This window comes from Cupriavidus sp. GW821-FHT07C08, assembly GCF_059419025.1.
Window position 1 is genome coordinate 1 of sequence record NZ_JBWKQZ010000029.1, and the last position, 55,613, is coordinate 55,613.

The window sequence follows — 55,613 nt, forward strand, 5'->3', positions numbered from 1 at the left end:
CGCACTTCAGGGCATCTTCAGCCGCAACATTCCAACATTCAACTGTGAGAGGTGCATTATGAAATCACCGTCGGGATGCCAAGCTCTCGCTCGCCTCCGTCCGGCTTCGGGATCGTGACCCGCCGTACCGGGCTGGGCCGGTACGTCCCCTTGAGCAGTTGCTCGCGAATCGCCGGCCACGCCGTCACCAGATGGCGAGCGGTCTGATCAATATCCAGACCGTCCACGCCAGCGGCGCCTTTGTTGCGTCGGACCCGCCTGAACGCCTGCTTCATGTTCTCTCGCGTCAGCGCCGCTGCCAGCAGCGCCGACCCTGTGTCCTCCGGTTCGCGTCGCGGGCCGCAGGCTTCGTCGCAAGCGAGTTCCCGGGCGGCTTCACCGTCCGTTTCCCTCGCTCGCCCCGCTCGCGCGGGCTTCTGACGCAATGCCTGTTGCATCGACACGGCTTCGAACACTCCCTCTCGTTCGGTCCTTCGTCGGCGGATTCGAGCCTTGCCGGCGCTACCCCCAACTACTTCGACCTCTGCTAATGGGATGGACGCCCCCACCCGTCACGGCATCGCTGTGCCAGAGTGGAGATTCCCACGTCACCACCCGAACCGAACAGGAGCGTCCACCATGCAAATTACGACAGTCGGTATCGATTTAGCGAAGAACCTCTTCCAGGTTCACGGCATCAACGGACACGGCAAGACCGTATTGAAGAAGCAGCTCAAGCGCGACCAAGTGGTTACCTTCTTCGCCAATTTGCCTCCGTGCCTGATTGGCATGGAAGCTTGCGGCGGAGCCCACCACTGGGCGCGCAAGCTGCAGGCATTTGGTCACACCGTCAAGCTGATGGCGCCACAGTTCGTCAAGCCCTACGTCAAGACCAACAAGAACGACGCGGCCGATGCCGAGGCGATCTGCGAAGCGGTCGCGCGCCCCAACATGCGCTTCGTGCCTCTTAAGAACGTCGAGCAGCAGGCCGTGCTGGCGTTGCATCGGGTGCGCCAGGGCTTCGTCGGTGCACGAACCGCCCAAGCCAACCAGATCCGCGGACTCTTGGCAGAGTTCGGTCTTGTCGTCCCGCAGGGCCTGACCCACGTTCTCGGCCGTGTGCGCGAACTTATCGAAGACGCCAGCAATGAGCTGCCTGGCAGTTTCCGGCTGTTGATCGAGCGCCTGCTCGATCACCTCAACAGACTCGATACACAGGTCGCGGAGCTCGAGGCCCAGATCAAGGCATCGCATCGCAACAGCGAAGCAAGTCGCAAGCTCGAGAAGATTCCCGGCATCGGCCCGATTACCGCGAGCGCACTCGTGGCTACGGTCGGGGACGCCAAGAACTTTAAGAACGGCCGGCAACTCGCGGCCTGGATGGGCCTCGTACCCGCCCAGTCGTCCAGCGGCGGCAAGACGACCTTACTCGGCATCAGCAAGCGTGGCGACACCTATCTGAGAACCTTACTCATCCACGGGGCACGATCAGCAGTCAGGGCGTTTCAGAGCAAGCCGGATCAGCGCAGCAACCCCTGGCTGCAGAAGCTTCTGGGACGACGGAACCTCAACGTCGCTGCCGTCGCTCTGGCGAACAAGAACGCACGAATCGTCTGGGCACTGCTTGCATGCGACCGGGAGTACGAATCAGGCTTCTCGCCAGCAACGGCCGGCACACCCGCGTAGCGACGGCAGACAAGAAAACGCATCCAACCAACCCGACCCCGGAGAACTTCCCCCCAAAGATTGCTCAGGCAGACACGCAGATTGATGGCAGGATAGGTCAGACCGTGGCCAGCACAACCCGCAGGAAGTCAGGGCACCTCGAGTGCGCTCTGCTGATAGAGGAGCCGGCCAGCGGATTCCATCAGGGACCAGCGGGCATGTGGCCCGAGCGAAGTCCGGATACATGGCTGCAATCTCCTTCCCCACCGTCGACGACGCGCGAAGCTTGGCAAACCGGGGGCGTCCATACATGACTTCTCGCTCCGACTCGACGCCGTTACCCTTTCAGGCATGAGGCGAGATCTCCCCAGGTAAGAACGCACTCCTTCGCTGCACAACCGCCGGATTTACGCCACCTTCCCTTGATCACAAGAATTTCGCGGTTTATGGCCCGCTCGTCCTGGTTGGCACCGCCTTCTATCCGGTTCGTGTTCCTCGGCTCGCAGCTTCGCTCCACGCTTCCTCCCCACGGTCGGTCACCCTTTCGCAGTTGCGCTTCGCTTCGTTCGCTGTGATCAACTTACGGTGGGACTTGCACCCACAAGAGTGCGCCCATGCTGGGCGCACCACAAAAAAGGCGCACCATGGTGCGCCTTGCATCGTATCCCGGCCCCTTTACAGCACGTAACGCGACAGATCCTCATTGCCAGCCAGATCCCCAAGCCGCTCATCCACATACGCCGCATCGATCGTCACAGTCTCGCCCGACGACCTGGTGGCGTGGAAAGACAGGTCCTCCAGCAGCCGCTCCATCACCGTGTACAGGCGCCGCGCGCCGATGTTCTCGACCTTCTCGTTGACCGAGAAGGCGATCTCGGCCAGCCGGCGGATGCCGTCCGGCGCGAACACCAGGCTGACCTCTTCGGTGTTCAGCAGCGCCTGGTACTGTTTGGTCAGGCTGGCATCGGTCTGCGTCAGGATGGCCTCGAAGTCCTGCACGGACAGCGAATCCAGCTCGACCCGGATCGGGAAGCGGCCCTGCAGCTCGGGAATCAGATCGCTCGGCTTGGACAGGTGGAACGCACCCGAGGCAATGAACAGGATGTGGTCCGTCTTGATCATGCCGTACTTGGTGCTCACCGTAGTGCCCTCAACCAGCGGCAGCAGGTCGCGCTGCACGCCCTGGCGCGACACCTCGCCGCCGCCGATCTCGCTGCGGCTGGCGATCTTGTCGATCTCGTCCAGGAACACGATGCCGTTCTGCTCGACATTGGCGATGGCCTTGTGCTTGAGCTCTTCGTCATTGACCAGCTTGGCGGCCTCTTCGTCGATCAGCAGCTTGAAGGCTTCCTTGACCTTCATCTTGCGGCGCGCCTTCTTGCCCTGGCCCAGGCCGGCAAACATGGTGCGGATCTGCTCGGTCATGTCTTCCATGCCCGGCGGGCCCATGATGTCCATGCTCGGCATGCCGGCGGAGAGTTCCAGCTCGATTTCCTTGTCGTCGAGCGAGCCTTCGCGCAGCTTCTTGCGGAACACCTGGCGCGTGTTGGAGTCCTTCTCTTCCGGCTGTGAGAAGCCGATATCGCGCGCCGGCGGCAGCAGTACGTCGAGCAGGCGGTCCTCGGCCGCGTCCTCGGCCTTGGTGCGCACCTTCTTCATCTCGGACTCGCGCGTCTGCTTGATCGCCATCTCGGCCAGGTCGCGCACGATGGTGTCGACATCGCGGCCGACGTAGCCCACCTCGGTGAACTTGGTGGCCTCGATCTTGATGAAGGGCGCGTCGGCCAGCTTGGCCAGGCGGCGCGCGATCTCGGTCTTGCCGACGCCGGTCGGGCCGATCATCAGGATGTTCTTGGGCGTGATTTCCTGGCGCAGGGGCTCGGCCACCTGCTGGCGGCGCCAGCGGTTGCGCAGCGCCACCGCCACGGCCTTCTTGGCCTTGTTCTGGCCGATGATGTGCTTGTCGAGTTCGGAAACGATTTCCGACGGGGTCATGGTGTGCGACATGGTATCCGTTCAGTGGGGGCGCGCCGGCCTGCGCGGTGGCCGGCCTGCGCTTATTCCAGCGTCTCGATGACGAAGTTGGTGTTGGTGTAGATGCAGAGCTCGCCGGCAATGGTCAGCGCTTTCTCGACCACGTCCTTGGGCGCCATTTCGGTGTTCTCGACCAGCGCCTTGGCGGCCGACTGCGCATACGCGCCACCCGAGCCGATCGCGGCGATGCCGCCCTCGGGGTCGAGCACGTCGCCGTTGCCGGTAATGACCAGCGTGGTGTCGCGGTCGGCGGTGATCAGCATGGCTTCCAGCCGGCGCAGGGCGCGGTCCGAACGCCAGTCCTTGGCCAGGTCGACCGCGGCGCGGGTCAGGTTGCCCTGGTACTTTTCCAGCTTGGCCTCGAAGCGGTCCAGCAGCGAGAAGGCGTCGGCGGTGCTGCCGGCAAACCCGACCAGGACCTTGCCGTTGTAGATGCGGCGCACCTTGCGCGCGGTGCCCTTCATCACGATATTGCCGAGCGTGACCTGACCATCACCGCCAAGTGCGACCTGATTGCCGCGGCGGACGCTGACGATGGTAGTGCCGTGATACTGTTCCATGGTGGCTTCCGTGAATATGTCAGGACCGTAGTTGGCGACGCCCCTGGCCGGTTTCAAGGCCTGTCGCGTGCTCCGGGAAGCGCCGCCCGGTCTGACCCAATATAGGATGCCTGCCGGCAGGCTGCCGGAGGTCGCGCCAGAAAACAAAAAGGGCCATGCGCTGCCGCATGGCCCTTGTCCGGCAACGCGCGGGCCAGGGCCCGCGCGCCTTATGCATCACGCCACCTGATCAGTCGGCATATACGCCGGCCTTCTTGATCACCGGCGTCCACTTGTTGATTTCGGCGGTCAGGTAGTTGCGCAGCGAATCCGGCGTGGCGCGCTGCGCCGGCACCGCTTCGGCACCCAGCTCGGCCATCTTGGCGCGGAAGGCCGGGTCGGCCACGGCCTTTTGCAGCGCCGCCGACAGCTTGTCGATCACCGGCTTGGGCGTGCCCTTGGGCGCGTACATGGCGTGCCAGACCTTCACTTCCACGCCCGGCATGCCCTGCTCGGCCGCGGTCGGGACGTCCTTGAACGCTTCCACGCGGCGTGCCTGCATGGCCGCGTACGGCTTGACCGAATGGGCCTTGAGATGGCCGGCGAGATTGGTGGTCTGGTCGCACAGCAGGTTGACCTGGCCGCCCAGGATATCGGTCAGTGCCGGCGCAGCGCCCTTGTACGGCACGGTGGTCAGCTCGGTCTGGATCGCGCTCTGGAACAGCAGGCCGCACAGGTGCGAGGCCGAGCCGATGCCGGCGTTGGCCAGCGACAGCTTGCCGGCGTTGGCCTTGATGTACGGCAGCAGGTCCTTGAAGGTGTTCGGCGGCAGCGACTTGTTGCCGACCAGGATCATCGGCACGTCGGCGATTTCGCCGATCATCTCGAAGTCCTTGAGCGGATCGAAGCCCAGGTTGCGGTACAGCGCCGGGGCCGTGGCCATGCCGATATGGTGGATCAGCACGGTGTGGCCATCGTTCTTGGCCTGTGCCACCTTCTTGGCGCCGATGGTGCCGCCGGCGCCGCCCAGGTTTTCGATCACGATGGTCGAGCCCAGGTGCTTGGACATGATCGCGGTCAGTTCACGCGAGACCTTGTCGGTCGGGCCGCCCGCGGAGAACGGCACCACGGCCGAAATCGGCTTGCCGCCCGGGAATTCCTGCGCATACGCGCCCGCCGCCACGCCCATCGCGCTGACTGCCAGCGCACCCGCGACCATCTTTACCACTCGTTTCATGCTTTCTTCTCCTGGTTCCCTTCAATACCCGTCTTGCAATGCGTTGCCGCCGGCCCGGCCCCTGCTTGTGCGGGGGGCGCATCTGGCGCGGTTTCTGTGACCGCGCTCTTGGACCATGCCGGCTGGCTCCGCTGCCCTGCCGTAAACGGCAAGGGCGGGCCTTGATGTTAGCAACACCAGACAATACGCAGGTATAGGGGCTAACCCGCCTGCAATCAGCCGCATATGGCGGGAAACGGGGAAGATATGGCAGAGATCGGCTACAAAGGCGTGCGTTTGTGACACCCGGTGCGGCCTAACGGAAGAAACCGAGCATTTCCTCAAGCAGCGGTTCGGCCGCCTCTTCCGGGATGTAGTGCCCGCACGGCAGCGCCTGGCCGCTGATGTCGGTGGCCACCTCCTGCCACAGCGCCAGCGGCTCGAAGCAGCGCGCCACCACGCCGTGCTCGCCCCACAGCACGCGCAGCGGCAGCGCCAGCCGGCGCCCGGCCTCGCGGTCGGCGCGGTCGTGCTCCAGGTCGATGGTGGCGGCGGCACGGTAGTCCTCGCACATGGCATGCACGCGCGCCGGGTCGCGCATCGCCGCGGTGTAGGCCGCCATGGCGTCGGGGGCGAAGGGCGTCAGGCCCGCGTGGCGCAGGCCCATCAGCTTCTCGATGTAGAAATCGGGCTCGGCGTTGATCAGCGTCTCGGGGAACGGCGCCGGCTGGATCAGGAAGAACCAGTGCCAGTAGGCGGCGGCAAAGGCCATGCTGGTGCGCTCGTACATTGCCAGCGTGGGCGCGATGTCCAGCAGCATGGCGCGGCTGACCGCGTCCGGATGGTCCATGCACAGCCGGTGCGAGACGCGGGCACCGCGGTCGTGGCCGCACAGCGCAAAGTGCTCGAAACCAAATGCCGCCATCAGCGACACCTGGTCCTGCGCCATGGTGCGCTTGCTGTAGTGCTCGTGGCCGGCATTGCCGGGCGGGGCCGAACTGCTGCCGTAGCCGCGCAGGTCGGTGGCGATCACCGTGAAGTGATCTGCCAGCGCCGGCGCCACCCGGTGCCAGATCAGGTGGCTCTGCGGGTGCCCGTGCAACAGCAGCAGCGGCGGCCCCGAACCGCCGCGCACGCCGGCGATCTCGACCTCGCCGACACGCTGCCGGAAAGTTTCGAAGTTCGGGAACAGCAGCGCGCTGGCGTCATTCAGCATGGGTCGTCTCCGCTCTGGGGGGTTCTAAGGGTTGTCCTGTGCCGATCATAGGCGCAAACCGCCCCATCGGCGTGGCTGCGCCGGCGTCGCCATTCGGCGCGCTGACGCAACTGAATTGCATCAACCGGGGGCCTATGGTTAAATCTGCCCATGACCCGTCCCAGTCCGGACCGGCCGGCCGCTGTGCCGGAACCGGCGATCCCCACCCCTGCGTCCCTGGAAGCCGCCCACGAGCGCCTGCGCCAGCTGGGCGCGCGCGTGACCCAGCCGCGGCTTTGCATCCTGGCCTGCCTGATCGGCAGCGATGAGGCGCTGACGCACCAGGCCGTGATCGACCGCCTGCCCGAAGCGGGCGAGACCATCGACCGCGTCACCGTCTACCGCGTGCTGGACTGGCTGGTGGAACAGGGCGTGGCGCAGAAGCGTGCCGGCAACGACCGCGTATTCCGCTTCAGCCTGGTCGAGCACGAGGCCGCGCGCGCGCAGGAGCACCGCCAGCACAGCCATTTCCACTGCACCCGCTGCGACCGCACCTTCTGCCTGGACGATGCCAGCGCACCGGTGCAGCCGGCCGCGCCGCGCGTGCCCAGCGGCTTTTCCATCGAACATGTCGAACTGACCGTGAACGGCGTCTGCGCCGAGTGCGGCAAGCGTGCGCCCGCCTCGCCCGGCGGCGCTTCGCACTGAACGGCAATCTCTAATACCCGGAGAACAACAATGTCCAAACTGACCCCGGTCACGATCCTGACCGGCTTTCTCGGCAGCGGCAAGACCACCCTGCTCAAGCGCATCCTGAACGAGCAGCACGGCATGAAGATTGCCGTCATCGAGAACGAGTTCGGCGAAGAGAACATCGACAACGAGATCCTGGTGCAGGACGGCCGCGAGCAGATCGTGCAGATGAGCAACGGCTGCATCTGCTGCACCATCCGCGGCGACCTGGTGCAGGCGCTGTCGACGCTGCTGACGCGCCGCGACGCCGGCGAGATCGGCTTCGACCGCGTGGTGATCGAGACCACCGGCGTGGCCAACCCGGGCCCGGTGGCGCAGACCTTCTTCATGGACGAGGAAATTGCCTCGCGCTACCTGCTCGACGCGGTGATCACGCTGGTCGACGCCAAGCACGCCCACCTGCAGCTGGACAAGCAGGAAGAGGCGCAGCGTCAGGTAGGCTTTGCCGACGCCATCTTCATCACCAAGTCCGACCTGGTGACCGAAGCCGACGTGGCCGATCTGCGCCACCGCCTGCTGCACATGAACCCGCGCGCGCCGATCCGCCTGGTCAACTTCGGCGAGGCGCCGATCGACACCATCTTCGACCTGCGCGGCTTCAACCTGAACGCCAAGCTGGAGATCGACCCGGAATTCCTGCGCGCCGACGACCATGATCATGACCACGATCATGACCATGAGCACGGCGAGCATTGCGGCGACGACTGCGGCCATGACCACGGGCACGACCATGCGCACGGCCACGGCCACGGCCACGCGCACGACCACCACCATCACCACCACCATACCGACCGCATCGCGTCGTTCGTCTTCCGCAGCGACAAACCCTTCCACTATGGCAAGCTGGAGGAATTCCTGTCCGGCATCCTGGCCGTGTACGGGGAAAAACTGCTGCGCTACAAGGGCGTACTATATATGGACGGTGTGGACCGCAAAGTGGTGTTCCAGGGGGTCCACCAGCTGATGGGCAGCGACATCGGCGCCAAGTGGGAGGAAGAGACCCCGGGCACGCGCATGGTGTTCATCGGCGTGGACCTGCCCCGCGACGCCATCCTCAAGGGCCTGGAGAACTGCCTGGCCTGAGTGCACCAGTCGCCCCATCGGCGACGCCCCCTGCAGACACCACTGCGCGGCCGCCCCCCGTTCGGGGTACCGGGGAAATACCGAAGCGCCAGCCGGTTTTCCCGGTATCTCGGAGAAATTTGTTCAAGTACAATAGGCCGGATTTGATACCGGTGGCGCACCTTTTTCCCGCTGCCGGCATTTGGTCCATCGGATCTGGTGGACTTGCAGGGCGGCGGTTGTCGTCAGCATGAGGCAGGCCGCCGGCAGGTGCGGTCGCAGTGCTTCGTGCGGAGACCGCCTTTTTTCCGCCTGGGGTGCCCCGACGCGCGCCGTCACTGACTGACGCGAGAGAGAGGTGTCCCCATGACAGCCGCAACGAAGACGAAAGAAAGCCGCAGCAAGACAGGTAGTGCAGCGGCAGAGACGCTCAAGGCGCAGCCTGTGAAGGCCGCGCCCGCTCCCCGCGGCAGTACGGCGAACGCCGAAGCGGGCGCAACGAAGGGAGGCCCGCGAAGCAGCAAGACTGCAGCCAGCCAGAGTGAAACAGCCGTGGCGCGCAAGCGCGCGGACAGCGCACCCGAGCGGACCCAGACGCCGCCGGCCGCATCAACAAGAGAATCAGCAGCAACCATGAGCAGCAACAAACTTCTGACTGAAGCTGAAATCCTGAAGATGAGCGACAAGGATTACATGAACGAAGCGCAGCTCGCCTTCTTCAAGCACCGTCTTGAGCAGCTGCGCGACGAAATCCTGAAGAACGCTGACCAGACCACGGAACACCTGCGCGAAACGGTCATCGTGCCGGATCCGGCCGACCGTGCCACCATCGAGGAAGAGCATGCGCTGGAACTGCGCACGCGCGACCGCGAGCGCAAGCTGCTGAAGAAGGTGGAGCAGTCGCTGCAGCGCATCGAGTCCGGCGACTACGGCTGGTGCGAGGAAACCGGCGAGCCGATCGGCGTGCCGCGCCTCCTGGCCCGTCCCACGGCCACGCTGTCGCTGGAAGCGCAGCAACGCCGCGAACTGCGCCAGAAGCTGTTCGGCGACTGATGCGCCGCGCGCCGGCACGGCCGGTGCGGCAGACGTAACGTGACGGCCCGGTTACCCGGGCCGTTTGCTTTGGCGGGGCCGCGTCCGCTTTGTCGTGCCGTCGCCACGGCCTACCATTGAGAATCGTCCGGCTGTTGCCGCCCCGGCCTTTCTGGTAAATTCGCAACCTTGTTGCAACAACGCAGCCAGCGCCTGGGCTGTGTAGTCCCTCGTCACTTCCACTTCTCCTGCCATGGCTGATCGCCTGCCTGTCACCGTGCTGTCCGGCTTCCCCGGCGCCGGCAAGACCACGCTGCTGAACCACCTGCTCGCGCACAGCGCGGGCCGGCGCATGGCCGTGCTGGTCTGCGGGCCGCAGGACGGGCAGGCGCTGGCGCCGCTGCCGCCCGGCTGCGAGGCCACGGTGCTGCCCGCGGGCGACGCCCTGCTCGGCGAAGCCGCGCGGCTTGCCGCCGAGGGCCGCTTTGACGCGCTGCTGATGGAAGCCGACGGCCTGGACGAGCCGCTCGCGATTGCCGAAGGCTTTCTGTTCGAGGCCGAGCATGGCGCCGGGCCCGGCGCGGCGGTGCAACCCGACACGCTGGTGACGGTGATCGATGCCGCCACCTTCCTGCGCGACCTCAACGAGGCCGAGTTCCTGGCCGACCGCGGGCTGGCGCCGGCCACGGACGATAACCGGACCGTGGCTGAAGTGCTGGTGGCGCAGGTCGAATGCTGCGACGTGATCGTGCTGAACAAGGCCGACCTCGCCAGCGCGGCTGAACTGGCGCGGCTGCACGCCGTACTGCAGGCGCTGAACCCGCGTGCCGACATCGTCGAAGCCAGCTTCGGCAAGGTGCCGCCGGAGCGCGTGCAAGGCACCGGCCGCTTCGACTTTGAAGCCGCCGCGGACGCCCCGGGCTGGCTTGCCGCGCTGCGCGGCGAGGCGCCGGCTGCCAACGCCAGCGGCGTCTCCACGCTGGTCTACCGCCGCCGCCGCCCGTTCCATCCGCAACGCTTCGCCGACCTGATCCATACCGAATGGCTGCGCGAGCACGGCAGCGTGCTGCGCTCCAGGGGCCTGTTCTGGCTGGCCAGCCGCATGGATACCGCGGGTGACTGGAACCAGTCCGGCGGCGTCTGCCGCCATGGCGGCGCCGGCGCCTGGTGGGCCGCGCTGGATCCGGCCGAATGGCCGGCCGACACCGCCGAACGCGCCGAAGTCGAAGCCGACATGCAGGTCGACGGCGCCCCCGCAGCCTTCGGCGACCGCCGCCAGGAACTGGTGCTGACCGGCCTGGACCTGGACCATGCGGCGCTGCAGGCCCGGCTCGACGCCTGCCTGCTGAGCGATGCCGAGATGGCCGCGGGCGCACAAGCCTGGGCGGCCTATGCGGATCCATTCCCCGGCTGGGTCGACGACTTCGACGACGACCACGATCATGCCCATGGCCACGACCATGGCGACAACGATTGCGGCTGCGGCGATCCCGACCACCACCACGGCAACCACGCCGGCCATCCGCATGCGCACTGACTGGTTCGCCCGCCTGCGCGCGCACGGCCCGGGCCTCTGGTCCGCGCTGTGGCTGGCGCTATGCCTGCTGCTGGCGCAGCACGCCGGGCTGACCCACCGCATCGCGCACGGCGGCCTGCTTGCGCCGTCGGCCTCCGTGACAACGGCCGACGCGGCCTCCGCCAACGACCCCGAGCCGCACCCGCTGGCGCAGAAGTTCAGCGGCCACTCGTGCGTGCTGTTCGATGGCGCCACGGTTGCCGACACCCTGTGCGGCAAGCTGCCGCTGCCACCGCTTGCCTTTGCCAAACCGGTCAAGCCGGCCAACCTGGCCTGGCGCTGGCCCGACCTGCCCGCCACCCACCCCTTCCAATCGCGCGCGCCGCCGGCGCCGGCCATCGCCCTCGCCTGATCCGGGACGCGGCCCTCGCCGCGCATCCGGCTGAACAATTCCGAGCTGAACGCCTGCCCATTCCGGCTGCGCGGCCACGCCCATCGCGGGTGGCCGGCTCCGTGCCGGGCAGCTGCCGTGCCAGCCGGGCCGATTGCCATTGCCTCGCTCCGCGCGCCATGTCGAAAAACCGTTACACCGCACCAACCAGCGCACCGCGCCTGACCCCGCTGGCGGCCCTTGCCGCTTCCCTCACCGCCACCATGGCCACCGCTTTCGTCGCCCCCGCCGCGCTGGCACAGGCCGCCACGGCACCTGCCGCCGACAGCGCACCCGCCACGGCCACTGCCACCGCGCCGGCCGGCACCACGCTGCGCGAAGTCGTCGTCACCGCCAACCCGCTCGGCAGCGACCTCAACGACATGGTGGCGCCGGTATCGACGCTCGGCGGCGACACCCTGGCCGTGCGCCAGGGCAGCACGCTGGGCGACACGCTCGACAAGCTGCCCGGGGTCTCGTCCAGCTACTTCGGGCCCAATGCCAGCCGGCCGGTGATCCGCGGCCTGGACGGCGACCGCATCAAGGTGCTGCAGAACGGCGGCACCACGGTCGACGCGTCTACGCTGTCCTACGACCACGCCGTGCCGGTGGACCCGCTCGTGGCCGAGCGCATCGAGGTCGTGCGCGGCCCGGCGGCGCTGATGTACGGCGGCAACGCCATCGGCGGCGTGGTCAATGTGATCGACAACCGGATTCCGAAGGAGCCGATCGAAGGCATCGGCGGCGCGGTCGATGCCAGCGCCACCGCGGGCGGCGACCAGGCGCGCAACGCCGGCGCGCTGATCGAGGCCGGCAACGGCAAGTTCGCCGTCCACGCCGACGCCTTCGCGCGCAAGACCAGCGACCTGCGCATCCCCGGCTTCGCCCGCAGCGACCGCCTGCGCACCGCCGATCCGCTGCCCGCAGGCGAGACCGAAGCCTATGGCCGCCTGCCCAACACCAGCGCGCAGCAGGAAGGCGGCGCGATGGGCGGCTCCTACACTTGGGCCGACGGCTTCGTCGGCGCCAACTACAGCGCCTACCGCAATGAGTACGGCACGCCCGCCGAGGACGACGTACGGCTGAAGATGCGGCAGGACCGCTTTGCGCTGGAAGGCGAGGCGCGCAACCTGGCCGGCAACACCGCCGGCTGGCTCGAATCGGTCAAGGGCAAGTTCAGCTATACCGACTACGAGCACAAGGAGATCGAAGGCGGCGAGACCGGCACCATCTTCAAGAACCGCGGCTGGGATGCGCGCCTTGAAGCCAAGCACGCGAAGATTGGCAACATGACCGGGGTGATCGGCACCCAGTTCGGCCACACCGATTTCTCGGCGCTGGGCGAGGAAGCCTTCGTGCCGAGCACCAACACCGACAACGCCGCGCTATTCGTGTTCGAGGAACTGCCGCTGACTGCTTCCGGCGACCTCAAGCTGAACCTGGGCGGGCGCCTGGACCACAGCAGCATCAAGGCCAGCGCCAACGGCAACGACCGCTTTACCGATGCCAACCGCAGCTTCAACGCCACCAGCGCCTCGGCCGGCCTGCTCTACAAGGTCAACCCGCTGTGGTCGCTGACCAGCAACCTGTCGTACACCGAGCGCGCGCCGACCTTCTACGAGCTGTATGCCAATGGCCCCCACGTGGCCACCGGCGCCTGGGAGCTGGGCGACCCCAATGCCAACAAGGAGCGGGCCACGTCGATCGACCTGGGCGTGCGCTTCAAGTCCGGCGCGCACAGCGCCAGCGTGTCGGGCTACTACAGCCGCTTTGCCAACTACCTGGCGCTGAACGCCACCGGCCGCACGCGTGACGAGGCGGGCGACGTGGTCGCCGCCGGCAGCCCGGGTGCGCTGCCGGAGTTCCAGTACCTGGGTGTGCCGGCCACACTGTATGGCTTCGAGGCCGAAGGCAAGACGCGGCTGCTGCAGAAGATGCTGACCACCAGCGACACGCTGGACTTCGAGGCGCGCGCCGACTACGTGCGCGGCGAGAACCGCGACACCGGCGAACCGCTGCCGCGCCTGGCACCGCTGCGCCTGGGTGGCGCGCTGGTGTATGGCGCGGGCCCGTGGGGCGCGCGCGTGGATGTGACCTACGCCGCCAAGCAAACCCGCGTGCCAACCAACGACACGCCGACCGATGCCTATACGCTGCTGAGCCTGGCGCTGACCTACAAGTTCAAGGTGTCGGGCACGCAGACGCTGGTGTACCTGCGCGGCGACAACCTGACCAACCAGGATGCGCGCAACTCGGCGTCGATCCTGCGTGATATCGCGCCGCTGGCCGGGCGCAGTGTCAAGGTGGGGTTCAGGACGTCGTTCTGAGGACGCGGGCAGGCGTGGTGAATCAATCCCGGTTCACCACCCACTCCCCCTCCACCGCCAGCGCCTTCACCCCCACCAGCGCGCGCACCGTCTGCGCGCAGATCTCGGCCATCGCCAGCCCCGGCATAAAGCGCTGGCGGATGCGCACCATCAGCGGCGCGGCTTCCATCCATGCCGCCAGCGCGTCCTGGGCCATGCGCTGCTGCTCCAGCAGCTTGAACTTGACCAGCACCTTGACCGCATGGCTGGCATTGCGCGCCGGATCGGCGCCCAGATAGGCCAGGCGCCCCTGGGCGCGTTCGACCGCCGCCGCCACGTCGGCAAACATCCGGCCGTGGCCCGGGATCACCAGCCGCGCGTCCAGTTGCGCGATGCGTTCCAGCACCGCCGCCTGCTCGGCAAAGCCGCTCTCGCCATCCAGCTCGGGGAAGATCACGCCGAAGCCGTTCTCCCACAGCGCATCGCCGGAAACCAGGATGCGCTCGGCCGGCGCGAACAGCATCACCGCGTGCGGGTCATGGCCAGGGGCGGCCACGACTTGCCAGTCGATGCCGCCGAGGCGCAGCCTGTCGCCATCATTCAGCACGCTGTCGAAGGTGAAGCGGTCGCACTGCTGGCCGGTGGCGTTGTAGCTGAGCGCTTCCGTGTCCCACGCGGCAACGGCTGCGGCCTCGGCCGCGGGGATCGCGGTGCGCGGCTGCCAGCGCGCCTGCAGCGCGGCATTGCCGCCGCAGTGGTCGGAGTGGAGATGGGTATTGATCACGCGCGTGAGCGGCCTGCCCTGCAAGGCCGCCGCCACCAGCGCCACCGTCTGCGGCGCGTGGGTGACGTAGCCGGTATCGACCAGCACCGTATCGTCGCCCTCAACGAACAGGATATTGTTGGCCGACAGCCAGCCGCGCTCGAACACGCGCATGGTGGCCGGCAACTGCGGGAGCAGGCGTTCGCTCAAGGGGATGTCTCCTCGCCTGCCAGCCATGCGGCGCGCTGCGGCAGTTGCGCCCAGATGCGGCGCTTGTCTTCGTCGCCGGCGGACGACCAGCCGGCAATCTCTTCGATGGTGCGCAGGCAGCCGGCGCAGTAGCCGGTGGCCGGATCCATGCGGCAGACGTTGCGGCATGGCGACGGCACCGGCGAGGCCCGCAGCGCGGCGTCGGCCTGCGCGGCCAGCAAGGCAGGCGTGGGGGCCATGGCGTTGTGCTCGCTCGCCACTCAGCCCGCCGCGCGCGCGGCCTTGGCCGCCACTTTCTGGTTGAAGCGGCCGGCGTCGATCAGGTGGCGCTCATGCACGCCCTCGGAGATCTTGTCCTCGCCGTCCCAGGCGCTCAGCTGGAAGCGCAGGCGGCGCCCGTCCACCGCCACCAGTTCGCCCTTGACCGTCACCGTCATGCCCGGCGGCGTCGGCGCCAGGTGCGAGAAGCTGACCAGCGTGCCGAGCGACTGCTCGCGCGGCCAGTCCAGGTGCTCGCGCAGCATCTGCAGGCAGGCACATTCCATGATGCCGACCATATAGCCGGTGGCCAGCACGTCGGGCATCTCGGGGCAGCCCGGGATATCGTCGTACAGGCGCGGCACTGTGGCCTTGGCCGGCACCGTGTATTGCCAGCTGAAGGTCAGGCCGGGGCGCAGGTCGGGACTCATGCCACGGAGCCTGCCGCGACGTCGGCCACTTCGGCGCCCGTCATCTGCTGCAACTGGTGCGGCGTCAGGTTGAAGACGGCATGGGGATGCCCCGCCGCGGCCCACAAGCTGTCATAGCGGAACAGGTCCTGGTCCAGCAGCATCACCGGCGCCACCGCATGGCCGATCGGGCAGACGCCGCCGATGGCATAGCCGGTCTTCTCGCGCACGAAGCGCGCGTCGGCCTTGCCCAGCGCGCCCACGCGCGCGGCCACCTTGGCCTCGTCGACGCGGTTGCTGCCGCTGGCGATCACCAGCACTGGCGCATCGTCGGCCACGCGCCGGAAGATGATGGACTTGGCGATCTCCGCCACGCTGCAGCCCAGGCCCGCCGCGGCCTCGGCCGAGGTCTTGCCGGTGGCCGGCAGCATCACCACGGGCCGGTCATGGCCAAGCCCGGCCAGCAGGTCCGCCACGCGCTGCGCGGACTCGGGCAGCGCTTCGTCATTCACCGTCATGCGTTCTTCTCCTTGTTCTGTGGCCCGCGCCTGATCCGCACTTACGCGCAGGCGGGCGCCGCATCGCTGGCGGCGGCCCACTTGGTCAGCAAGGCACGGCCCACGCGCGAGCTGTTGGTGCGGCCGATTGCCTGCGAGATATAGTCGCCGGTGCGCACCACCGCTTCCAGGTCGATGCCGGTGTGGATGCCCATGCCGTGCAGCATGTACAGCACGTCCTCGGTCGCCACGTTGCCGGTCGCGCCCTTGGCGTACGGGCAGCCGCCCAGCCCCGCCACCGACGCATGGAAGATCGCGATGCCCACTTCCAGGCTGGCCAGGATATTGGACAGCGCCTGCCCGTAGGTATCGTGGAAATGGCCCGACAGGCGGTCCAGCGCAAACTCCGCCGCCGCGGCGCGCATCACCTCCTGCACGCGCACGGGGGTGCCCACGCCGATGGTGTCGGCAATGTCGATCTCGTCGCAGCCCAGCTCGCGCATGCGGCGCACCACGTCGACCACCGCGTGCACCGGCACCTCGCCCTGGTACGGGCAGCCCAGCGCGCACGAGATGCTGCCGCGCAGGCGCACGCCCTTCTCCTTGGCTGCGGCGGCCACCGGCGCAAAGCGCGCGATCGACTCGGCGATCGAGCAGTTGATGTTCTTCTGCGAGAACGCCTCGCTGGCGGCGCCGAAGATCACCACCTCGTCGGCACCGGCGTCGATCGCGCCTTCAAACCCCTTCATGTTCGGCGTCAGCGCCGAATACAGCGTGCCGGGCCGGCGCTGGATGCGCGCCATCACGTCGGCACCGTCGGCCATCTGCGGCACCCACTTGGGCGACACGAACGACGCGGCCTCGATATTGACGAAGCCGGCATCGGTCAGCTGGTTGATCAGCGCGACCTTGACCTCGGTCGGCACCATCGCCTTCTCGTTCTGCAGGCCGTCGCGCGGGCCGACTTCAACGATCTTCACGTAGTTCGGCATGGTCATGGCTGTCTCCTGTCTCTAGTTCGTCTTGGTCGGGGCGCTCAGTAGCCCCGCTGCACGTCGACCACGCCCGCGATCGGCTGGCCCGCACGCAGCGCGCGGATCTTGCCGGCGATCTGCGCGATGCTGTCTTCGCGCAGCGTCAGCGCAGAGATATGCGGCGTGAGGGTGATGCGCGGCTCCTGCCAGAACGGGTGTTCGGCAGGCAGCGGCTCGGTGCGGAACACGTCGAGCGTGGCACCGGCAATCTGCCCCGACTGCACCGCGGCAAGCAGGTCTTCCTCAGCCAGATGCTGCCCGCGCGCGACGTTGATCACATACGCGCCCTGTGCCAGCCGCGCGAACAGCCCGGCGTTAAGGATGTTCTCGGTCTGCGGCGTCAGCGGCAGCACATTGACCAGCACGCGCAGGCCATCGAGGAATGGCGCCTGCCCGGCATCGCCATAGAAGCCGCTCACGCCTTCGATGGCGCGCGCGGTGCGGCTCCAGCCACGCACCGGGAAGCCGAAGCCCGCCAGCGTGCGCGCGATATGCGTGCCGAGCGTGCCCACCCCCATCACGCCGATGGTGAAGTCCGCACGGCGATGCGGCTTCAGGAACTTCCAGTTGCCGGCGCGCTGCTGGGCCTCGTAGGCGTCCATCTTGCGGAAATAGCGCAGCACCGCGTGGGTGACGTACTCGGCCATCTGCGCGGCCATGCCGGCATCGTCGAGTCGCACGATCGGCACGCCAGCGGGCAAGGCGTCAGGGGCTTCATCGCGCAGGCGCAGGATGCCGTCGACGCCGGCGCCCAGGTTGAACACCGCCTTCAGGTCGGTACGGCCACGCAGCATCTCCACCGGCGGACGCCAGACCACGGCGTAGTCGGCCGGTTCGCCACGGCTGTCCTCCCACGTCACACATTGCGCTTCGGGCAGTGCCTCGGCGAAGCCTGCGATCCAGGGGTCGTAGCGGCCATCGGGGACGTACAACTGCAACTTCATTTTGTCTCCAGGGGATTCTGGTGGGGGTAAAGGCGTATTTTGGCAGAGGAACGGGCGTGGGGTTGGTTGGGGCAACGGTGACCGCGCCCCTGCCACCCCTAGCGCGCATCATGTCCCCGACTTCCCCTCGAACGCCAGAAGCTGCGCCCCCTCCACAACCTGCTCCCCCACCCCGTAAAGCACCTCACTCACCACCCCATCCACCGGTGCGCTGATGGTGTGCTCCATCTTCATGGCCTCCATCACCAGCAACGGCGTGCCGCGCGTGACGGTGCTGCCAGCCTCGACCATCACGGCAATGACCTTCCCGGGCATCGGCGCAGTGAGCTTGCCGCCTTCGCTTTCAGCCTCGCCGGCATGGGCCAGCGGATCGAGCCAGGACAGGCTCACATGCCGCCCGGCATAGAAGACGTGGAAAGTCTCGCCATCGGCATGCACCTGCCCGTGCGCGCGCCGGGTGCCGAGGTTGATGCGGATATCGTCGGCCTGGCAGGTGCAGGCAAAGGGCGCCGCCTGGTCCGCATAGATCAGCGTGCTGCCGCGCTCATTGGTGCTCAGCGTCACCTCCAGCACCTGCTCGCCATAGCCGAAGCGCAGCGTGCGCGACACGCCGCCGTTCAGCCGCCACGCGCCACCATGGGTCCACGGCGAATGCTGGTCGGCGGCGTCGATGCGGCGCTCGCGGGCCTCGCGGTCGAACAGCGCCGCCACCGCCAGCGCGATGACTTCCAGGCCGACCGGCGCCGGAGGCGGGAACAACACCTTCTCGTTGCGCTCGATCAGCCCGGTATCGAGATCGGCGGTGCGGAACGCCTGGGACGACACCAGCCGCTGCAGGAAGGCCACGTTGGTCGACAGCCCCACCACGTGGTAGGCCATCAGCGCCTGGCGCATGCGCGCCAGCGCCTCGTCGCGGTCCTTGCCCCAGACGATCAGCTTGGCGATCATCGGGTCGTAGAACGGGCTGATGGTGTCGCCCTCGCGCACGCCGGCATCGATACGGATACCCGCCGGGCCGTGCGCATCCTCACCGCGCATGAACTGCACCGCCGGCGGCGTGCGCAGGAAGCGCAGCGTGCCGGTGGACGGCAGGAACTGCTTGTCGGGGTTCTCGGCGTAGATACGCGCTTCCAGCGCATGGCCGTCGATGCGCAGCTGGTCCTGCGTGAGCGGCAGCGGCTCACCGGCGGCGACGCGCAGCTGCCATTCGACCAGGTCCTGACCGGTGATCATTTCGGTGACGGGGTGCTCCACCTGCAGGCGCGTGTTCATCTCCATGAAGTAGAACGAGCCGTCCTGGTTGGCGATGAACTCGACCGTGCCGGCGCCGACATAGCCCACCGCCTTGGCCGCGGCCACCGCCGCTTCGCCCATGGCGCGGCGGCGCGCCTCGGTCATGCCCGGCGCGGGGGCTTCTTCCAGCACCTTCTGGTGGCGGCGCTGCACCGAGCAATCGCGCTCGAACAGGTAGACGCAGTTGCCGTGGGTATCGGCAAACACCTGGATCTCGATATGGCGGGGGCGCGTCAGGTACTTCTCCACCAGCACCTTGTCGTCGCCGAAGCTGGCCGACGCCTCGCGCTTGACCGAGGCCAGCGCGGCCTCGAAGCCGTCGCCCGACTCGACCACGCGCATGCCCTTGCCGCCACCGCCGGCGCTGGCCTTGAGCAGCACCGGGTAACCGATGCGGTCGGCCTCGCGGCGCAGCAGCGCCGGACCCTGGTCCTCGCCGTGGTAGCCGGGCACCAGCGGCACCGCGGCCTTCTCCATCAATTGCTTGGCCGCGCTCTTGCTGCCCATCGCGTGGATGGCAGACGCCGGCGGACCGATGAAGACCAGCCCCGCCGCGGCGCAGGCCTCGGCAAAGGCTTCGTTCTCGGACAGAAAGCCGTAGCCCGGGTGGATGGCCTGGGCGCCGGTCTCCTTCGCCATCTCGATGATGTGGTCCGCGCGCAGGTAGCTGTCGCGCGCGGCCGCGCCGCCGATATGCACGGCCTCGTCGCAGAAGGCGACGTGGCGTGCGTCGGCGTCGGCATCCGAGTACACCGCGACGGTGCGGATACCGAGCCGGCGGCAGGTCGCGGCCACGCGGCAGGCGATTTCACCGCGGTTGGCGATCAGGATCTTGTTGAACATGGCTCCCTCCTCGTTATCCCTGTGATTGGGATCTTACGGCGGCGAGCTGTCCAGCGGGCTATCTCCTACCTCGTCATCCCGCATGGCCCTCTGCGCGGATATCGAGGCGGGCCAGCAGGGCGCGATCGCGGTCGGCCTGCGGGTTGCCGGTGGTCAGCAGCTTTTCGCCGTAAAAAATGGAATTGGCGCCGGCCATGAAGCACAGCGCCTGCAACGCTTCGTCCATGGCCTCGCGGCCGGCGGACAGGCGCACCATGGCGCGCGGCATAGTGATGCGTGCCACGGCAATGGTGCGGACGAACTCGAACGGGTCCAGCGCCTCGGTGCCCGCCAGCGGCGTGCCCTCGACCTGGACCAGGTTGTTGATGGGCACCGACTCCGGATACGGGTCCATATTGGCCAGCTGCGCGATCAGGCCGGCACGCGCTTCGCGCGCCTCGCCCATGCCGACGATGCCGCCGCAGCAGACATTGATGCCGGCGTCGCGCACATGGCCGATGGTGTCGAGCCGGTCCTGGTAGGTGCGCGTGGTGATGATCTTGCCGTAGAACTCCGGCGAGGTATCCAGGTTGTGGTTGTAGTAGTCCAGCCCCGCGTCCTTGAGCTGCTGGGCCTGCTCGGCCTTGAGCATGCCCAGCGTGACGCAGGTCTCCAGGCCCATCGCCTTCACTTCGCGCACCATGTCCATCACCGGCTCCAGGTGGCGGTCCTTGGGGCTGCGCCAGGCGGCGCCCATGCAGAAGCGGGTGGCGCCATTGGCCTTGGCCGCGCGCGCGGCGTCCAGCACCTCGTCCAGCGCCATCAGCTTCTCGGCTTTCACGCCGGCATCGTGGTGCGCGCTCTGCGGGCAGTAGCCGCAATCCTCTTCGCAGCCGCCGGTCTTGATCGACAGCAGCGTCGACAGCTGCACGGTATTGGCGTCGAAGTGCTCGCGGTGCACTTGCTGGGCGCGGAACAACAGGTCGTTGAACGGCAGCGCGAACAGCGCGGCAACGTCATCGACGCGCCACGCGGCGTCATCGGGCAGTGCGTGCGAGCGCGCGCTCTGGCGCAGGGAATCGACGGAAACGGTAGTAACGGTGGTAGCGGTGTGAGCTTGAGTCATGATCGATGCGAATTCTGGTTCAGGCAGCAAGGCCGGCGGCCTCGGCTTGGTATTGGGTGGCGGCGGCGAACAGCGGCGCAAGGTCGAGCCGGCCGGCGGCAGCGGCGGGCGCCAGTTGCCAGGGCAATTCACCCAGGCAGGGCGCGTCCAGCGACGCGTGCAGCGTGGCGATGTTCTCGTCGGCCAGCAGCATGTCCGGGTCGACCCGGTTGGCAATCCAGCCCGCCAGCGGCAGGCCGCGCGCGCGGATGGCTTCGGCGGTCAGCACGGCGTGGTTCAGGCAGCCGAGCCGGATGCCGACCACCATCACCACCGGTACCGCCAGCATTACCGCCAGGTCGGCGGTGTTCCAGCGCACCGCGCCTGCGTCGAGCGGCACGTTGAAACCGCCCACGCCCTCCACCACCACCGCATCTGCCTGGCGGCGCAGCGCATCGAAGGCGGTGCGGATCGGCGCGCGCGTGATGCGCACGCCCTCGTGCGCGGCGGCCAGGTGCGGCGAGCACGGCGTGCGCAGCAGGAACGGGCAGGTCTGGCCCAGCGGCACCGCCACCGAGCTGGCGGCGCGCAGCTGCGCCACGTCGTCGTTGTGCCAATGGCCGTCGCGCCACTCACTGCCGCTGGCCACGGGCTTCATGCCCGCGGTGCGGTAGCCGGCGGCATGGAGCGCATGCAGCAGCGTGGCGCTGGCGTGGGTCTTGCCGATGCCGGTATCGGTGCCGGTGACAAAGCAGGCAAAAGGCGCGCGCGTGCTCATGCGACCTCCCGCTGCGCCACGGCGGCGCTCAGGGCATCCAGCAGGCGCCGCACATCGCCTTCGGTGTGCGCAGCCGACAGCGTGATGCGCAGCCGCGCGGTGCCTTCCGGCACGGTCGGCGGCCGGATCGCGCCGACGCGGATGCCATCCGCCTCCAGCGTGGCCGACAGCGCCAGCGCGGCGCCGTTGTCGCCGACGATCAGCGGCTGGATCGCGGTCTCGCTGTCGCCCAGCGTCCAGCCCGCGATGGCAGCCAGCTGGGCCAGCCCCTCGCGCAGCATGCCGATGCAGCGCGTCAGTTGCGCCCGGCGTTGCCTGCCCTCTTCTCCTTCGAGGATCGCCAGGCTGGCCAGCAGCGCATGCGCGACTGCCGGCGGCGCGGCCGTGGTGTAGATATAGGGCCGCGCGGTGTTGACCAGGTGTTCGATGATGGTCTCGTGCGCGGCGACGAAGGCGCCCGCCACGCCGGCGGCCTTGCCGAGCGTGCCGACATAGATCAGCCGCTCGGACGACAGTCCCAGCGCTTCCAGCACGCCGTGGCCCTGCTCGCCCAGCACGCCGAAGCCGTGGGCGTCATCGACGATGATCCAGGCATCATGGCGCTCGGCCAGTTCCAGCAGCTTGCGCAGCGGCGCGACGTTGCCGTCCATGCTGAACACGCTGTCGGTCACGATCAGCTTGCGCTCGCTGGTGCTGGCCGCCAGCAGCGCTTCCAGCGCGGCGGTGTCGCAATGCGGGTAGCGCTGCACGTCGGCACGCGCGAGCCGCGCCCCATCGATCAGCGAGGCATGATTGAGCGACTCACAGAACAGCGTGGCGCCCGCCGTGCCCAGCGCGGTCAGCACCGCCATGTTGGCCATGTAGCCGGTGCAGAAATACAGCGTGCGCGCATGCGGGATATGCGGGGCGAGCCAGCGCGCCAGTTCCGCTTCCAGCTGGGTGTGCGCCAGCGAATGCCCGCTGACCAGGTGCGAGGCCCCGCTGCCGGCGCCATAGCGCTGCGCGCCTTCCACCAGCGCGGCGATCACTTCCGGGTGGTTGGCCAGCCCCATGTAGTCGTTGCTGCAGAAGGTCAGCAGCGATTCCGGCTCGGACCCGTCCTCGCCCACGGCCTGGTGCGGCGCGCAGGCAGTGTGGGCAACGCGGCGGCGGCGCGTCAGGGCCAGAGCGTGGCGCTGTTCGGCGGCCTGCCTCAGTTGTTCAAGCAGCATGGCGCACCTCCCGGGCCGTAGTCACATCGGTGGTCACATCGTCGAGCGTGGCCAGCATCTGCTCGCCCAGCCAGCGTGCCTGCGCGGCATCGAAGACGTAGGGCGGCATCACGTACAGCGTATTGCCGATCGGGCGCACCAGCAGCTCGCGCTCGCGCGCGGCCTGATGGAAGCGCGCGGCAAAGTCGGCGCCGGCGACGTCATCGCGCACATCGGCGGCCCAGATCAGCCCGCGCTGGCGCACGTGCCGCAGGCGCGCGTCGGCGGCCAGCGCGGCCATGCCGTCGGCGAGCCAGTGCGCGCGCTCGCGGTTGCGCGCGAGCACGTCGTCCTGCGCGAACAGGTCCAGCGTGGCCAGCGCGGCGCGGCAGGCCAGCGGGTTGCCGGTGTAGGAGTGCGAATGCAGGAAGCTGCGGGCCAGCTCGTCGGCGACGAAGGCGCGCTGGATCTCCGGGCGCGACAGCACCAGCGACAGCGGCAGGTAGCCGCCGCTGATGCCCTTGGACAGGCACAGGAAGTCGGGCCACAGGTGCGCGGGCAGCGGCACCTCCCCGGCGCGCGACTGTTCCCACGCGAAGAAGGTGCCGGTGCGCCCGCAGCCCACCGCGATCTCGTCGGCGATCAGGTGGATCCGGTAGCGGTCGCACAGTGCGCGCGCGCCATCCAGATACGACGGGTCGTACATCGCCATGCCGGCGGCGCCCTGCACCAGCGGCTCGACGATCAGCGCGGCGATCTGGCCGGCGCGCTCGCGCAGCAGGGTTTCCAGCTCCACCAGGGCGCGGGCAGCCACGTCCGCAGCGCTCTCGCCGGGTGCGGCCTGGCGCGCGTCGGGCGACATCACCACGTGTGCTCGGCGGATCAGCGGATCATAGGCATCGCGGAAGACTTCCACATCGGTCACCGCGAGCGCGCCCACGGTCTCGCCGTGGTAGCCGTGGCGCAGGCAGACGAACTCGCGCTTGGCCGGCAGGCCGGTATTGCGCCAGTAGTGGAAGCTCATCTTCAGCGCGATCTCGACCGCCGAGGCGCCGTCCGAAGCGTAGAAGACATTGCCGAGCGCGCCGCCGGTCAGCGCTGACAGGCGCTCGGCCAGTTCCACCGCCGGGGCGTGGGTGCAGCCGGCGAGCATCACGTGCTCCAGCGTTTCCAGCTGGCTGGCCAGCGCGGCGTTGATGCGCGGGTTGGCGTGGCCGAACAGGTTGACCCACCACGAACTGGTGGCGTCGAAATAACGGCGGCCGTCGGCATCATGCAGCCACGGGCCAACGCCGCGCACGATCGCCAGCGGCACGGCGCCGTCGTCGGGGCGCAGCCGCGTGCACGGATGCCAGACGGCGTTGCGGCTGCGCTGGCCGAGTGCCTTCGCGTCGCTGCCTGGGGAAAGGGACAGGTGATCCAAGATAGCCCTCCTTTGTTGACCGTCCGCGCGCGCGCCGCTGCCGGCAAGGCCAGGCAGTGCAACGGTGGCGGACAGGTTGGGGAGGGTCATGTTAGGAATGTCTTGTCGGGCTTGGCAATGAAGGCGATATTTTTGCGTTAGCTGCGCTTTGGCCGGATTTGCCGAACGTTATCGGGGTGAAGCGCTGTTCTTGTCGCTAGCGTGCCGCGATCTCCACGCAACCTGCCAGCAGTCTTTTTTCACTGCGGCAGGCCGGACGTGTGACTCAAGCGGGGCGCCATGACGGCGAGCGCTTCTCCAGGAAGGACTTCACCCCTTCACGCCCCTCGTCCGACGCCCGGATCTTCGCAATCCGGTCCGCGGTATCGGCCAGCAAATCGTTGTCGATCACGCGCCCGGCGATGTCCTGCACCAGCCGCTTGCTTTCGCGCACGGCGTTCGGGCTGTTGGCCACCAGCGCGGTCGCCAGTTCGGCAACCTTGGCGTCCAGGGCCTCGGCCGGCACCACCGTATGCACAAAGCCCAGGCGCAGCGCCTCGGCGGCGTCGAAACGCTCGGCGGTGATGAAGTAGCGGCGTGCGGCCTGCTCGCCCAGCGCGCGGATCACATACGGGCTGATGGTGGCGGGCAGCAGGCCCAGGCGCGCCTCGGACAGGCAGAAGTGCGCGTGCTCGGCGGCCACCGCGATATCGCACGCGGCCACCAGGCCCATGCCGCCGGCGTAGGTGTCGCCCTGGATGCGCGCGATCACCGGGCGCGGGCACGACCAGATGGTGTGCAGCATCTGCGCCAGGGTCAGCGCATCGGCGCGGTTCTGGTCGTCCGAATAGCCCGCCATCTTCTTCATCCAGTTCAGGTCGGCGCCGGCGCAGAAGGCCGGGCCGCTGCCGGCCAGCACGATGGCGCGCACCTCGTCCATGTCGCCCAGCGCGCGGAAGGCGCCGGTCAGCTCGGCGATCACGGTCTCGTTGAAGGCGTTGCGCACATCGGGCCGGTTCAGCGTGACGGTGGCGACGTGGCTGGCGATATTGACGGTCAGTGCGGTGAATTCCATGGTTCGCTCCGTTGGCGGATAAGTTGTCTGGTGCGGTTCAGGTGCCGGCGTCGAACGGCAGGCCCAGCGAGCGGAAGAAGTTGCCGACTTCCGGCAACCACACCGGGATGCCTTCACGCGCGCTGAAGACGCGATGCGAGTCGTTGCCGAACTCGCCCACGTCCACCAGCCGTGATTGAGCCGCGGGACCGGTGGCGCGCGCCTTGAAGGCATTGAACATGCGGCCGGGCAAGGGCACCGGCCAGTAGCTGTCGTTGTCGCCGTACACCCACAGCGACGGGTAGCGCGCCAGGCTGCCGTAGCTGGCAAAGGCATCCACCAGGCGCTCTTCCCAGTCCGGGCAGTTCAGGTTGCGCAGCCCGCCCGCAAAATTGACCACGCCCAGCACGCCCGGATAGCCGATGGTGCTGAACGCCATCGTGGTCAGGCCCCCGTGCGACTGGCCGATCACGACAATGCGCTCCATGTCCACATAGGGCTGGGTGGCCATGAAGTCGAGCGTGGCGACGACATCGTCGGCCTGCATCATGCCGTTGGTCTCGATGTCGCAGCTACCGCCCACATAGGCGCCACCCGAGCGCGCAAAACCCTGCCGCATCGGCAGCACCACGGCATAGCCGCGGCGCAGGAATTCCAGGCTCTGCGCCGGAAAGCGCGCGCGCCCCTGCATGACGGGCCGGCCCGGCGCCTTGCCGTGGTTGATCACCACCAGCGGGAACGGCCCGTCGCCAGCCGGCTTGAATACCGTGGCTTCCAGGTCGATGCGCGACGGGATCGCCGCCTTGGGCAGCATCACCACCTGCTCCTGGAAGCGCATGCGCGCAGCTTTGCCGTTTCCGTTCGCAGTCTGCGCATGCCCGCACAGCGGCGCCAGCATGGCGAACGCCGTAACCAGGGCTAGGCTGCAAAGCAGGCGGGCGACGCTGCGCATGGGGTGGAAGGCGGTAATGGGGCAGTAGTGGCGTGGCCGCAATTACATGCGGAACACGCCGAACTTCATCTCGTCGATCGGTGCATTCAGGCTGGCGGAAAGACCCAGGCCCAGCACGGTGCGGGTCTGCGCCGGGTCGATCACGCCGTCGTCCCACAGGCGTGCACTGGCGTAGTACGGATGGCCCTGGTGCTCGTACTGGTCGCGGATCGGCTGCTTGAACGCCTCTTCCTCTTGCGCGCTCCACTTGCCACCCTTGCCCTCGATGCCGTCGCGGCGCACCGTCGCCAGCACGCTGGCGGCCTGTTCGCCGCCCATCACCGAGATGCGCGCGTTCGGCCACATCCACAGGAAGCGCGGCGAATAGGCGCGCCCGCACATGCCGTAGTTGCCCGCGCCGAACGAGCCGCCGATGATCACGGTGAACTTGGGCACCTGCGCGGTGGCCACGGCGGTCACCATCTTGGCGCCGTTGCGGGCGATGCCTTCGTTCTCGTACTTGCGGCCGACCATGAAGCCGGTGATGTTCTGCAGGAACACCAGCGGGATCTTGCGCTGGCAGCACAGCTCGATAAAGTGCGCGCCCTTGAGGGCCGACTCGGAGAACAGGATGCCGTTGTTGGCGACGATGCCGACCGGGTAGCCCCAGATGCGCGCGAACCCGCACACCAGCGTGGTGCCGTAGCGCGCCTTGAACTCGTCGAACTCGGAGCCGTCGACCAGGCGCGCGATCACCTCGCGCACGTCATAGGGCTTGCGCGTGTCGGTCGGGATCACGCCGTAGAGTTCTTGCACCGGGTACAGCGGCTCGACCGGCTCGTGCAGGCGGATCTGGTCCGGCTTGCGCCGGTTCAGGTGCTGCACGATATTGCGCGCCAGCGACAGCGCGTGGTGGTCGTTCTGCGCGAAGTAGTCAGCCACGCCCGACAGGCGCGTATGCACGTCGGCGCCACCCAGGTCTTCGGCGCTGACCTCCTCGCCGGTCGCGGCCTTCACCAGCGGCGGGCCGCCCAGGAAGATGGTGCCCTGGTTCTTGACGATGATGGACTCGTCGCTCATCGCGGGCACGTAGGCGCCGCCGGCGGTGCACGATCCCATCACCACCGCGATCTGCGGGATGCCCCGCTTGGACAGGTTGGCCTGGTTGTAGAAGATGCGGCCGAAGTGGTCGCGGTCGGGGAACACATCGTCCTGGTTGGGCAGGTTGGCGCCGCCGGAATCCACCAGGTAGATGCACGGCAGGTTGTTCTCCTCGGCGATCTCCTGCGCGCGCACATGCTTCTTGACCGTCATCGGGTAGTAGGTGCCGCCCTTGACGGTGGCGTCATTGCAGACGATCACGCACTCCTGCCCGGCCACGCGGCCGATGCCGGTGATGATGCCCGCGCCCGGCGCGGCATTGTCGTACATGTCGTACGCGGCCAGCTGCGACAGCTCCAGGAACGGGGTGCCCGGATCCAGCAGCTGCTGCACGCGCTCGCGCGGCAGCAGCTTGCCGCGCGACAGGTGCTTGTTGCGCGCGTCTTCGCCGCCGCCTTCAGCCAGCTTCGCGATCCTGGCCTTGAGGTCGGCCACCAGGGCCTGCATCGACTCAGCGTTGGCCTTGAAGGATTCGGAGCGGGCGTTGAGTTTGGTTTCCAGGGTGGGCATCTGTGTCTCTTCCTGCTTGATATTGGTTTTCGCCGTCCTGCCAGCGGCCAGACTCAGCCTGCGTGCCTGGGCAGCGGGTGCCCCGGCATCAGGTCATAGGGATGCTTCCATCCCGGCAGCGCACGGATGCGCTCGGCCCAGGCGTGGATATGCGGATACTCCTTGCGCCAGTGCACGCCGATCTCGTCGTCGAAGAAGACGTAGCCCGCCAGCGAGAAGTCCGCGATGGTGGCGCGCTCGCCCAGCAGGAATGCTCGCCCGGCCAGGTGCGCGTTGAGCACGTTCCACGCGCCTTCGCAGCGCGCGCGGAAGAACTCCAGCACGGCCGGGTCCGGCGACCTGGCGAAGTTGCGCATGAAGCGGTAGGTCGCGGTGTAGGAGGTGAACTTGTGGTTGTCGAACAGCAGCCAGCGCAGCACCTCGGCGCGCTCGGCCTCGTCGCGCGGGCCGTAGGCATCGAGGCGCGTGGCCAGCGTTTCCAGGATGGCACCGGACTGCGACAGGCGCTGGCCGCCGAACTCCAGCACCGGCACCTCGCCCATCACGTTGATGGCGCGGTACTCGGGCGTACGGGTCTCGCCATTGAAGAAATCGACGAAGCGCGGCTGCCACAGCTGCTGGCCGCGCTGCACGCCGACGGTTTCCAGCAGCAGCGCCACCTTGTAGGCATTGCCGGACTGGGCAAAGCAATACAGCAGGTACTCAGGCTCGTTCCGCTTCTCGATGCTCATGGTGCCTCCCCGATCATGTCCCCATCCACATAAAGCCAGCGCGGCGCTTCGCCGGGCGCGCGCGCTTCGCAGACAAAGCGGCTGCGCTCATGCAGCCGCCAGGCGCGCCCGCCTACCTTGTAGCGTGCCACGAATTCCACTTCGGCATGCGTGTCGTCCTGCTGCGCATGCGCCTTCACCGTAAGCCCCAGCCAGCGTGTGGCGGTATCCGGCAACAGGTCGGCCGGGCAGGTCGATGCATGCCAGGTCTGCCGCAGCCATTCCATGTCGTTCAGCACATAGGCGCTGTAGCGCGAGCGCATCAGCGCCTCGGCATTGGGCGGCAGTGCCTCGCCACGATGGAAGCGGCCGCAGCAGGCGGCATAGTCCGCGCTGCCGCACGGGCACGGTACCGGTCCGGCCTTGGCCAGGCGGCCTGCCGCTTTCGCCGTCATCCCACCAGCTCCGGCAGGTCGCGCATATCGGTGAAGATGGTGCCCGCGCCGGCCTCGCGCAGCAGCGCGGCATCGTTGCGCTCGGCGTAGCCGAACACCGTCATGCCGGCGGCCACGCCCGCGGTCACGCCGGTCGGGCTGTCTTCCACCACGGCGCAGCGCGCCGGCTCCACGCCCATGGTGCGCGCGGCCAGCAGGTACACATCGGGCGCGGGCTTGCTGCGCGCCACTTCGGTGGCGGAGAAGATGTGCTCGCGCTCATCCTGCTGGAACAGCTCGACCAGGCCGGTCCTGGTCAGTTGCAGCTTGACCTTGATGCGGTCCGCACCCGACGCCACGCACACCGGCATGCCGGTGGCGGCGATCTTGCCAATCGCCTCGCGCACATGCGCCACCGCGACGACTTCGGCTTCCAGCACCGCGTTACGGCGGGCCAGCCAGGTCGACAGCCAGTTCTCGGGCAGCGGCGCGCCGCGCATGCGCGCGATCATGTCCAGCTCCTCGCGCACGGCGCGGCCGAGGAACAGGCGCGTGGAGTCTTCCAGCGAGATCTCGATGCCAAGCTCGTTCAGCATCTGGTTGAGCACGCGGTTGACGATGGGCTCGCTGTCGACAAGCACGCCGTCGCAGTCGAAGATCACGCAATCGAATCGGCCGGAATGGCCACGGGTTGCTGCAGTCATGCGGGTTTCTTTTCCTTGGTGTCCAGGCTCGGCACGGCCCTGAGTTCAGTCTGGCGGCGGCTCTTCAGGTAGGCCTCGACCTGGTCGAAGCGGTCGAAGCCCCAGAACGGCTCGCCGTCGATGATGACGAAGGGCGAGCCGAACACGCCCTTGGCCATCGCCACGTCGATCTCGGCCTTGAGCTGGTCCTTGATCTGGTAGCTGGTGGCGCCGGCATCCAGCGCCTGCACGTCCACGCCCAGCGGCTCGGCCAGCTTCATGATCTCGGCCGGCTCGGCGATATTGATGTCGTCGACGAACAGCGCGCGGTACACCGACTTGGCAAAGGCCGTGGCGATGTCGTCGCCGTGGTGGTTCTGCAGCCACAGCATGGCACGCGCGGCGTGCGTGGTGGGCAGCGGGAAATGCGTGGGGCGCTTGTATTCGATGCCGTGGAAGCGCGCGGTGCGCTCGAAGTCGCGCCACGAATAATCGCCCTTGAGCGGCAGCTGCGGCAGCGGCGAGGCGCCGGTGGTCTTGAACACCACGCCCAGCAGGATGGGATGCCAGGCAACGATGCGCCCGTACTTCTGCGCCAGGTCGTCGATGCGGGTACTGGCAAAGTAGCCGTAAGGCGAAGAGAAATCAAAGTAGAAGTCGATCGCTGCGGTCATGTCGGGGCCCTTCTTGTTGTGGTTGCCGGTACTGGGATCAGGGAGGCGCGCCGCCTTCGCGGCCGCACCCCCATCGTACGCGCATAGCTAGGCCAGCGCGCGCGCGATCAGGATCTTCTGGATATCGCTGGTGCCCTCGTAGATCTGGCACACGCGCACGTCGCGGTAGATGCGCTCCACCGGGAAGTCGCTGACGTAGCCGTAGCCGCCAAACACCTGGATCGCATCCGAGCACACCCGCTCGGCCATCTCGCTGGCAAAGAGCTTGGCCATGGCCGCTTCCTTCAGGCAGGGGCGGCCGGCGTCGCGCAGCGCGGCGGCGTGCCACACCATCTGGCGCGCCACGTCGATGCGGGTGGCCATCTCGGCCAGGCGGAACTGCACCGCCTGGTGCTGGAACAGCGGCTGGCCGAAGCTCTCGCGCTCCTTGGCATAGGCCAGCGCGGCCTCGAACGCGGCGCGCGCCATGCCGATGCTCTGCGAGGCGATGCCGATGCGCCCGCCTTCCAGGCCGGACAGCGCCATCTTGTAGCCGCCGCCCTCGTCGCCCAGCAGGTTGGCCGCCGGCACGCGGCAGTCCTCGAACAGGATCTGCGCGGTGTCCGACGAGTGCTGGCCGAGCTTGTCTTCCAGCCGCGCCACCACGTAGCCCGGGGTCGAAGTCGGCACGATAAAGGCGCTGATGCCGCGCTTGCCGGCAGCCTTGTCGGTCACGGCCAGCACGATCGCCACGTCGGCGTTCTGGCCGCTGGTGATGAACTGCTTGACGCCGTTGAGTACATAGTGGTCGCCGTCGCGTACCGCGCTGGTGCGCAGCGCCGACGCGTCCGAGCCCACGTGCGGCTCGGTCAGGCAGAACGCGCCCAGCATCTCGCCGCGCGCCAGCGGCACCAGCCACTGCTGCTTCTGCGCCTCGCTGGCGAACGACATCAGCATGCTGCACACCGGGCAGTTGTTGACGCTGATGACGGTGGAGGTGCCGCCATCGCCGGCCGCGATCTCTTCCAGGATCAGCGCCAGCGACAGGTAGTCCAGGCCGGCGCCGCCGTATTCCTCCGGCACCGCAACGCCGTAGGCGCCCAGCGCCGCCAGCTCGCGGTGCACATCCTTGGGGAAGGTCTTGTCGCGGTCCCACTGCGCGGCCTGCGGCGCGATCACTTCCTGCGCGAACTGGCGCACGGCGTCGCGGATCATTTCCTGTTCGGGGGTCAGCAGCATGTCGGTTCGGTGATCAGTGTGCGGGCGCGCTTACCAGGGGATGGGCGTGCCGTCGTAGTTATGGAAGGTGCCGTTGTCGCGCCGCTTGACGCCGGCCAGCAACTGGCGCATGCCCTTGACGCTCTGCTGCACGGTCAGGTCGGCTTCCTGGCCGCCCATGTCGGTCTTGACCCAGCCCGGGTGCAGCGCGACGCAGGTGGCGTGGCGCGCATCGAGCGAGACCGCGCGCAGCGCCGCATTGGCGCCGGCCTTGCTGACGCGGTACAGCCAGCTGGTGCTGTGCTCCATCGCGGTGATACTGCCCATGCGCGAGGACAGCACCGCCAGCACCCCGCCGTGGCCGGACTGGCCCGCTTCGACGTAGGGCAGCAGCAGCGGCAGCGCCATCATCGGGCCAAGCACGTTGACATGCATCACCCGGTCGAATTCCTGCGGCGTGACCGGCTGCGCGCCTTCGGTGCGGGGCCCCAGCACGCCGGCGTTGTAGATCGCCACGTCGAGGGCTTCGCCGTCGAGCTTCCAGCCCAGGCCCGCGACCGCGCCGGCATCGGTCAGGTCGACCTGGTGAGCTTCGGCACCCAGCGCCTGCAGCGCGCCGACGCCTTCGGGCGTACGCGCCGCCGCGATGACGCGCCAGCCGTCGGCACGGTACTGGCGCACGAATTCAAGGCCGATGCCGCGCGAGGCACCGAGGATCAGGACGGTTGGCAAGGCTGTGCTCCTTTGACTGGCGACTTGGGTTCAGCGAACTGCCTGGGTCTTTGCTCCCCTCCCCCTTTATGAGGGAGAGGGGGCGCAGAACTACGTCAGAGAATCTCAATACCGACCGCGGTAGCCTCGCCGCCGCCAATGCACAGGCTCGCCACGCCGCGCTTGCCTCCGGTCTTGCGCAGCGCGCCGATCAGCGTGGTCATGATGCGTGCGCCCGAGGCGCCGATCGGGTGGCCCAGCGCGCAGGCGCCGCCGTGGATATTGACCTTGTCGCGCGCGATCTTGAGGTCGTGCATGGCCGCCATCGGCACCACGGCAAAGGCCTCGTTGATCTCGAACAGGTCGACGCTGTCGGTGGTCCAGTCCAGCTTGCGGTACAGCTTGGCGATGGCCTCGACCGGTGCGGTGGTGAACCAGCCCGGCGCCTGCGCGTGGGTGGTGTGGCCCAGCATGCGTGCGATCGGCTGCAGGCCGAGCTGCTTCGCGGTGGAGGCGCGCATCATCACCAGCGCCGAGGCGCCATCGTTGATGGACGACGACGAGGCCGCGGTGATGGTGCCGTCCTTGGCAAAGGCGGGCTTGAGCGAGGGGATCTTGTCGAGCTTGATGCGGCGCGGACCTTCGTCGGTGTCGATCACGGTGTCGCCGCCCTTGCCGGACACGGTCACTGGCGCAATCTCCCAGCGGAAGTCGCCGTTCTCGGTGGCCTGCTGCGCACGGCGCACGCTTTCCATCGCGAATTCGTCCTGCTGCTCGCGCGTAAAGCCGTACTTGGCGGCGCAGTCCTCGCCGAAGGTGCCCATGGCGCGGCCCTTGTCATAGGCGTCTTCCAGGCCGTCCAGCATCATGTGGTCGTAGATCATGCCGTGGCCGATGCGGTAGCCGCCGCGGCCCTTCGGCACCAGGTACGGCGCATTGGTCATGCTCTCCATGCCGCCGGCAATGGCGACATCGAACGAGCCCGCGATCAGCCCGTCGTAGACGGTCATGGCCGCGCGCATGCCCGAGCCGCACATCTTGTTGACGGTGGTGCAGCCCACGCCCAGCGGCAGGCCCGCGCCCAGCGCGGCCTGGCGTGCCGGGGCCTGGCCCTGGCCGGCCGGCAGCACGCAGCCGAACACCACTTCTTCCACCTGCTCGGGCTTAAGGCCGGCGCGCTCTACGGCGGCGCGGATGGCCACGGCGCCCAGCTGGGGCGCGGTGACGCTGGCGAATTCGCCCTGGAACGCAGCCATCGGCGTGCGGGCGGCTGAAACGATGACGATCTCTTCCATGTCGGGTCTCCTGGATCGGTGTATGAAGAAGCGGTGTCGGGTGGGGCCGGTCAGCGGATCGACGCCTGCGGCGGATCGCCGTACTGGCGGTAGGCCGCGGCCAGCTGCTCGTGCAGTTCGTCGTTGCTGCTGGCGGCCATGCCCAGGTCGCGCAGCAGGCCGTCGGACACGCCGTAGACCCAGCCATGCACAGTCACGGCCTGGCCGCGGGTCCAGGCGTCCTGGAGCACGGTGGTCTGGCAGACGTTGTTGACCTGCTCGATCACATTGAGCTCGCACAGCCGGGTATGGGCGTCGTCTTCGCGCAGCAGCGTGCCGAGATAGGCCTCGTGCTTGTCGGCCACGTCGCGCACATGGCGCAGCCAGTTGTCGGCCAGGCCGATGCGCTCGCGCTTGAGCGCGACCTTGACACCGCCGCAGCCGTAGTGGCCCACCACGGTGATATGGCGCACCTTGAGCACCTCTACCGCGAACTGGATCACCGCCAGCGCGTTCAGGTCGCTGTGCGCGATCACGTTGGCGATATTGCGGTGGACGAACACCTCGCCCGGGGCCAGGCCCAGGATCTGGTTGGCCGGCACGCGCGAATCGGAGCAGCCGATCCACAGGTACTCGGGCGCCTGCTGGTTGGCCAGGCGCATGAAGAAGGTGGGGTCTTCGGCGTTGACCCGGTCAACCCACTCGCGGTTGTTGCGGAACAGCTGGGCGATGGCGTCAGTCATGCGACCCTCCTTGCGGGACCAGGATCGGGAACGGCAGCGGCGCCCTGCGCGCTGCCAGCTTCGCCGTAGCGGTGAATGAATCGCTCTGAACTGTGATAGGCAAAGAAGTCATGAACATGTCCGGCCAGCAGCCGGTCCTTGTGGCTCTGCCACATGGCAGGTTCGAAAAAGTCCGCATGGTGGCGCAGGAACGCCGCGCGCACGCGCGTGTCGCCCAGCAGGAAGGTGCGGAAGGTCTCGGGAAAGATATCGTGCGGACGCACCGTGTACCAGACCTCGCCCGACATCTCCTCTTCCTCGTTGCGCGGCTGCGGCACGTCGCGGATGTTGCAGTCGGTCAGGTATTCGATCTCGTCGTAGTCGTAGAACACCACGCGCCCGTGGCGCGTGACGCCGAAGTTCTTGTACAGCATGTCTCCCGGGAAGATGTTCGCGGCGATCAGCTCCTTGACGGCGTTGCCGTATTCGATCACGCCGTGCTCGACCTGCGCGTCGGAGCCCTCCGTCAGATAGATGTTCAGCGGCGTCATGCGGCGCTCGATATAGACGTGGCGCACCACGATCTCTTCGCCGCCGTCCTTGCCGCGCTGGTATTCGATCATCGACGGCGCGTGCTGCTCGAACTCGCGCACCAGCGCATCGTCGAAGCGCGAGAGCGGGAAGGCCACGTCGGAGTACTCCAGCGTATCCGCCATGCGGCCCACGCGGTCGTGCTGCTTGACCAGCTGGTACTTGGACTTGACCAGCTCGCGCGTGGTTTCCTTGGGCGCCGGGAAAAAGTCCCTGATGACCTTGAACACGTACGGGTACGACGGCAGCGTGAACACCAGCATCACCAGCCCGCGGATGCCGGGCGCAACGATGAACTTGTCCGACGAATGCTGCAGGTGGTGCAGGAAGTCGCGGTAGAACAGGTTCTTGCCCTGCTTCTGCAGACCCAGCGAGGTATAGATCTCCGCGCGCGGCTTGCGCGGCATGATGTCGCGCAGGAAGGTCACGTAGGCCGACGGGATCTCCATGTCGACCATGAAGTAGGAGTGCGTGAACGAGAACAGGATCAGCAGCTGTTCCTTCTTCAGCAGCACCGTGTCCAGCATCAGCTTGCCCGAGGGGCCGTGCAGGATCGGGATTGCCAGCGGGAAGGTGTGGTCGCCGTTCAGGATGCGGCCGATGATGAAGGCCGCCTTGTTGCGGAAGAACAGCGAAGACAGCGTATGGATCTGGAAATTCGGCGCGATGCGCAGGTCGCCGAAATGCTCGCTGACCGCGCGCACCACGTAGCCGATATCGCGCGGCAGGTCCTCGAACGGGCTCTCCAGCTGGAAGTTGTGCACGATGCGCTCGAAGCACGCGGCCATGCCCTCGCGGCTGCCCGGGTAGTAGGCGCGGAAGGTCGGGCGCGTGGGCGATTCCTCGTTCTCGATGTACTCGGTCGAGATCGCCGGGCGCACGAAGATGAAATCGTTGTTGAAGTACGAGCGGTGCAGGATGCGCGTGCAGACCGAGTTGAAGAAGGTCTCGGCCAGCTCGGGCTGGTGGTGATTGGTCAGGAGGCCGATGTAGTGCAGCTTGATCTGCTGCCAGATCTCGTCCTCGATATTCTCGGCGTCGTACTCGTCTTCCAGGATCACGCTCGATTCGCGCACGCGCTCGTTGTAGAACGCAATGCGGTCGCGCTGGATCTGCTGCAGCCCGTGCCAGTCGCCGGCCTCGAACTTGAGCTTGGCCTGGTGGCTGACCTCGCGGAACAGGCGGTAGTGCTTGTCGAACCCGTCGAGCATCGTTCTCGCCACATCGAAGGCAATCTGCGAGGAGAGCAGTTTGGGGAAGTGGGACATGGGTCGACGGGGGCCGGGGGCAATACTGCGAGAGGTCTTGCGACGGGTACTGAGATTGTAATGGGGTTCGGGCGGGGGCTCCGGGTGATTTCGGCGCCCCCTTGCGCTTTACATGGTTTCCGCGAACAGCTCGCGGCCAATCAGCATGCGGCGGATCTCCGAAGTGCCGGCGCCGATCTCGTACAGCTTGGCGTCGCGCCACAGGCGGCCGGCCGGGTATTCATTGATATAGCCGTTGCCGCCCAGGATCTGCACGGTCTCGCCCGCCATCCAGGTGGCCTTCTCGGCCGTGTACAGGATCACCGCGGCGCAGTCCTTGCGCACCTGGCGCACGTGGTCGCTGCCCAGCCCGTCCAGGTTCTTGCCGACCGTGTACAGGTAGCTGCGCGCGGCCTGCAGCGTGGTGTACATGTCCGCCACCTTGCCCTGGATCAGCTGGAACTCGCCGATGCTCTGGCCGAACTGCTTGCGGTCGTGGATATACGGGGTAACCACGTCCATGCACGCCTGCATGATCCCGACCGGTCCGCCCGACAGCACCGCGCGCTCGTAGTCCAGCCCGCTCATCAGCACCTTGGCGCCGCCGTTCTCGGCGCCGAGGATGTTCTCGACCGGCACTTCCACGTCCTGGAACACCAGTTCGCCGGTGTGCGAGCCGCGCATGCCCAGCTTGTCCAGCTTCTGCGCCACCGAGAAGCCCTTCATGCCCTTCTCGACGATAAATGCGGTCATGCCGCGCGCGCCCAGGTCGGGCTCGGTCTTGGCGTAGACCACCAGCACGTCGCAGTCCGGGCCGTTGGTGATCCACATCTTGGTGCCGTTGAGCACGTAGCGGTCGCCCTTGAGCTCCGCGCGCAGCTTCATGCTGACCACGTCGGAGCCGGCGTTGGGTTCGCTCATCGCCAGCGCGCCGATCCATTCGCCCGACACCAGCTTGGGCAGGTACTTTGCCTTCTGCGCCGGCGTGCCGTTGCGATGGATCTGGTTCACGCACAGGTTGGAATGCGCGCCGTAAGACAGGCCCACCGAGGCCGAGGCGCGGCTGATTTCTTCCATCGCGATCATGTGCGCCAGGTAGCCCATGTTGGCGCCGCCGTATTCCTCGGCCACCGTGATGCCGAGCACGCCCAGGTCGCCCATCTTCTTCCAGGCATCCATCGGGAACTGGTCGGTGCGGTCGATTTCAGCGGCGCGCGGGGCCAGTTCGGCCTGGGCCCAGTCGCGCACGGAGTTGCGCAGCATCTCGATGTCTTCGCCCAGATCGAATTTCAGGCCTGGCAGTTCGGTCATGATGGTCTCCTGTTTGGAATCGGTATGTGTGTCGGGTTCCGGATGGGTGGCCGGATCCGTCAGTTCAGACGTGGCCCAGTGTCTTGACCACGCACAGCGTCATCAGCATGGTGGCCACCTGCTTGCGGCGGCCGTCCTGCTCGACATAGACATCGCCCTGCGCCACGATCAGCGTGCGCCCGGGCTTGAGGACCCGTCCCACCGCCACCAGGCGTTCGCCCTGGGCGGGGGACAGCAGGTTGATCTTGTATTCGGCGGTCAGGCCCGCCTCATCTTCGCCCACCATCGTCAGCGCGGCGTAGCCACAGGCGCTGTCTGCCAGCGCACCCACCGCGCCGCCGTGGAAGAAGCCGTGCTGCTGGGTCACGCCGTCGGACCACGGCATCGCCAGCTCGACCTCGCCGCGGTCCACCCGCCGCAGGGTCGCGCCAAAGGTGGTCATCAGCCCCTGGCGGGAAAAGCTGGTGGCGATGGCGTCGGCGCGCGCGGCGGGCAGCGATCCTGGTTCAGCGGGTACGGCACTGGCGTTGGATGACGTCATGGCGGAGTTCCGGTGTGAAAACGTTGGGTCGCCGGGCAGCCACAGGCTGCGCGTGCTGTCCGGGTATTCTATTGACGTTTACGTAAACGTCAATCCTATCCGGCACGGATGCCGGGGGAAGTGACGCTTCAGGCGGCGGTGGTCCGGGCCGGCGCATCGCCGCCTTCCGTGGCCGGCTGTGGCTTGCCGGTCTGCGCGGCCAGCAAGGCCCTGCACTGCCGCTCATGCTGGTCGATCTCGGCCAGTTGTGCCTGCAGGTCTTCCATCTGCCGCTCCAGCGTGCGCCGGTGCGCCGCCAGCGAGTGCAGGAAGCGATCCAGCTGCGGGGCAGTGTCGCGCGGTGACTCGTAGAGATCAAGGATCTCCCGGATCTCATTGAGAGTAAGCCCTAACCTCTTGCCACGCAGTGTCAGCTTCAGCCGGGTCCGTTCACGGCCGTTGTAGACCCGCTTGCGCCCGCCCGGCCCTTCGCGCTCCGGCGACAGCAGGCCCTGGTCCTCATAGAAACGGATGGCCCGGGGCGTGATGTCGAATTCACGCGCAAGGTCGGTGATGGTGTAGGTGGCGGAAGCCGCCGCTGGCGTCGCTGACATAGCCTGCCCAAAGAAAGTGAACGGTCGTTCGTTGTGAAGTCAAGTTTTCGCTTAAGATGGAAACGAGCCGTATGATTGACGTTTACGTTAGCGTCAACCAGGACGGCTGGCAACCGGTGCTTTCACGCCCCAGGTCTTTCGGGCCGGGCGTGGCGGCAGAACGAGAAAGCCCGCGCCCTGGCGCCAGGCTTCGACCACGAGACTCCTCATGAACGCACTCGAACACCAGCTCCAATACCCGTTCGGCGACACCATGCCCGAGCCCGGCTCCAAGCAGGAAGTCGCCCCCGGCGTCTACTGGCTGCGCATGCCGCTGCCGTTCGCGCTCGACCATATCAACCTGTGGCTGCTGCGCGATCGCCTGGACGGCCGCGACGGCTGGACCATCATCGACTGCGGCATCACCAACGACATCATCAAGGGCCACTGGGAGACCATCTTCGCCAATGAGCTGGAAGGCCTGCCGGTGGTGCGCGTGCTGGTGACGCACAGCCACCCCGACCACGTCGGCCTGGCGCACTGGCTGTGCAAGCGCTTCGGCGTGCGGCTGTGGATGAGCCTGGGCGACTACATGAGCGCGCGCGTGATGGGCAGCGGCACCGGTGCCGGCTCCAGCGCGGGCGGCGACGCCGCCGCCGCGCACTTCGCGCTGCACGGCCTGACCGATGCCGACAGCCAGGAAAAGCTGCGCGCGCGCAAGACCTACTACCCGTCGCTGGTGCCGGACCTGCCGGCGCAGTACCGCCGCATGATGGAAGGCGACACGGTGCGGATCGGCACCGATGCGGCGACCTCGGCCTGGCGCGTGATCACCGGCTTCGGCCATTCGCCCGAGCACGTGGCGCTGTACAACGCCGCCACCAATGTGCTGATCTCCGGCGACATGGTGCTGCCGCGCATCTCGACCAATGTCAGCGTGTTCGACATGGAGCCCGAAGGCAATTCGCTGCAGCTCTACCTGGATTCGCTCGGCAAGTATGAGCCGCTGCCGCAGGACGTGCTGATCCTGCCCTCGCACGGCCGCCCCTTCCGCAACCTGCATACCCGCATCATGCAGCTGCGCGAGCACCATGCCGACCGCCTCGCCGAAACGCTCGAAGCCTGCGGCGAGAAGGGCTGCAGCGCGCACGACATCGTCAGCGTGATCTTCAAGCGCCAGTTCGACATCCACCAGATGACCTTCGCCATGGGCGAGTCGCTGGCCCACCTGCACTGCCTGTGGCACCGCGGCGAGCTGGTGCGGGAAACCGGCGACGACGGCGTGATCCGCTTCCGCGCGGCCTGACTGGCTTAGCAGGGCTTAGTTGGCGGCCGCCAGCGCCGCCAGGTAGCGCACCCCGTCGATGGCGCGGCTGCCGTACCAGGACAGCATCTCGCCGTCGACCAGCAGCACCGGCTTGCCAAGCTGGCCCTCGAGCGCGTCGGCGTGGTCTTCGGTGAAGCGGTAGGGCTCGGTCGACAGCAGCACCAGGTCGAGCTCGCGCACCAGCGCATCGCTCCAGCGGAAGGTGGGATAGCGCTCGCCGGGCGCGTTGGGGCGGCTGCAGTCGCCGCCCACGCAGGCTTGCAATGCAGCGCCGCCGTCCGGCCAGGTCTGCCAGTTGGCCAGCGCCAGCATGCGGCTGATATAGGTGTCGCGCGACACCGTCATCCACGGGTCCTGCCAGATCGCATACAGCACGCGGCGCGCCGGCCACGGGCGCACGCGGATCGCGTCCAGCTGCACCTGCAGCGCCGTACACAGCGCCTCGGCCTCGGCGTGGCAGCCGAAGATCCCGCCCAGCAGCCGGTACAGGTCCAGGTTGTCTTCCGGCGCGCACGGATGGGTGACGATCACATTGGGCACGAACGCGCGGATCTCGTCCACGGTCTCGCGCCGGTTCTCATCGATATTGACCACCACGTGCGTGGGCGCCAGCTCGCGCAGCCGCGCCACGTTCACGTCCTTGGTGCCGCCCACCTTGGGCACCGCGCGCACGGCCGGTTCCGGGTGGATGCAGAAGCCGGTGCGCGCCACCATCTGCCGGGCCATCCCGAGCGCGAACAGCAACTCCGTCACCGACGGCACCAGCGACGCGATCCGCACCACCCCGCTGGCGGCGGCATGCTGCTGGCCGATGGCGTCGCGCCACATGGTCAGGGCTCCTGCGGCGGGTCGGCGCGCCGCGGCTTGCGCGGCGCGCCCGCGGCCAGCGCATCGTAGAGCCAGCGCGGCATCACGTGCAGCAGCGCCGCCACCACGCCCATCGGCCACGGGATGACGCGGAACCGCCGGCCTGCCGCGATCACGCGCACGGCCTTGCGTGCGAACACGTCGGCATCGGTCAGGAACGGCATGCGGTACGGGTTGTGCGCGGTCATCGGCGTGCGGATATAGCCAGGCGCGATCGTGACCACGCGGATGCCGTGCGCGCGCTGCTCCAGCCGCAGGCTTTCCAGCAGCTTGATCACCGCCGACTTGGACGCGCTGTAGGCGCCCGCGCCCGGCAGGCCGCGCACGCCGGCGACGCTGGCAATGCCCACCAGCGTGCCGCGGCGCCCGAAGTGGCCGGGCTCGCGCGCCTGCATCGCGTGCATGAACGGCTGGAAGGTGGTCAGCACGCCGAACCAGTTGGTATCCATCACCTGGCGGAAGGCGTCGAGGTCCTCGCGCTCGCTGGCGACGGTGCCGACCGAGACTCCGGCATTGGCGATCACCACGTCCGGACAGCCGAAATGGCCGAGGAAGTCTTCAGCGGCACGCACCATGGCGTCGGCATCGCGCACATCGGCGCCATAGACGCGCACCGCGCCCGGGTTGGCCAGCGTGGCGACAAACTCGCGCAGCGCGTCCTCGCGGCGCGCCACCAGCCCGAGGATGGCGCCTTGCGACGCGTATTCGCGCGCGAGAGCCTGGCCCAGGCCGCTGGAGGCGCCGGTCAGGAAGACTTTGAGAGGACGCATGAAGGCTGGGTTGCGGTCTGAAATAAGAAACGGCTGGTACAGGATACCAGCCGTTTGGCTTGCTACAGGTGTTGGATAACCCTCGGCTGGCGAAGGTCGCCAGCAGATTACATCTTCTTCGTCTTCACCTGATCAACCAGGTAATCCATGGTCTGGATCGCGCCCTGCTTGTTGCCGGCAATCGACGGAGAGGTCACGTACTTGCCCTGCACCACCACGGTCGGCACGCCGTCGATCTTGTAGGCGTCGGCGATCTTGTTGGCGCGCTGTGAGTTGGTGGTCACCGTGAACGAGTTGTAGGCGTCCAGGAAGGCCTTGCGGTCCACACCGTTCTTGGCCATGAAGTCGGCGATCTCGTTGGGGTCCGTCATGCGCTTGCGGTCCACGTGGATGGCGTTGAAGACCTTGGTGTGCATGGCGTCGAGCTTGCCGATGGCTTCCAGCGCATAGAAGATCTTGGTGTGCGGCAGCAGGTCGTCACGGAACGCGACCGGCACGCGCTTGAAGACCACGTTGCTGCCCTGCTTCTTGACCCAGGCTTCCAGATCCGGCTCGAAATCGTAGCAGTGCGGGCAGCCGTACCAGAAGAACTCGGTCACCTCGATCTTGCCCGCGGCGACCGGCTGGGCCGCCTTCAGGACCTGGTATTCCTTGCCCTCGGCGGGCGCCGCCCGGGACGGGGCGGACATCAGCAGGCCGCCCACGGCGGCGAACATGGCGAACAGTGCGGCGAGTTTTTTCATCTTGGTGCGGCCTTGCGGTTTGGACGATGAGCGTATGACAGCGGCGGCGGCGTCCGGTTCAGCGGAACGCCGGCCGCTTCTGGTGACAACGTGTTGCGGCGGTTACCGGCGATGACAGCCAGTGCCGCCGGCACGACCGGAATAACGCCTGACCCTGCGGTCCGGCTTACTGCTTGGTGAAGCGGATCACCGAGGCCTCGAAGCCGGACGACTGCAGCCGGTCGCGTGCCTTGTTCATGTCTTCGATGCGGTTGAACGGCCCCAGGCGCACCCGGTACATTTTGACGCCGTTGACATCGCGTTCGGTGATCCTGGCTTCGAAGCCCTGCATCGCCAGGTTGGCCTTCTGGCGGTCGGCGTCGTCCGACGAGCGGAACGCGCCCACCTGCAGCAGGTAGCCCACCTTGTTGGCATCGGCCTGGGCGATCTCGGCGATCGGGTCGGCCACCGGCTTCTCGGCCGGCTTGCTGGCGACGGGCTTGTCAGCCGGCTTCTCCACGGGCTTCTCCGCGGGCTTTTCCACCGGCTTCTCGGCCGGACGGGCGACGGCCACCGGGGGTTGCTGGCCGTTCTGGCCGGAACGGCCGTTCGGCTTCGGTTCCGGCTCGGGTGGCTGGCCCACCGGCTTGGCCGGGGTCTTGCTCCACAGCGGCTTGTTGGGGTCGCTCGGGCCCTCGTCGGCACGCTGGGCCGGCGGCGGCAGCTGGCTGGTGACATTGCCCGGCTCGCTCGGGCGCGGGGCACTCTTCTGCTGGAACGGGGTCGGCGACTTGGTGATGTACAGGGCGACCACCACGGCGATGGCCAGCCCGACGATCAGCCCGAGCACCAGGCCCAGGAACGTACCGCCGCGTTGCTGGTTGCGGCGGACATGGCGCGACTCGCGCTTGCGTTGCTGTTGCATGAAGTCCTCTTCGGTGATGCCGGGATTATAGGGCCAGCGCCGCCAACGGCAGCACTGGCATCGTCCCCGGGGCCGGACGGCCCCGTGCGTCCCGCGCGGGGGACGCCGGACGCCTGCTTACATGCGGCGCGGGGCGGACACGCCGATCACCGCCAGGCCGTTGCGCAGCACCTGGCGCGTGGCGGCCAGCAGCGCCAGCCGGGCGCGCTTGACGGCCTCGTCGTCCACCAGCACGCGGTCGGCGTTGTAGAAGGCGTGGAAGTCGCCGGCCAGGTCGCGCAGGTAGAAGGCGACCGCATGCGGCGCCAGCTCGGCGGCGGCGGCCGACAGCATGTCCGGGAACTCGGCCAGGCGCTGTCCCAGCGCCTGCGCCTGGGCGCTGGCCTCGGGGCCGGTCACGGCCGACAGGTCGGCGCCGGCCAGCTCGGCCAGGCGGGCTTCCCAGTCCGCGCCGCCCCACGACTCGAAGATCGAGCAGATGCGGGCATGGGCGTACTGCACGTAGTACACCGGGTTCTCGTCGCTCTGCTTGAGCGCGAGATCGACGTCGAACACGAACTCGGTATCGGCCTTGCGCGACAGCAGGAAGAAGCGCACCGCGTCGCGGCCACGGGTGAAGTGCGCGGGCCAGTCGGCCACGCCCGCATCCAGGCAGCCGCGGATGGTCTCGCAGGTGTCGTCCTGGCCGTTGGACCATTCGATCAGGTCGCGCACGGTGACATAGGAGCCGGCGCGCTTGGAGATCTTGACCTCCTCGCCGTTCTTCATCACCGTGACCATCTTGTGCAGCACGTAGTCGGGGTAGCCCTGCGGGATGCCCATGTCCAGACCCTGCAGGCCGGCGCGCACGCGCGCGATGGTGCCGTGGTGGTCGCTGCCTTGCACGTTGATGACCTTGGTGAAGCCACGCTCCCACTTGGTGGTGTGGTAGGCCACGTCCGGCACGAAGTACGTATAGGTGCCGTCGCTCTTCTTCATCACGCGGTCCTTGTCGTCGCCGTCGTCGGTGGTGCGCAGCCACAGCGCGCCCTCGCTCTCGTAGGTCTTGCCCTTGCCGATCAGCGACTGCACCGCGGCTTCGACGCGCCCGTCGCTGTACAGCGACGACTCCAGGTAATAGCGGTCGAACTTGACGCCGAAAGCCTGCAGGTCGATGTCCTGCTCGTTGCGCAGGTAGGTGACGGCAAACTTGCGGATCGAGTCGATGTCCTCGACGTTGCCCGACGCGGTCACGGGCTCGCCGTCCGATGCGCTGACAGTCTTGCCGGCCAGGAAGTCTGCGGCGATGTCGGCGATGTAGTCGCCGTTGTAGGCGGCCTCGGGCCAGCTGGCGTCGCCCGGCTTGAGGCCGCGCGCGCGCGCCTGCACCGACAGCGCGAGGGTCTGGATCTGCACGCCGGCGTCGTTGTAGTAGAACTCGCGGTGCACCTGGAAGCCCTGCCACGACAGCAGGTTGGCCAGCGCGTCGCCCAGCGCCGCCTGGCGGCCGTGGCCGACGTGCAGCGGGCCGGTCGGGTTGGCCGAGACGAACTCCACCAGTACCTGGCCGTGCACGCCGCGCTCGCGCGCACCGTAGTGGTCGCCCTCGGCCAGCACCGCGCGCAGCACGTCGGCCTTGGCGGCCGGGGTCAGGCGCAGGTTGATGAAGCCGGGGCCGGCAATCTCCATGGCCTGGACCAGGCCCTGCGCGCGCGCGTCGGCCTGCACGGCATCGACGATGCGCTGGGCCAACTCGCGCGGATTGCTCTTGAGCGCACGCGCGACCTGCATGGCGATGTTGCAGGCAAGGTCGCCGTGGGCGGCCACCTTGGGCCGCTCGAAGGTGACGGCGGGCAGGGTGGCATCGGCCGGGGCGAGCGCGCGCACCGCATCAGTGAACGCGGCGGCAAGATTAGAGGTCTGAACAGGCAGCATGGATGTCGGAAGCCCTGTGGGCAAGGTATTCAGGCGCAGCCCCTGGGGCAGCGCCGGCGCCCGGAATACGGCAAGTGACGGCAAAGCAACGCCGCGCCGCGTGACAGGCATGGGAATCGGGAACGCCGAATTTTATCAGGTGCTATGCTGACATCATGCGCGAGGATGGCCCCGGGCCACAATCCGGGGCCAAAATCAGCGAGACTTCCCGCCCCCGGGAACGCCCCCGCCTCTCCGTGAAAGGAAAACACATCATGCTGATCACCTTCAAATCCCACGCCGCGCAGGACCTGATCATGATGAAGGATCTGGCGATGACGCTGCTTGGCATCATCGGCAAGCGCCTCGGGGAACGAGGGGTGATCACCGTTGAAGAGCTTCCAACCGCGATCCACAAGCTGGAAGCCGCCGTCGCCGATGCCAAGACCCATCCCGCCAGCTCGGCCGTCGAAGCGGACACCGGCAAGGACGAAGACGAGGAAGAACCGCTGCACCTGGGCCAGCGCGCCTACCCGTTCCTGGACATGCTGCGTGCCTCCCAGCGTGAGGGCGCCAACGTGATGTGGGGGGTGTGACGGGAACAGAAACCCGGTTGCGTGCGGCACGGATGGCCGCGCGCCTCAAAAAAAAGCCCGGCACCGCAGTGGGCTGCCGGGCTTCCGGACGAGAATTCCGGAAAGGGGGAATCCCTTGCAGGACCCGCACGGCGTGCCAGGCGGATCCCCGTATTGGTGTGGTGGCTGGGGGGCGGGCCTAATCCTCCTCTGAATGGCGCCGGCCATTGGCCAGCAGCAGCCCGATCAGCGCTCCCACGGCCGCCGCGATCGCCACCGCCTTCAGCGGCGACTCGGCCACGCGGTGCTGGGCGTGTTCTACCGCACCATCCATGCGCTCGCGGGCGCGCATCATGCCGTCGGTGGTCTGGGCGCGCAGCCGTTGCGCCATGTCGGTGGCCCGCTCACGCAGGCGCTGCCCGGCGCGCATGCTCTCGGCAGAGCCCTCGCGCGCCAGCACTTCGATGGTGTGCTCCAGCTGGGCGATCAGCGCCTTGACTTCTCCGGATACCGGCGCTGCCGCATCGCGCGTGTCGCGCGCGGCATGCCTGATATGGCGGATGGCACTGTCGGCACTGTCGGACAGGTGGTTCAGTTCCTTCCTGACTTTCGGGTTCTGCGTCAGCATACGGTCTCCTCAGGTTCGGTCGGCGGTGGGGAAAAACGGCTCGCGGCCGGTGTCATCGCCCCCTGCGGACCAGTCCCATCACCGCGGCGACCAGCGCCACGACCAGGAAGATGAAGAACAGGATCTTGGCGATTTCCACGGCGCCGGCGGCAATCCCGCCGAAGCCGAAGATCGCGGCGATCAGGGCGATGACGAAAAATACGAGTGCATATTGCAGCATGGCTAGGCTCCCGAAGCGATCGGACCACGCCAGGCGCACTGGCTGGGCCCATGTGAGGGCTTGCGCCAAGGGGTGCAAGCTCATAGCCTCATCGTAGAAAGCCAGCCCGCGCACCAATACTGACAGCGAGCCGATTCCGCTGTCAGCCGAGTCCTACAAGCACCCGGACAACGCCCGCGCGGGCCCGGCTTCAAGGTTGACCCATGGCGATCGATGTGATTCCATGGGCGCTCCCTGGCGCTGCGGCGGGCGAGCGGCGCGCCCTCACTACACAGGAATTGCCCATGTTCAAGCAGTCCTTTATCCCCCACACGCTGCTGCTGGCGGGCGGCATCCTGCTGACGCTGGCGGTGCTGGTGGCGTCGGAAACCGGCAATATCCGCCTGCGCGAGAGCTATACCGACGTGATCCGCTCGCAGCGCGTGCAGACCGAGCTGGCGGCGCTCAACGGCGAGCTGGTCAATGCCGAGGCCGGCCAGCGCGGCTTCCTGCTGACCGGCAAGGAAAGCTACCTGGAGCCGTATTACAAGGCCCTGCCGCGCATCGCCGAGCTGATGGCGCAGATCCGCGCCGGCTATGCCCTCGATCCCGAAGGCCTGAAGCAGTTCGCCGACACCTCCAAGCTGGTCAACAGCAAGCTCAACGAGATGGCGCTGACGCTGGTGTATGGCAAGCGCGACCTGGAAGTGGCACTGGACCTGATCCGCACCGACTACGGCAAAGAGACCATGGACAACGCGCGCCGCGGCCTGGACCAGCTGCAGGCGCGCGAGGCCGGCGCGGTCTCGCACCGGCTGGAAGGTGCCGAGAACGACGTGCAGCTGTCGCGCTACGGCATCGGCCTGCTCACCGCCATCAATATCATCCTGATGATGGCGGTGGGCGTGGGCCACGCCAAGCGGCTGTCGATGGCCGAGGCGGTGCGCATCCAGCTGGAAGAGGAAAGCGTGCGGCTGGACCGCAAGGTGCGCGCCCGCACGCGCCAGCTGTCGGCGCTGGCCGCCCACCTGCAGCGCGTGACCGAGGACGAGAAGACACGCCTGGCGCGCGAGCTGCACGATGAGCTGGGCGCCATCCTGACCGCGATCAAGCTGGACCTGCACTGGGTGCGCCGCAAGGTGCAGGAGGACCATCCGGTGGCGGCGGAGCGCCTGACGCGCGTGATGCTGCACGTGGACCAGGGCATCCAGATCAAGCGCCGCCTGATCGAAGACCTGCGCCCCACGGTGCTGCTGAACCTGGGCCTGCGCGCGGCGGTCTGCCAGCTGGTCGAGGAAGTGGGGGGCCGCAATGACTGGGAGACCCATGTCAGCGTGCCAGAAGACCTGCCGCCGCTGCGCGACGAGGCCGCGATCGCGCTGTACCGGATCGTGCAGGAATCGCTGACCAACGCCAGCAAGTACTCTGAAGCCAAACACATCGATGTCAGCCTGGCCTGCCAGGACAACCTGCTGACGCTGACCGTGCGCGACGACGGCAAGGGACTGCCGGCGGACTTCGACGCCGGCAGCACCGCCGGCCACCACGGGCTGCTGGGCATGGAGCAGCGCGTCACCGCGCTGGGCGGCAGCATGCAGATCGATTCCTCGGCGCAGGCGGGCGTGCGCATCCGCATCGAGGTGCCGCTGACGGACGCTGTGCTGGCGCCGGCAGAGGAGCCGGAAAACCAGGAGCCGGCGCGCGCCTGACGCGCACCGGCAGGCAGGGAATGATGAGGGAACGAGGTGCTGGCCCGGCTCAGGGCGCCGTTGCCGCGTGCTCCTCGATCACGCGGAACACCTGCTCGAGCTCGAGCGACTTGTCGAAGAAATAGTCCGCGCCGGCCTCGGCGCACTGGCGGCGATACATGCTGACCTGGGCGTGGTTGGTGTAGACGATGCGCACCGCGCCGGTGCCGTTGCGCTGCATCGCGCGCAGCACATTGATGCCGTTGCCCTGGCGCAGCTGCAGGTCGACGATGACCACATCGTACTTGCTGGCGGCGAGCAGCCGCAGCGCCATGGCTTCGGTATCGGCCCAGTCCACGTTCTCGATGAACGGGAAATCCTTCAGGTATTCGAGCAGCATGCCTCGCAGGACCGCCGAGTCTTCAATCAGCAGTATGCTCAGCGCCCGGTAGGAAGTGTTCGAAGCCTGCTCCGACATGTTATGTATTGCTGGTCCTCGTCCGGTGCCGCCCATCTCGGGATGTTATTCGACCAGGCCGTTCTTGATGGCGTAATAGGTCAGGTCAGCGTTGGTCTTCATGCCCATTTTCTCGAGAATGCGGGAACGATAGGTACTGACGGTCTTGACGCTGAGAAACAGTTCGTCGGCAATCACCGACACCGACTGCCCCCGCGACAGCTTGCAGAAAATCTGGAACTCGCGCTCCGACAGCATCTGGTGCACCGGCTGCTCGGTCGGCTTGTCGAGCCCGCCGATCAGCAGGTCCGCCACGGTGGCGCTCACGTAGCGGCGGCCCTGGGCCACCGTGCGGATGGCCTTGACCAGGTCGTCCGGGGCGCTTTCCTTGGTCAGGTAGCCAGAAGCGCCGGCACGGATCAGGTTGATCGCGTACTGGTCTTCCGGGTAGGTGGACAGGATCAGGACCGGCAATTCGGGCTTGCGCTGACGGATCAGCTTGAGCACGTCGATGCCGTTGCGGTCGGGCATCGAGATGTCCAGGACCAGGACATCGAACTCGGCATCGCGCAACTGCGCCATGACCTGGTCGCCGCTTCCGGCCTCGCCTGTCACCTGGATGTCGGGCTCTTCAGAAAGGAACTGGCGCAGCCCGGCACGCACAATCTCGTGATCATCAGCGATCAGGACGCGGATCATGTGGGCTCCACTGGGTTGAACAGACCGGCACATTGCCCGGTGCAGTCGGGTGCAGGCGGAACCGCTTGCGTTGATGTCATTGTAGTGCCGGGCGCGGGCGCGGGCTGTCAGTGTCAGGCTGACATTGGGCGGGGCCAGCCCCCACAAGGCACACTGATCGCGCACAAAAGCAAAGCGGGACGGATGTGATCCGTCCCGCTTTGCTGCGGCGCGTCAGTGCTGAAACTTCCTGGAGGGCCCTGGCGCCGCCGGCACCGGCACGAGGCTAGTTGCCAATGGCCAGTGACTGTGGATTAGCGCAGCAGCACGTTACTGCGCCTTGGCACCTGCGTCAGCACCGGCGCTGACGCCCACGCTCGCGTCGGTCTTGGCCTTCTTGGTCGACTTGGCGGTGTGCTTGCCATGCTTGGCCTTGCTGCCGGCGTCTGCCGCGGCGCCGCCGGTGGCGTCGGCAGCGGTGCCGGCACTCTTGTCGACCGCCGCGCCGGCGGTGGACAGGCCCTTGTCAGCCGCGGAACCTGCTGCCGACAGGCCCTTGCTGGTCGCCGCGCCCGCGGTCGACAGACCCTTTTCGGCCGCGCCTGCGGCACCCGTGGCGGCGCTGCCGGCAGTGTTCAGGCCGCCCTGCGCTGCAGCGGCGGGAGAGGGTGTGGTCACCGATGCGCCGACGTCGGCCTTCGTGCCAACGGAAACGCCGGTGCCTTGGGCCATGGCCAGCGAGGAAGCGGCGGCGATCGACAGAGCGGACAGGGAGAGCAGCAGTTTCTTCATGGACAGACTCCTTTCAGGATGCCCCGCGGCGAAACATTCGCCGCGGTGATCACGCTGGTGATTGCGTGTATCGAGCCCTCAGTCTAGGGAGCCGGACCGCGCCGGTCTGTGAGGAGTTGAAAGGCTCTGTAAGGAGTTGTGAGGCGCCTGGCACATCGCCCCGGCACGGCTTTGCCGGCCGCCTGCAGTGGTTTTCCCTGTTGCATCAACGGGCTGGCGGCGGGGCCATGGCGCCGCCCCTGCCGCCCTGCCGTCGCACCCGGTTACAGGTTGGGCGCCAGCGCGCGCTCCAGCATGGCGCGGTCCTCGTGGCGGCGCGCCGCCATGTCGTCGAGCTGGTCCTGGCCGATCTTGCCGATGGTGAAGTAGGTCGACTGCGGATGCGCCAGGTAGAAGCCGCTCACCGATGCGGCCGGCGTCATCGCCAGCGACTCGGTGATGCCCATGCCGATCTCGGGCGCGTCGAGGAACTCGAACATCGGGCCCTTGACGGTGTGCTCCGGGCACGCCGGATAGCCAGGCGCCGGGCGGATGCCGCGGTACGACTCGGCGATCAGCTGCTCGTTGGTGAGCTGCTCGCCGGCGTCATAGCCCCACAAGTCCTTGCGCACGCGTTCGTGCAGGCACTCGGCAAAGCCTTCGGCGAAGCGGTCGGCCAGCGCCTTGAGCATGATCGCGCTGTAGTCGTCATGGTCGGCTTCGAACTGCGCTTCCTTCTTCTCCACGCCCAGGCCCGCGGTCACGGCGAACAGGCCGACGTAATCGACAATGCCGCTGTCCTTCGGTGCCACGAAGTCCGCCAGGCAACGGTTGGGGCGGCGCACGCCATCCACCACCGGACGCTCGCTCTGCTGGCGCAGGTTGTGCCAGGTCAGCGCGACCTTGCTGCGGGTCTCGTCGGTGTAGATCTCGATATCGTCATCGTTAACGGTATTGGCCGGCAGCAGCGCGATCACGCCGTTGGCGGTCAGCCAGCGGCCCTGGATCACGCGCGACAACATCGCCTTGCCGTCCGAGAACACCTTGCGCGCCGACTCGCCGACGATCTCGTCGTTGAGGATGTCGGGGTATTTGCCGGCCAGGTCCCAGGTCTGGAAGAACGGGCCCCAGTCGATGTAGTTGGCCAGTTCCGCCAGGTCGTAGTTGCGGAACACGCGCCGGCCGATGAACTTGGGCCTGGGCGGCACGTAGCTGCTCCAGTCGATCGGGGTCTTGTTGGCCCGCGCCTGCGCCAGCGTCACCATCGGCGTGGCCTTCTTGTTGGCGTGCTGGGTGCGGATGCGGTCGTAATCGGTCTTCAGATCGTCCAGGTACTTGGCCGCGCCTTCATCCGACAGCAGGCTCGACGCCACGCTGACCGAGCGCGAGGCATCCGGCACGTACACCACCGGGCCTTCGTAGTTGGGCGCGATCTTGACCGCGGTATGCACGCGCGAGGTGGTGGCGCCGCCGATCAGCAGCGGGATCTTCTTCACGCGGAAGTAGTCGTCGCGCTGCATCTCCGAGGCGACATAAGCCATCTCTTCAAGCGACGGCGTGATCAGGCCCGACAACCCGACGATGTCCGCGCCCTCGACCTTGGCCTTGGCCAGGATCTCGTTGCACGGGACCATCACGCCCATGTTGACCACTTCGAAGTTATTGCACTGGAGCACCACCGACACGATGTTCTTGCCGATGTCGTGCACGTCGCCCTTCACGGTGGCGATCACGATCTTGCCGCGCGCCTTGACGTCGCCGCCGGCCTCGGCCAGCAGGCGCTTTTCTTCCTCGATGTAGGGCAGCAGGTGTGCCACCGCCTGCTTCATCACGCGCGCGCTCTTGACCACCTGCGGCAGGAACATCTTGCCCGCGCCGAACAGGTCGCCGACGATGTTCATGCCATCCATCAGCGGGCCTTCGATCACCTCGATCGGGCGGCCGCCGCGCGCCTCGACCTGCTGGCGGACCTCTTCGGTGTCTTCGACGATGAAGGTGGTGATGCCATGCACCAGAGCGTGCGCCAGGCGCTCGCCCACCGGCACCGGCTGCTCGGGCGTGCCGCGCCAGGCGAGGTTTTCTTCCTTCTTCGCGCCGCCGCCCTTGAAGCGGTCCGCGATCTCCAGCAGGCGGTCGGTGGAATCTTCGCGGCGGTTCAGGACCACGTCTTCCACGCGCTCGCGCAGCTCGGGGTCGAGCTGGTCATACACGCCGAGCTGGCCGGCATTGACGATGCCCATGTCCATGCCCGCGCCGATGGCGTGGTACAGGAACACGGTGTGGATCGCCTCGCGCACCGAGTCGTTGCCGCGGAACGAGAACGAGACGTTGGACACGCCGCCGCTGACCTTGGCGTACGGCAGGTTCTGCTTGATCCAGCGCGTGGCCTCGATGAAATCCACCGCGTAGTTGTTGTGCTCCTCGATGCCGGTCGCGACCGCGAAGATGTTCGGGTCGAAGATGATGTCTTCCGGCGGGAAGCCGACTTCATTGACCAGGATGTCGTAACTGCGCTTGCAGATCTCGGTCTTGCGCTGGAAGGTGTCGGCCTGGCCTTTCTCGTCGAAGGCCATCACCACCGAGGCGGCGCCATAGCGGCGGATCAGCGCGGCGTGGTGGCGGAACTGTTCCTCGCCCTCCTTGAGCGAGATCGAGTTGACCACTGGCTTGCCCTGCACGCACTGCAGGCCGGCCTCGATCACTTCCCACTTGGACGAGTCGATCATGATCGGCACACGCGCAATGTCCGGCTCGGAGGCGATCAGGTTCAGGAAGCGAACCATGGCGGCCTTCGAGTCCAGCATGGCCTCGTCCATGTTGATGTCGATGATCTGCGCGCCGTTCTCGACCTGCTGGCGGGCCACCACCAGGGCCTCGTCGAACTGGCCGTTCAGGATCATGCGCGCGAAGGCCTTGGAGCCGGTCACGTTGGTGCGCTCGCCGACGTTGACAAACAGCGTGTCGTCGTCGATGGTGAAGGGCTCGAGGCCGGACAGGCGCATCGGGCGCGGGGGCAGTTGGTTGTCGCTCATGTTGTCAGGCTCCGGCTCAGGCGGCGTCGCGGTACTGGCCGGGCCAGGTGCGGGGTTTCTTGTCGGCCACGCGCTCGGCGATGGCGGCGATATGCTCGGGGGTGGTGCCGCAGCAGCCGCCCACCAGGTTCACCAGGCCGGAAGCGGCGAATTCTTCCACCAGCGACGAAGTGACTTCCGGCGTTTCGTCGAAGCCGGTGTCGCTCATCGGGTTCGGCAAACCCGCGTTGGGGTAGCACGACACCGCGGCATCGCACACCTTGGCCAGTTCGGCGATATAGGGGCGCATCAGCGTCGCGCCAAGCGCGCAGTTCAGACCGATCGTGATCGGCCGGGCGTGGCGCAGGCTGTTCCAGAACGCTTCCACGGTCTGGCCCGACAGGATCCGGCCCGAGGCATCGGTCACGGTGCCGGAGATCATCACCGGCAGGCGCTCGCCGGTGTCCTCGAACAGCTGGTCGATGGCGAACAGCGCCGCCTTGGCATTGAGCGTGTCGAAGATGGTCTCGACCAGGAACACGTCGGCGCCGCCTTCCAGCAGGCCCTTGCCCTGCTCGTAGTAGGAATCACGCAGCTCTTCGAAGGTCACGTTGCGCGCGCCCGGGTCGTTCACGTCGGGCGAGATGCTGGCGGTCTTGGGCGTCGGGCCGAAGGCGCCGGCGACAAAGCGCGGCTTCTCCGGCGTGCTGTACTTGTCGCAGGCGGCACGCGCCAGGCGCGCGGCCTCGACGTTCATCTCGTATGCCAGGTCCGCCATCTTGTAGTCTTCCTGCGCCACGCGCGTGGCACCGAAGGTGTTGGTCTCGATCAGGTCGGCGCCGGCGGCCAGGTACTGCTCATGGATCTCGCTGATGACCTGCGGGCGCGTCAGCAGCAGCAGTTCGTTGTTGCCCTTGACGTCCACCTTGTGTTCCGCGAAGCGCGCGCCGCGGTAGTCAGCCTCGGTCAGCTTGTAGCGCTGGATCATGGTGCCCATGGCGCCATCCAGGATCAGGATGCGTTCTTGCAGCAGCCGGGGCAACTCGGCAGCCCGGGTGTAGGGGCGCGGCGCGGCCGCGGTGGATTCAGGGGCACTCATGGCGGGGACTCTGGAAAGGCGGGCCTGCGGCGTATCCATGGCTGGATCGGCGCCGGGCCGCTGCTGTGGCCGATGCTGGCCAAAGAGGGACGATTTTATCAGGTGTATCAAGGCCTTGCGGCTGTCCGCGGTGGTCCGCGGTTGCCTGTCCGGCCCGGTGGCGCCTACACTGAGAGACGTAACCGTCACCGCCCCGGGGCGCTTCGCGCGGCCCCCTTCCTTGACCGACATGCAACATCTCTCCCCCGCCGACGCCCAGGACCTGCTGGCGCAATCGCCCGAGACGCTCTTTATCGACTGCCGCAGCGAGATGGAATACCTGTTCGTCGGCCATCCCAAGGGCGCGCACAACGTCCCCTGGAACGATGGCCCGGACTGGGAGGTCAACCCGCATTTCGTGCAGATGGTGAAGAAGCTGGCGGGCCAGGCGTCGGCGCGGCCGGTGCTGCTGATCTGCCGCAGCGGTAACCGCTCGTCGGCGGCGGCGCGGGCACTGGAGGGCGCGGGCTTCTCCAACGTCCAGTTCGTGCTGCACGGCTTCGAGGGCGACCTCGATGCGCAGCGCCACCGCAACACGGTCAACGGCTGGCGCCATGACGGGCTGCCGTGGGAACAGTACTGAGCACGGCCCGCAGCGCCCGCCACCAACAAAAACGCCCGCCGAAGCGGGCGTGATCGTTCCAGGCAAAGCCGCTCAGTGCATCACCAGCGGGTGCATCATCACATTGTCGAACTTGCCGAGAAAATCGTCGACTTCCTCCACGGATGGCTCGCTTTCAATCAGGCGTTTGACGTCGGCGCGGAAGCTCTCGGCCAGATGGCCGCCGAGGAAGATTTCGCGCTTCAGGTTCTTGTCAACGATTTCATAGCCACCAAACTCAAGCGGCGCCTGATCGACATCCGCACCAAATTCCACGATGCAGTAGTTGTCGCTGTTGTAGATCATTTGCATGGCACACCTCCTGGGCGTCATGGATGGGCGGCATGCCCTTGTGGTTCTTGCCTCAGTTGATGCCTTGAGGGGGCGCCGCGGCTTTACCTCCAAACTTGGGGTGACCGGCGGGAAATCAAGTTATTGGTACGGGTCACCTCATTGCCACGATTTTCTGCCTTACATGAATTGGGCATCGGCCAATGCAACAAGTTTCTTGAGCCTTCCACATCAGTGTGTTGCTTGTCACGGAACGTCGCACTGCCCCCCGCATGCGGCATTCCCAAGAAAGGCGTCCAGCGCGGCGTGGAAGCGC

At 67.3% G+C, this 55,613-nt stretch carries 55 protein-coding genes and 1 pseudogene (1 of these 56 running past the window's edge); 11 read left to right on the forward strand and 45 right to left on the reverse strand.

The genetic code is table 11. From position 1 onward, the window contains the following. Positions 1-65 precede the first annotated feature (65 nt). Positions 66-443, reverse strand: a pseudogene (locus AC07UK_RS28930) (group II intron reverse transcriptase/maturase); the annotation flags it as partial. Between the two features lie 175 nt (positions 444-618). On the opposite strand from AC07UK_RS28930, the gene AC07UK_RS28935 reads away from it, so the two are divergent. Next, entirely contained in the window at positions 619-1,665 is a 1,047-nt protein-coding gene (locus AC07UK_RS28935; RefSeq protein ID WP_435384867.1) for an IS110 family RNA-guided transposase, read from the forward strand. A 654-nt stretch (positions 1,666-2,319) separates the two neighbouring features. Here AC07UK_RS28935 and hslU read toward each other — a convergent pair. From hslU to AC07UK_RS28955, 4 genes are all read right to left on the reverse strand, one after another. After that, on the reverse strand, positions 2,320-3,651 hold the full coding sequence (gene hslU / locus AC07UK_RS28940) for an ATP-dependent protease ATPase subunit HslU (protein WP_436220627.1): 1,332 nt from the start codon (positions 3,649-3,651) through the stop codon (positions 2,320-2,322). Positions 3,652-3,701: 50 nt separating this feature from the next. Continuing rightward, positions 3,702-4,238, reverse strand: coding sequence for an ATP-dependent protease subunit HslV (hslV, locus tag AC07UK_RS28945; protein ID WP_010813287.1), 537 nt, complete (start codon positions 4,236-4,238; stop codon positions 3,702-3,704). A 229-nt stretch (positions 4,239-4,467) separates the two neighbouring features. Next, positions 4,468-5,454, reverse strand: a complete 987-nt coding sequence (locus AC07UK_RS28950; RefSeq protein ID WP_436220626.1) for a tripartite tricarboxylate transporter substrate-binding protein — start codon at positions 5,452-5,454, stop codon at positions 4,468-4,470. A gap of 295 nt (positions 5,455-5,749) precedes the next feature. Continuing rightward, positions 5,750-6,649: an alpha/beta fold hydrolase gene (locus AC07UK_RS28955; RefSeq protein WP_479943925.1), complete on the reverse strand. Its 900-nt coding sequence runs from the start codon at positions 6,647-6,649 to the stop codon at positions 5,750-5,752. 150 nt (positions 6,650-6,799) lie between these two features. Between AC07UK_RS28955 and AC07UK_RS28960 the strand changes: the two genes are divergently transcribed. The 6 genes from AC07UK_RS28960 to AC07UK_RS28985 all read left to right on the forward strand — a co-directional run bounded on the left by AC07UK_RS28960 (position 6,800) and on the right by AC07UK_RS28985 (position 13,748). Beyond that, complete coding sequence (locus tag AC07UK_RS28960) at positions 6,800-7,336, forward strand: Fur family transcriptional regulator (RefSeq protein WP_494686972.1); 537 nt, start codon at positions 6,800-6,802, stop codon at positions 7,334-7,336. A gap of 30 nt (positions 7,337-7,366) precedes the next feature. Further along, positions 7,367-8,464, forward strand: coding sequence for a CobW family GTP-binding protein (locus AC07UK_RS28965; RefSeq protein ID WP_494686971.1), 1,098 nt, complete (start codon positions 7,367-7,369; stop codon positions 8,462-8,464). Between the two features lie 612 nt (positions 8,465-9,076). After that, positions 9,077-9,496, forward strand: coding sequence for an RNA polymerase-binding protein DksA (dksA, locus tag AC07UK_RS28970; RefSeq protein ID WP_010813282.1), 420 nt, complete (start codon positions 9,077-9,079; stop codon positions 9,494-9,496). A gap of 232 nt (positions 9,497-9,728) precedes the next feature. Next, positions 9,729-11,012 carry a GTP-binding protein gene (locus AC07UK_RS28975; RefSeq protein WP_494686970.1) on the forward strand — a complete coding sequence of 428 codons (1,284 nt, stop codon included), beginning with the start codon at positions 9,729-9,731 and terminating at the stop codon, positions 11,010-11,012. Beyond that, complete coding sequence (locus AC07UK_RS28980; RefSeq protein WP_494686969.1) at positions 10,936-11,403, forward strand: hypothetical protein; 468 nt, start codon at positions 10,936-10,938, stop codon at positions 11,401-11,403. The genes AC07UK_RS28975 and AC07UK_RS28980 overlap by 77 nt, the downstream gene beginning before the upstream one ends. A gap of 158 nt (positions 11,404-11,561) precedes the next feature. Beyond that, positions 11,562-13,748 carry a TonB-dependent receptor gene (locus AC07UK_RS28985; RefSeq protein ID WP_494686968.1) on the forward strand — a complete coding sequence of 729 codons (2,187 nt, stop codon included), beginning with the start codon at positions 11,562-11,564 and terminating at the stop codon, positions 13,746-13,748. Positions 13,749-13,770: 22 nt separating this feature from the next. On the opposite strand, the gene AC07UK_RS28990 is transcribed toward AC07UK_RS28985, so the two are convergent. The 26 genes from AC07UK_RS28990 to AC07UK_RS29115 form a co-directional block, all read right to left on the reverse strand. After that, positions 13,771-14,727: an MBL fold metallo-hydrolase gene (locus AC07UK_RS28990; protein WP_494686967.1), complete on the reverse strand. Its 957-nt coding sequence runs from the start codon at positions 14,725-14,727 to the stop codon at positions 13,771-13,773. Beyond that, positions 14,697-14,939: a DUF1289 domain-containing protein gene (locus tag AC07UK_RS28995; protein WP_494686966.1), complete on the reverse strand. Its 243-nt coding sequence runs from the start codon at positions 14,937-14,939 to the stop codon at positions 14,697-14,699. Before AC07UK_RS28995 ends, AC07UK_RS28990 begins: the two co-directional genes overlap by 31 nt. Before the next feature lie 21 nt (positions 14,940-14,960). Beyond that, entirely contained in the window at positions 14,961-15,389 is a 429-nt protein-coding gene (locus tag AC07UK_RS29000; RefSeq protein WP_494686965.1) for a thioesterase family protein, read from the reverse strand. After that, entirely contained in the window at positions 15,386-15,886 is a 501-nt protein-coding gene (locus tag AC07UK_RS29005) for a YbaK/EbsC family protein (RefSeq protein WP_010813275.1), read from the reverse strand. The genes AC07UK_RS29000 and AC07UK_RS29005 overlap by 4 nt, the downstream gene beginning before the upstream one ends. Positions 15,887-15,927: 41 nt before the next feature. After that, positions 15,928-16,863, reverse strand: a complete 936-nt coding sequence (locus AC07UK_RS29010) for a hydroxymethylglutaryl-CoA lyase (protein WP_436220616.1) — start codon at positions 16,861-16,863, stop codon at positions 15,928-15,930. A gap of 38 nt (positions 16,864-16,901) precedes the next feature. After that, the gene (locus AC07UK_RS29015; protein WP_316152379.1) at positions 16,902-17,843 is read right to left on the reverse strand and encodes a 2-hydroxyacid dehydrogenase; all 942 of its coding nucleotides are present in this window, start codon (positions 17,841-17,843) and stop codon (positions 16,902-16,904) included. Positions 17,844-17,951: 108 nt separating this feature from the next. Further along, positions 17,952-19,979 (reverse strand): acetyl/propionyl/methylcrotonyl-CoA carboxylase subunit alpha, encoded by a 2,028-nt coding sequence (locus tag AC07UK_RS29020; protein WP_436220615.1) that lies wholly within the window; start codon positions 19,977-19,979, stop codon positions 17,952-17,954. A gap of 73 nt (positions 19,980-20,052) precedes the next feature. Then, entirely contained in the window at positions 20,053-21,084 is a 1,032-nt protein-coding gene (bioB, locus tag AC07UK_RS29025; RefSeq protein WP_436220614.1) for a biotin synthase BioB, read from the reverse strand. 19 nt (positions 21,085-21,103) lie between these two features. After that, positions 21,104-21,841 (reverse strand): dethiobiotin synthase, encoded by a 738-nt coding sequence (bioD, locus tag AC07UK_RS29030; protein WP_436220613.1) that lies wholly within the window; start codon positions 21,839-21,841, stop codon positions 21,104-21,106. After that, positions 21,838-23,052: an 8-amino-7-oxononanoate synthase gene (bioF, locus tag AC07UK_RS29035; protein ID WP_436220612.1), complete on the reverse strand. Its 1,215-nt coding sequence runs from the start codon at positions 23,050-23,052 to the stop codon at positions 21,838-21,840. The genes bioD and bioF overlap by 4 nt, the downstream gene beginning before the upstream one ends. After that, positions 23,042-24,454, reverse strand: a complete 1,413-nt coding sequence (gene bioA / locus AC07UK_RS29040) for an adenosylmethionine--8-amino-7-oxononanoate transaminase (protein WP_494686964.1) — start codon at positions 24,452-24,454, stop codon at positions 23,042-23,044. The genes bioF and bioA overlap by 11 nt, the downstream gene beginning before the upstream one ends. A gap of 265 nt (positions 24,455-24,719) precedes the next feature. After that, positions 24,720-25,508, reverse strand: coding sequence for an enoyl-CoA hydratase/isomerase family protein (locus tag AC07UK_RS29045; protein WP_436220610.1), 789 nt, complete (start codon positions 25,506-25,508; stop codon positions 24,720-24,722). Positions 25,509-25,545: 37 nt separating this feature from the next. After that, positions 25,546-26,439 (reverse strand): dienelactone hydrolase family protein, encoded by an 894-nt coding sequence (locus AC07UK_RS29050; protein WP_436220609.1) that lies wholly within the window; start codon positions 26,437-26,439, stop codon positions 25,546-25,548. A gap of 42 nt (positions 26,440-26,481) precedes the next feature. After that, the gene (locus AC07UK_RS29055) at positions 26,482-28,089 is read right to left on the reverse strand and encodes a carboxyl transferase domain-containing protein (RefSeq protein ID WP_494686963.1); all 1,608 of its coding nucleotides are present in this window, start codon (positions 28,087-28,089) and stop codon (positions 26,482-26,484) included. 53 nt (positions 28,090-28,142) lie between these two features. Further along, positions 28,143-28,820, reverse strand: coding sequence for a glutathione S-transferase family protein (locus tag AC07UK_RS29060; RefSeq protein WP_035820390.1), 678 nt, complete (start codon positions 28,818-28,820; stop codon positions 28,143-28,145). Then, positions 28,817-29,254, reverse strand: coding sequence for a YchJ family protein (locus AC07UK_RS29065; protein ID WP_436220607.1), 438 nt, complete (start codon positions 29,252-29,254; stop codon positions 28,817-28,819). The genes AC07UK_RS29060 and AC07UK_RS29065 overlap by 4 nt, the downstream gene beginning before the upstream one ends. After that, positions 29,251-29,937 carry an HAD family hydrolase gene (locus AC07UK_RS29070; protein ID WP_013955259.1) on the reverse strand — a complete coding sequence of 229 codons (687 nt, stop codon included), beginning with the start codon at positions 29,935-29,937 and terminating at the stop codon, positions 29,251-29,253. Before AC07UK_RS29070 ends, AC07UK_RS29065 begins: the two co-directional genes overlap by 4 nt. Continuing rightward, entirely contained in the window at positions 29,934-30,590 is a 657-nt protein-coding gene (locus AC07UK_RS29075) for a 2-hydroxychromene-2-carboxylate isomerase (RefSeq protein WP_494686962.1), read from the reverse strand. Before AC07UK_RS29075 ends, AC07UK_RS29070 begins: the two co-directional genes overlap by 4 nt. A gap of 87 nt (positions 30,591-30,677) precedes the next feature. Beyond that, on the reverse strand, positions 30,678-31,808 hold the full coding sequence (locus AC07UK_RS29080; protein WP_013955257.1) for an acyl-CoA dehydrogenase family protein: 1,131 nt from the start codon (positions 31,806-31,808) through the stop codon (positions 30,678-30,680). 30 nt (positions 31,809-31,838) lie between these two features. Beyond that, entirely contained in the window at positions 31,839-32,519 is a 681-nt protein-coding gene (locus tag AC07UK_RS29085) for an SDR family oxidoreductase (RefSeq protein WP_494686961.1), read from the reverse strand. A 95-nt stretch (positions 32,520-32,614) separates the two neighbouring features. Then, on the reverse strand, positions 32,615-33,793 hold the full coding sequence (locus AC07UK_RS29090; RefSeq protein ID WP_494686960.1) for an acetyl-CoA C-acetyltransferase: 1,179 nt from the start codon (positions 33,791-33,793) through the stop codon (positions 32,615-32,617). Between the two features lie 50 nt (positions 33,794-33,843). Next, complete coding sequence (can, locus tag AC07UK_RS29095) at positions 33,844-34,515, reverse strand: carbonate dehydratase (protein WP_035820378.1); 672 nt, start codon at positions 34,513-34,515, stop codon at positions 33,844-33,846. Then, on the reverse strand, positions 34,512-36,353 hold the full coding sequence (aceK, locus tag AC07UK_RS29100; RefSeq protein WP_494686959.1) for a bifunctional isocitrate dehydrogenase kinase/phosphatase: 1,842 nt from the start codon (positions 36,351-36,353) through the stop codon (positions 34,512-34,514). Before aceK ends, can begins: the two co-directional genes overlap by 4 nt. Positions 36,354-36,461: 108 nt before the next feature. Next, on the reverse strand, positions 36,462-37,643 hold the full coding sequence (locus tag AC07UK_RS29105) for an isovaleryl-CoA dehydrogenase (RefSeq protein ID WP_494686958.1): 1,182 nt from the start codon (positions 37,641-37,643) through the stop codon (positions 36,462-36,464). Between the two features lie 64 nt (positions 37,644-37,707). Beyond that, positions 37,708-38,184, reverse strand: coding sequence for a PaaI family thioesterase (locus AC07UK_RS29110; RefSeq protein ID WP_494686957.1), 477 nt, complete (start codon positions 38,182-38,184; stop codon positions 37,708-37,710). Positions 38,185-38,312: 128 nt separating this feature from the next. After that, entirely contained in the window at positions 38,313-38,777 is a 465-nt protein-coding gene (locus AC07UK_RS29115; protein ID WP_436220601.1) for a MerR family transcriptional regulator, read from the reverse strand. Between the two features lie 208 nt (positions 38,778-38,985). Between AC07UK_RS29115 and AC07UK_RS29120 the strand changes: the two genes are divergently transcribed. Continuing rightward, complete coding sequence (locus tag AC07UK_RS29120; protein WP_494686956.1) at positions 38,986-40,062, forward strand: MBL fold metallo-hydrolase; 1,077 nt, start codon at positions 38,986-38,988, stop codon at positions 40,060-40,062. 15 nt (positions 40,063-40,077) lie between these two features. Here AC07UK_RS29120 and AC07UK_RS29125 read toward each other — a convergent pair whose 3' ends face one another. The 5 genes from AC07UK_RS29125 to argS all read right to left on the reverse strand — a co-directional run bounded on the left by AC07UK_RS29125 (position 40,078) and on the right by argS (position 45,281). Continuing rightward, complete coding sequence (locus AC07UK_RS29125; RefSeq protein WP_494686955.1) at positions 40,078-40,911, reverse strand: helical backbone metal receptor; 834 nt, start codon at positions 40,909-40,911, stop codon at positions 40,078-40,080. A gap of 2 nt (positions 40,912-40,913) precedes the next feature. Beyond that, a complete protein-coding gene (locus AC07UK_RS29130; RefSeq protein ID WP_436220598.1) occupies positions 40,914-41,720 on the reverse strand; it encodes an SDR family oxidoreductase in 807 nt (268 codons plus the stop codon). A gap of 107 nt (positions 41,721-41,827) precedes the next feature. Then, entirely contained in the window at positions 41,828-42,463 is a 636-nt protein-coding gene (locus AC07UK_RS29135; RefSeq protein WP_114133801.1) for a thiol:disulfide interchange protein DsbA/DsbL, read from the reverse strand. Positions 42,464-42,629: 166 nt separating this feature from the next. Next, entirely contained in the window at positions 42,630-43,367 is a 738-nt protein-coding gene (locus AC07UK_RS29140) for an SPOR domain-containing protein (RefSeq protein WP_114133800.1), read from the reverse strand. A gap of 117 nt (positions 43,368-43,484) precedes the next feature. Further along, on the reverse strand, positions 43,485-45,281 hold the full coding sequence (gene argS, locus AC07UK_RS29145; protein WP_494686954.1) for an arginine--tRNA ligase: 1,797 nt from the start codon (positions 45,279-45,281) through the stop codon (positions 43,485-43,487). 254 nt (positions 45,282-45,535) lie between these two features. Here argS and AC07UK_RS29150 point away from each other — a divergent pair, with 254 nt between their 5' ends. Further along, positions 45,536-45,856, forward strand: coding sequence for a DUF1840 domain-containing protein (locus AC07UK_RS29150; protein ID WP_013955243.1), 321 nt, complete (start codon positions 45,536-45,538; stop codon positions 45,854-45,856). A 178-nt stretch (positions 45,857-46,034) separates the two neighbouring features. Here AC07UK_RS29150 and AC07UK_RS29155 read toward each other — a convergent pair whose 3' ends face one another. Together AC07UK_RS29155 and AC07UK_RS29160 are read right to left on the reverse strand one after the other, a co-directional pair. Beyond that, complete coding sequence (locus AC07UK_RS29155) at positions 46,035-46,463, reverse strand: DUF883 family protein (protein WP_494686953.1); 429 nt, start codon at positions 46,461-46,463, stop codon at positions 46,035-46,037. Positions 46,464-46,515: 52 nt separating this feature from the next. Beyond that, positions 46,516-46,683: a DUF1328 domain-containing protein gene (locus AC07UK_RS29160; RefSeq protein WP_010812883.1), complete on the reverse strand. Its 168-nt coding sequence runs from the start codon at positions 46,681-46,683 to the stop codon at positions 46,516-46,518. Between the two features lie 284 nt (positions 46,684-46,967). Here AC07UK_RS29160 and AC07UK_RS29165 point away from each other — a divergent pair, with 284 nt between their 5' ends. Beyond that, positions 46,968-48,371, forward strand: a complete 1,404-nt coding sequence (locus tag AC07UK_RS29165) for a sensor histidine kinase (RefSeq protein ID WP_494686952.1) — start codon at positions 46,968-46,970, stop codon at positions 48,369-48,371. A 49-nt stretch (positions 48,372-48,420) separates the two neighbouring features. On the opposite strand, the gene AC07UK_RS29170 is transcribed toward AC07UK_RS29165, so the two are convergent. From AC07UK_RS29170 to AC07UK_RS29190, 5 genes are all read right to left on the reverse strand, one after another. Next, positions 48,421-48,828 (reverse strand): response regulator, encoded by a 408-nt coding sequence (locus AC07UK_RS29170; protein WP_494686951.1) that lies wholly within the window; start codon positions 48,826-48,828, stop codon positions 48,421-48,423. Positions 48,829-48,873: 45 nt separating this feature from the next. Beyond that, positions 48,874-49,506: a response regulator gene (locus tag AC07UK_RS29175; RefSeq protein ID WP_013955238.1), complete on the reverse strand. Its 633-nt coding sequence runs from the start codon at positions 49,504-49,506 to the stop codon at positions 48,874-48,876. 309 nt (positions 49,507-49,815) lie between these two features. Then, positions 49,816-50,277, reverse strand: coding sequence for a hypothetical protein (locus tag AC07UK_RS29180; RefSeq protein ID WP_436220593.1), 462 nt, complete (start codon positions 50,275-50,277; stop codon positions 49,816-49,818). A 263-nt stretch (positions 50,278-50,540) separates the two neighbouring features. Then, positions 50,541-53,288: a methionine synthase gene (gene metH / locus AC07UK_RS29185; protein ID WP_494686950.1), complete on the reverse strand. Its 2,748-nt coding sequence runs from the start codon at positions 53,286-53,288 to the stop codon at positions 50,541-50,543. Positions 53,289-53,304: 16 nt separating this feature from the next. Beyond that, entirely contained in the window at positions 53,305-54,366 is a 1,062-nt protein-coding gene (locus AC07UK_RS29190; protein ID WP_436220591.1) for a homocysteine S-methyltransferase family protein, read from the reverse strand. Positions 54,367-54,595: 229 nt separating this feature from the next. On the opposite strand from AC07UK_RS29190, the gene AC07UK_RS29195 reads away from it, so the two are divergent. Further along, positions 54,596-54,988: a rhodanese-like domain-containing protein gene (locus tag AC07UK_RS29195; protein WP_010812890.1), complete on the forward strand. Its 393-nt coding sequence runs from the start codon at positions 54,596-54,598 to the stop codon at positions 54,986-54,988. Between the two features lie 72 nt (positions 54,989-55,060). Here AC07UK_RS29195 and AC07UK_RS29200 read toward each other — a convergent pair whose 3' ends face one another. After that, entirely contained in the window at positions 55,061-55,318 is a 258-nt protein-coding gene (locus AC07UK_RS29200) for a BTH_I0359 family protein (RefSeq protein WP_010812891.1), read from the reverse strand. A 225-nt stretch (positions 55,319-55,543) separates the two neighbouring features. Next, positions 55,544-55,613 carry the 3' end of an alpha/beta fold hydrolase gene (locus tag AC07UK_RS29205; RefSeq protein WP_436220590.1) on the reverse strand. The gene runs 773 nt beyond the window's last position, so 70 of the gene's 843 nt are visible here — the last part of the coding sequence; its start codon lies off the right edge, out of view; it ends in the stop codon at positions 55,544-55,546.

Bases quoted from the DNA above. Each gene is read 5' to 3' on its own strand.
- hslU (WP_436220627.1), bottom strand. From the start codon at position 3,651: ATGTCGCACACCATGACCCCGTCGGAAATCGTTTCCGAACTCGACAAG.
- AC07UK_RS28985 (WP_494686968.1), top strand. From the start codon at position 11,562: ATGTCGAAAAACCGTTACACCGCACCAACCAGCGCACCGCGCCTGACC.
- AC07UK_RS29090 (WP_494686960.1), bottom strand. From the start codon at position 33,793: ATGGAAGAGATCGTCATCGTTTCAGCCGCCCGCACGCCGATGGCTGCG.
- AC07UK_RS29080 (WP_013955257.1), bottom strand. From the start codon at position 31,808: ATGCTGCTGACCCCCGAACAGGAAATGATCCGCGACGCCGTGCGCCAG.
- aceK (WP_494686959.1), bottom strand. From the start codon at position 36,353: ATGTCCCACTTCCCCAAACTGCTCTCCTCGCAGATTGCCTTCGATGTG.
- AC07UK_RS28935 (WP_435384867.1), top strand. From the start codon at position 619: ATGCAAATTACGACAGTCGGTATCGATTTAGCGAAGAACCTCTTCCAG.
- AC07UK_RS29020 (WP_436220615.1), bottom strand. From the start codon at position 19,979: ATGTTCAACAAGATCCTGATCGCCAACCGCGGTGAAATCGCCTGCCGC.
- bioB (WP_436220614.1), bottom strand. From the start codon at position 21,084: ATGACTCAAGCTCACACCGCTACCACCGTTACTACCGTTTCCGTCGAT.
- hslV (WP_010813287.1), bottom strand. From the start codon at position 4,238: ATGGAACAGTATCACGGCACTACCATCGTCAGCGTCCGCCGCGGCAAT.
- AC07UK_RS28955 (WP_479943925.1), bottom strand. From the start codon at position 6,649: ATGCTGAATGACGCCAGCGCGCTGCTGTTCCCGAACTTCGAAACTTTC.
- AC07UK_RS29170 (WP_494686951.1), bottom strand. From the start codon at position 48,828: ATGTCGGAGCAGGCTTCGAACACTTCCTACCGGGCGCTGAGCATACTG.
- AC07UK_RS29155 (WP_494686953.1), bottom strand. From the start codon at position 46,463: ATGCTGACGCAGAACCCGAAAGTCAGGAAGGAACTGAACCACCTGTCC.
- AC07UK_RS29005 (WP_010813275.1), bottom strand. From the start codon at position 15,886: ATGACGGTGAATGACGAAGCGCTGCCCGAGTCCGCGCAGCGCGTGGCG.
- AC07UK_RS29175 (WP_013955238.1), bottom strand. From the start codon at position 49,506: ATGATCCGCGTCCTGATCGCTGATGATCACGAGATTGTGCGTGCCGGG.
- AC07UK_RS29075 (WP_494686962.1), bottom strand. From the start codon at position 30,590: ATGACCGCAGCGATCGACTTCTACTTTGATTTCTCTTCGCCTTACGGC.
- AC07UK_RS29055 (WP_494686963.1), bottom strand. From the start codon at position 28,089: ATGCCCACCCTGGAAACCAAACTCAACGCCCGCTCCGAATCCTTCAAG.
- AC07UK_RS28990 (WP_494686967.1), bottom strand. From the start codon at position 14,727: ATGGCTGGCAGGCGAGGAGACATCCCCTTGAGCGAACGCCTGCTCCCG.
- AC07UK_RS29165 (WP_494686952.1), top strand. From the start codon at position 46,968: ATGTTCAAGCAGTCCTTTATCCCCCACACGCTGCTGCTGGCGGGCGGC.
- AC07UK_RS29105 (WP_494686958.1), bottom strand. From the start codon at position 37,643: ATGACCGAACTGCCAGGCCTGAAATTCGATCTGGGCGAAGACATCGAG.
- AC07UK_RS29130 (WP_436220598.1), bottom strand. From the start codon at position 41,720: ATGCGTCCTCTCAAAGTCTTCCTGACCGGCGCCTCCAGCGGCCTGGGC.
- argS (WP_494686954.1), bottom strand. From the start codon at position 45,281: ATGCTGCCTGTTCAGACCTCTAATCTTGCCGCCGCGTTCACTGATGCG.
- bioF (WP_436220612.1), bottom strand. From the start codon at position 23,052: ATGCTGCTTGAACAACTGAGGCAGGCCGCCGAACAGCGCCACGCTCTG.
- AC07UK_RS29010 (WP_436220616.1), bottom strand. From the start codon at position 16,863: ATGACCATGCCGAACTACGTGAAGATCGTTGAAGTCGGCCCGCGCGAC.
- AC07UK_RS29160 (WP_010812883.1), bottom strand. From the start codon at position 46,683: ATGCTGCAATATGCACTCGTATTTTTCGTCATCGCCCTGATCGCCGCG.
- metH (WP_494686950.1), bottom strand. From the start codon at position 53,288: ATGAGCGACAACCAACTGCCCCCGCGCCCGATGCGCCTGTCCGGCCTC.
- AC07UK_RS28995 (WP_494686966.1), bottom strand. From the start codon at position 14,939: ATGGCCCCCACGCCTGCCTTGCTGGCCGCGCAGGCCGACGCCGCGCTG.
- AC07UK_RS29050 (WP_436220609.1), bottom strand. From the start codon at position 26,439: ATGCGCAGCGTCGCCCGCCTGCTTTGCAGCCTAGCCCTGGTTACGGCG.
- AC07UK_RS29135 (WP_114133801.1), bottom strand. From the start codon at position 42,463: ATGAAAAAACTCGCCGCACTGTTCGCCATGTTCGCCGCCGTGGGCGGC.
- dksA (WP_010813282.1), top strand. From the start codon at position 9,077: ATGAGCAGCAACAAACTTCTGACTGAAGCTGAAATCCTGAAGATGAGC.
- AC07UK_RS29110 (WP_494686957.1), bottom strand. From the start codon at position 38,184: ATGACGTCATCCAACGCCAGTGCCGTACCCGCTGAACCAGGATCGCTG.
- AC07UK_RS28950 (WP_436220626.1), bottom strand. From the start codon at position 5,454: ATGAAACGAGTGGTAAAGATGGTCGCGGGTGCGCTGGCAGTCAGCGCG.
- AC07UK_RS29045 (WP_436220610.1), bottom strand. From the start codon at position 25,508: ATGGAATTCACCGCACTGACCGTCAATATCGCCAGCCACGTCGCCACC.
- AC07UK_RS29120 (WP_494686956.1), top strand. From the start codon at position 38,986: ATGAACGCACTCGAACACCAGCTCCAATACCCGTTCGGCGACACCATG.
- AC07UK_RS29115 (WP_436220601.1), bottom strand. From the start codon at position 38,777: ATGTCAGCGACGCCAGCGGCGGCTTCCGCCACCTACACCATCACCGAC.
- AC07UK_RS29195 (WP_010812890.1), top strand. From the start codon at position 54,596: ATGCAACATCTCTCCCCCGCCGACGCCCAGGACCTGCTGGCGCAATCG.
- AC07UK_RS28965 (WP_494686971.1), top strand. From the start codon at position 7,367: ATGTCCAAACTGACCCCGGTCACGATCCTGACCGGCTTTCTCGGCAGC.
- AC07UK_RS29015 (WP_316152379.1), bottom strand. From the start codon at position 17,843: ATGAAGTTGCAGTTGTACGTCCCCGATGGCCGCTACGACCCCTGGATC.
- AC07UK_RS29000 (WP_494686965.1), bottom strand. From the start codon at position 15,389: ATGAGTCCCGACCTGCGCCCCGGCCTGACCTTCAGCTGGCAATACACG.
- AC07UK_RS29150 (WP_013955243.1), top strand. From the start codon at position 45,536: ATGCTGATCACCTTCAAATCCCACGCCGCGCAGGACCTGATCATGATG.
- AC07UK_RS28960 (WP_494686972.1), top strand. From the start codon at position 6,800: ATGACCCGTCCCAGTCCGGACCGGCCGGCCGCTGTGCCGGAACCGGCG.
- AC07UK_RS29065 (WP_436220607.1), bottom strand. From the start codon at position 29,254: ATGACGGCGAAAGCGGCAGGCCGCCTGGCCAAGGCCGGACCGGTACCG.
- AC07UK_RS29190 (WP_436220591.1), bottom strand. From the start codon at position 54,366: ATGAGTGCCCCTGAATCCACCGCGGCCGCGCCGCGCCCCTACACCCGG.
- can (WP_035820378.1), bottom strand. From the start codon at position 34,515: ATGACTGACGCCATCGCCCAGCTGTTCCGCAACAACCGCGAGTGGGTT.
- AC07UK_RS29180 (WP_436220593.1), bottom strand. From the start codon at position 50,277: ATGAAGAAACTGCTGCTCTCCCTGTCCGCTCTGTCGATCGCCGCCGCT.
- AC07UK_RS28980 (WP_494686969.1), top strand. From the start codon at position 10,936: ATGGCGACAACGATTGCGGCTGCGGCGATCCCGACCACCACCACGGCA.
- AC07UK_RS29070 (WP_013955259.1), bottom strand. From the start codon at position 29,937: ATGACTGCAGCAACCCGTGGCCATTCCGGCCGATTCGATTGCGTGATC.
- AC07UK_RS29125 (WP_494686955.1), bottom strand. From the start codon at position 40,911: ATGTGGCGCGACGCCATCGGCCAGCAGCATGCCGCCGCCAGCGGGGTG.
- bioD (WP_436220613.1), bottom strand. From the start codon at position 21,841: ATGAGCACGCGCGCGCCTTTTGCCTGCTTTGTCACCGGCACCGATACC.
- AC07UK_RS29140 (WP_114133800.1), bottom strand. From the start codon at position 43,367: ATGCAACAGCAACGCAAGCGCGAGTCGCGCCATGTCCGCCGCAACCAG.
- AC07UK_RS29060 (WP_035820390.1), bottom strand. From the start codon at position 28,820: ATGAGCATCGAGAAGCGGAACGAGCCTGAGTACCTGCTGTATTGCTTT.
- AC07UK_RS29200 (WP_010812891.1), bottom strand. From the start codon at position 55,318: ATGCAAATGATCTACAACAGCGACAACTACTGCATCGTGGAATTTGGT.
- AC07UK_RS28975 (WP_494686970.1), top strand. From the start codon at position 9,729: ATGGCTGATCGCCTGCCTGTCACCGTGCTGTCCGGCTTCCCCGGCGCC.